Raw genomic sequence first — 51,319 nt, forward strand, 5'->3', positions numbered from 1 at the left:
CATCCCCGCCGGGCAGGAATGCCGCGACTACATCGCGCGGCGTCAACTTTCGCCGGAGATCGTCAACGCGTTCGAACTGGGCTGGAGCCTGCGCGAATGGTCGGCCCTGGCGGACGCGCTGCGCCGGGCGGGCTTTCAGCAGGCGGACGCCGCGCAGGCGGGGCTGCTTTCGCGCAACGATTCGGGCCGCATGTTCGACCGCTTTCGGGGCCGGATGATCTTTCCCATCAAGAACCTGGCCGGTCAGGTCATCGCCTTCGGCGGGCGCATCATCGCCGACGAGGACCAGGCCAAGTACATCAACAGCAGCGATTCGGCCATCTACAAGAAAGGGGAGCACCTCTACGGGCTGTTCCAGGCGCGCCGGGCCATGACCCAGCACAAGACGGCCATGCTCACCGAAGGGTACATGGACGTGCTGACCCTGCACCAGTACGGCTACAACATGGCCTGCGGCGTGCTGGGCACCGCGCTGACGCCGGAACAGGTCAAGCGCCTGGGGGGCTTCTGCTCCACGGTGGAGCTGTTGTTCGACGGCGACAACCCCGGCCGCAAGGCGGCCATGCGCGCCTGCGAAATGCTGCTGACGCGCGGCATGCGCTGCAAGGTGGTGCTGCTGCCCGACGGAGAGGACATCGACAGCCTGCTGCACGACCAGGGCAAGGACGCCTTCGAGGCGTTGCGCAAGAGCGCGCCCGACGGGCTGGATTTCTGCATCGACACCCTGCGCACGCTCTATTCGCCGGGCGACGCGCTGGAGTGGTCGCGCAGCCTGCTGCGGCAGGCCGGGGCGGGCCACGCGGACGGGCAGCTGCTGGCGTCGCGTTTTCTGTCGCGCATCGCCTCCGGCCTCGGCATCCGCGAGGAAGCCATCCGCGAAGGGCTTTCGGGCGATTTCTACAAGGGCGCGGCCACGGCGGCACCCGGCGCGAGGGATGCGCGCCAGCCCGCGCCGCAGCGCCGGGTGGACGCCGTGCCCACCAGCGGGGACGCCCCCGCCAGGCGCGACCGGGCGGTGATGTTCTTTCTGGTGCGCTACCCGCACCATTTCGTCCGCCTGCGCGAGGCAGGGGCCGAACTGGTGCTGGCCAGCCCCTGGGCGCGCGAACTGTGGGCCAAGATGGCCCGCCACGGCGCGGAGCCGGAACAGTTGCTGCCCAATCTTTCGGAACGCGAAAAGGAATTCTGGATCAGGTGCAGGACGGGCGATGTCCCGCCCCGCGACAAGGAACTCGAGGAATTGCAGGATCTGCTTTCCGGCATCGAATCGGTGACCACACGGGAACTCGGCGCATCGAGCATGATGGCCGCCCTTCGCCAGACGGCGACTTCCACCGACCCTGCCGCAGGCATCGAATTGCTCAGGGCCCTTCAGGAAACGTTGGGGAGATCGAATGGGTAACATCAAGGATATTCAGCAGATCAAGTCGCTCATCGCCAAAGGCAAGGTGAACGGCTTTCTGACCTTCGACGAGGTCAACAAGGCCCTGCCGGCAGAGGTCAACACGCCCGAGCAGATCGAGGAGATCATCGGGATTTTCGACCAGTTGGAAATCGCCATCGTCGATACCGAGAAGGACGGCAAGAAGATATCCGTGTCGCCCGGCGAGTCGGAAGAGGAACCTGCCGGCGAACCGGGGCTGGACCTGGTGGAGGACGAGGAGTCGGCGGACTATTCGTCGCGCTCCACCGATCCGGTGCGCATGTACCTGCGCGAGATGGGCGCCGTGCCGCTGCTGGACCGCGACGGCGAGGTGCAGATCGCCAAGAAGATCGAACTCGGCGAGCAGGACGTGCTGTACGCCCTGGTGGAAGTGCCGGTGGCCGTCGAGGAGTTGATCAACGTCGGCGAGGACTTGAAGCAGAACCGCATCAAGCTGAAGGACGTCGTCAAGACCATCGAGGAAGACGACCCCAGCGAAGACGAGATGAACCAGCGCTCGCGGGTCATCCTGCTGCTGGACGAGATCAAGCATACCTACAAGAAGAAGCGCAAGGTCTACTCCAAGCTGGACGACTGCTGCACCCTGGAACGCCGGGTCACCGCCATCCAGAAGGAAATCCTGGGCTTCAAGGAAGACATCGTCAACCGCCTGCGCGACATCAAGCTGGAAAAGACCCTCATCGACCGGATCATCGAGACGGTGGAGGACTACGTGCGGCAGATGCACAACTGCCAGCGCGACCTTTCCGCCTACATCCTGTCCACGGGCAAGACCCAGGTCGAGATCCAGGACATCTTCCGCATGCTGGAAGCGCGCGAGATGAACCCCGTGGCCGCGTCCGAGGCGCTGGGCATGACGGTGGAAGAACTGTTCTCGTTCAAGGAAATGATCATCGGCAAGATCGAAATCCTGAACCGGTTGCAGGACAAGTGCTGCCACAACGTCACGGACCTCGAGGAAGTGCTGTGGCGCATCAAGCGCGGCAACACCCACGCCATGCGCGCCAAGCAGGAACTGATCCGCTCCAACCTGCGCCTGGTGGTCAGCATCGCCAAGAAGTACACCAACCGCGGCTTGCAGTTCCTGGACCTGATCCAGGAAGGCAACATCGGCCTGATGAAGGCGGTGGACAAGTTCGAGTACCAGCGCGGCTACAAGTTCTCCACCTACGCCACGTGGTGGATACGCCAGGCCATCACCCGCGCCATCGCCGACCAGGCCCGCACCATCCGCATCCCGGTGCACATGATCGAAACCATCAACAAGCTCATCCGCACCTCCCGCTACCTCGTGCAGGAACTGGGGCGCGACCCCACCCCCGAGGAAATCGCCGAGCGCATGGACTACCCCATCGACAAGGTGAAGAAGGTGCTGAAGATCGCCAAGGAACCGATCTCGCTCGAAACGCCCATCGGCGACGAGGAAGATTCCAGCCTCGGCGACTTCATCGAGGACAAGAAGGCCGTGGCCCCGGCGGAAGAGGTGGTCAACACCAAGCTGTCGGAGCAGATCGCCTCGGTCCTGGCCGACCTTACCCCGCGCGAGGAACAGGTGCTGCGCAAGCGCTTCGGCATCGGCGAAAAGTCGGACCACACCCTCGAGGAAGTGGGCAAGCTGTTCAACGTCACCCGCGAACGCATCCGGCAGATCGAGGCCAAGGCGCTGCGCAAGCTGCGCCACCCGGTGCGCAGCCAGATGCTGCGTTCGTACTACGAAAGCTAGAACCCGTGCGGCCCCTTGTGGCGCCGCAACGCATTCGCGGATACAATGAGGGGCGGCCATGGGGCCGCCCCTGTCGCGTACCGGGTCCCAACGGACAGCCGTTGACCCCACGCGGCGGCGCATACGCACGGTGCCCGATGCGCATGCGGAACACGCTTCCGGTGCGGAGGACGAAACACACATGGCCGACAACACCTGCAACTGTACGCGCCAGGAATGCGCCTTCTCGGGGGAGGGGCGGCTGTGCGACATGCTGGACCGCGCGGGCGTGCCGCGCGACGGCAAGTGGCGCACGCTGATCTTCTACATGCGCGGGCTGGGCGAGTTCAGCACCCTCAGTGACGCCCAGAAGGCCCGCATCCAGCAGTTGCTGGTGGACGTGCTGAACCGGCGCGACTTCAGCGAGACAAGCTACCACGACGTGCTGCGGGCCGACCGCGACATCCGCGTGGAGCCCTACGAGTGCCGCATGCGCGAGGCCCTTCAGGAAACCGAACGCCTGGCCCGCGAATTCCGTTCCATGCTGCACCAGCGGCGCGGCGACATGGACAAGCTGGAGCAGGAAAGCGTGCGCGCCGTGGAAAGCGGGCTGGACCCGGCCGAGGTGGTGCGCCTGCTGCGGGCCACCTTCAGCGAGATGCGCGAACAGATGGACAGCGACGCCGCCCGTGTGGGCGAACTGACCGTCACCGACCCGCTTACCGGCCTTGGCAACCGGCGCGCCTTCGAGAGCGCGCTGGCGGCGGGCGAAGTGGCCTGGAAGGGCGGCATGGACTTGGCGCTGGTGCTGTTCGACGTGGACCGCTTCAAGCAGATCAATGACCATCATGGCCACCGCATCGGCGACCAGGTGCTGCGCACCGTGGCCGAAGTGCTGCGCCGCAAGGTGGACGAGTGCAACCGCAGCGTGGGCGCCGGGGCCGGGGAATGCGCCTCGGTGGTGGCGCGCTTCGGCGGCGAGGAATTCGCCCTGGTGCTCACCGGCGAGGGCGCATTGCGCGCGGGCGAGATCGCCGAGTCGGTGCGCGCCGGGCTGGAGAACGTCAGCTTCGCCATCCGCGACGGGCAGGGCCAGGTGGTGGAGCACGGCGTGCGCGTGACCCTGAGCGCGGGCGTGGCCTACGCCCGGCCGGGCCTGGCCGGAACGCTGGCGGACAGCCTGTTTGACCAGGCCGACAAGGCCCTGTACGAGGCCAAGCGGGAAGGGCGCAACCGGGTGCGGGTGGCCGTGGGCGGCGACAGGGGTGCCAGTGGGGGCAACAGGGGGAGCGACAGGGGGAGCGACGCACCGGTGGCGTGACCCCGCGCATTCGGGTGGTAATGACAATATATCCACCCCGTCCGGGAGGTGGGGGGACGGGTGCAAAAGCGCCCCGGCCTGATGGCCGGGGCGCTTTTGCGTGGGGCATGTAGTGGCGGCGCGCCGTTGCGCCGTTCGCCGCCCTGCAAGGTTGCAGCAAGCCGGGGTTGGTGTATCCTTGGTCCATCCGCCGGTTCGCGCTCCTGGTGCGCGACGCCGCAGCACGTTTGCCAGGAGGTCCGCCATGCCCCCCATGTCCGCCATATTCGGTCGGCACCGTCGTTCCCGGCGCGGCTGTGCCGGTTCCGCCCCGCGCATGCTGAACCGGCGGGATTTCCTGCGTCTGTCGGCAGGCTCGGCCCTGGGACTGTGCCTTGCCGCCTCCCTCCCGCCCTGGGCGGGCCGGAGTTGGGCGGCCCCTGCGCAACTCACGTCCGGCGGCCCGCTGCCCCTGCCCGGCCAGTCCGGCCTGTTCGGGCTGCTGGCCCCCAGGGAGCCGTTCACGCTGACCGCCGCGCCGCAGCCCGGACTGCTGCCCGCCACCGGCGGCCCCATGCTGGCCTACACGGCGGAGTACCAAGGGCGTGCATACCACAACCCCGTGCTGGTGCTGGACAAGGGGCAGGAGTTTGCCGTGCGCCTGGTGAACGGGCTCGGCCCTCTGGGACCGGCCCCCGGCGGGCATGGCGACGGGCACGGGGCAGGGGGCGCGGCGTCCAATCATGGCGGCCACAGCGGCCACGGAACCCCCGCGCCGTCCGGCCCGGAAATCATCGGCCCGGAAATCATCGGTCCGGACACCATCATCCACTGGCACGGCGTGGACTGCCCGTGGCAACAGGCCGGGCACCCCATGTACGCGGTGGGGCCGGGCGCGCACTACGACTATGCCTTTCCCGTCACCAACCGGGCGGGCACCTTCTGGTACCATCCGCATCCGCACGGGGACACGGCACGGCAGGCCTACCTGGGGCTGGCCTCGTTCTTCATCGTGCGCGACGACGAGGAACGCGCCTTCGCGCGCGAGCTGGATCTGACCCTGGGCGTCACCGACATTCCGCTGGTGTTGCAGGACAAGCGCATCGGCCCGGATGGCGGGCTGGTCTATGCCCCCACCCAGGACGACCTGTTCATGGGCTATCTGGGCGACCGGGTGCTGGTCAACGGCGCGCACCTGCCCACGCTGTCCGCGTCCACCCGCGTGTACCGGTTCCGGCTGCTCAACGGCAGCACGGCGCGCATTTTCAACCTGGCCTTCGTGCAAGGGGAGGGCGGCGGGCCGGGCAGGGCCGGAACGCGCGTCCCCATGATCCTTGTCGCCAATGACGGCGGGTTCCTGCCCGCGCCGCGCCGGGTGGACACGCTGTTCCTCGCTCCGGGCGAGCGGGCGGAAGTTCTGCTGGACCTGAGCGGCCGGGAGGCGGGCGACCATGTGTGGCTGCGCAACCAGCCCTTCGACCCCATGCACAACGAGATGGACCACCCGGCCGGAGGGGGCGGACACGGCGCGCACGCCGGGGCGGCGCAGGCAGGGGCTGGCGACATCCAGGACATGGGGCATGGAAGTTCCCAGGCCCCCCAAATCCATGGCATGCCGCACGGCATGACCCAGGCCACCATGCCCATGTCCGCCAGTTCCGGTGGTTCCGGCGGCGGGCACGGCGCGCATGGCGGGGACGGCATGGCTGACGGTGGGCTTGCCGAAGGCAGGGACTACCCGATCATGCGGGTTTCCGTGGACAGGGCCGAACGGTACGAGCGCAAGATTCCGGAGCGGTTTGCCGCAGGCGCGGCATCGGCGGAGCCGGACGGCCCCGCCGACCCGCCCGCGTTCATCCGCCCCCTGCGCCTGGAGGCGGACGGCAAGCGCTGGACCATCGCCGGTCAGACCTTCGCCATGGACCGCTTTCCCATCACCGTGCCCGACAGGCGGCGCGAGACGTGGGCCATGGAGAACGCGGCCCGCAGCATGCCCCATCCCATGCACCTGCATGGGTACTTCTTCCGGGTGCGCGAACGGCGGGGCAGCCCCGCGCAGGTGCGCGCGCTGGCCGTGGACGGCGCGGGCAGGCTGCCCACCGACCTCGGCCTCAAGGACACGGTCCTGGTGTGGCCCGGCGAAACGGTACTGGCCGACGTGGACTTCGGCGCGCCCGCCTACCCCGGCGAGCAGATATTCCTGTTCCACTGCCACAACCTGGAGCACGAGGATCAGGGGATGATGGTCAACGTGCGCGTATCCTAAGGGATGCGCGGAAGGTTTCGTGCGCGCCCGGCACGCCGTGCGCGCCGCACCGACGCAAGACGAAACAACGGCAATCGAAGAAGCCCGCCGTTCCCATGCAGGGAACGGCGGGCTTCGTGCGTGCGTATCGTGAACGCGCGGCGCGTTGCGCTACTTGTTCATCACGTTGAGGAATTCGCGGTTGCTCTTGGTGGCGCGCATCTTGTCCAGCAGGAATTCCATGCTGTCGATGGGCGACATGGGCGCCAGGATCTTGCGCAGGATCCACACCCGGTTGAGCACCTCGTCCGACAGCAGCAGGTCTTCCTTGCGGGTGCCGGTGCGGTTGATGTCGATGGCCGGGAACACGCGCTTTTCGGCAAGGTGGCGTTCCAGGTAGATTTCCATGTTGCCGGTGCCCTTGAACTCTTCGAAGATCACTTCGTCCATGCGCGAGCCGGTGTCGATGAGGGCGGTGGCGATGATGGTCAGGCTGCCGCCTTCCTCGATGTTGCGGGCCGCGCCGAAGAAGCGCTTGGGACGTTGCAGGGCGTTGGCGTCGAGACCGCCGGACAGCACGCGGCCGGACGAGGGGGTGACGGCGTTGTACGCGCGGCCCAGGCGGGTGATGGAGTCGAGCAGGATGACCACGTCGCGCTTGCGTTCCACCAGGCGCTTGGCCTTTTCCAGCACCATCTCGCAGACCTGCACGTGGCGCTGCGGCGGCTCGTCGAAGGTGGAGCTGACCACTTCGGCGTTCTTCACCGTGCGTTCCATGTCGGTGACTTCCTCGGGCCGCTCGTCGATGAGCAGCACGATGAGATAGGCATCCGGGTGGTTGGCGTTGATGGAGTTGGCGATGGTCTGGAGCAGGATGGTCTTGCCGGTGCGGGGGGGCGCCACGATCAGGCCGCGCTGGCCGCGGCCCACGGGGGCCATCATGTCGATGACGCGGCTGGAGTAGTTCTTGTCCCCGTTCTCCATGATGAACTGGCGGTCGGGGTAGATGGGCGTCAGGTTGTCGAACAGTACGAGATTCTTGGCGTTTTCCGGTGGCTCGAAGCCGATCTCGGTCACCTTCAGCAGGGCGAAGTAGCGTTCGCCTTCCTTGGGCGGGCGGATCTGGCCGGAAACGACGTCGCCCTTGCGCAGGTTGAAGCGGCGAATCTGCGAGGGCGAGACGTAGATGTCGTCGGGGCCGGGCATGTAGCTGCACAGCGGCGAACGCAGAAAGCCGAAACCGTCGGGCAGTATCTCCAGCACGCCGTCGCCGTAGATGGCGCCGTTCTGCGAAGCGCAGGCCTGGAGCAGGGCGAAGATCAGCTCCTGCTTGCGCATGCCGCTGGCGCCCTCGACGTTGTATTGCTCGGCAAGCTCCATGAGCTCGCTCATGCTCTTGATCTTGAGTTCCGAAAGATTCATGGCCGTCTCGGAACCCTGGACGTTCTTCTTTTTCCTCATAGGCGTGGTGGGGGACTGCTTTTGGAAGGGTGTGGGGGGTGTATGGAAGGATGAAACCACAGTCGTCCACACGGCAGGAAAGACCGCACAAAGGCGAGCCGTCCGCAAGTGGGAACTGTTGTCGGAGTGACGATATGAAGGAAAATCGTTGAGGTGGACGGGCGGGAACACTGTACCGGGTCCGGTGCCGGGCTTTCGTTGCCCGGAATGGAGGGAGGGGGACCCGCAAGAGAGGTGTTGCAACGTTCGGTTGCTTCCACCCGCCGTACAAGGGGCTACCTAGCCCATTCGACAGGGGATGGCAAGTGGTCTATTCGTTTTTTTCCCTGGCCTGCAAGACATCCTGGAACATCTCTTCGATTTCGCCGCGCACGTTGTCCTGGGTGCGGTCCAGCACGCAGGCCAGTTCCAGGGTGATCAGCCCCATGGCCTGTTCCAGCAGGCGGCGTTCGCCGAACGAGAGTTCCTTGTCGCGGCCGATGAGCAGGAGTTCGCGCAGCACGTAGGCCACGTCCGCCAGGTCGCCGCTCTTCAGCTTTTCCGAGTATTCACGGTAGCGCCGGTTCCAGTTCTGGCCGGTGTAGCCGGTGAAGCCGGTGCGGTCGCGCAGGGATTCGAGGATCTCGGCCCCGCGCTCCGGGGCGCACAGCGGGCGCAGCCCCACGTTGGCGGCATTGCGCACCGGCACCATGAGGGTCACGTTGTTGCCCAGGATGCGGACGATGTAGAAGTCCGTGGCAACGCCGCCAACCACTTGCGACTCGACGCGTTCGACCTTGCCGACGCCTTGAGCCGGGTAGACGACGAGTTGATCCTGGGCAAACACTCGGAACTCCATGCGGTGGAAATAAGGTTGAATTCGGCAGGAAAAAACAGTCTATCCCAATCCGCAGCAAGAGTCCATCCCGCCGGCGTTCGACAGTGCTGTCCGTGCAGGGACGCTGCGATGCGGGAAGGCATCCGGCGTGGCGCGTGGACGGGAAGCAAAGACCGGCCGGGGCAAATCCGGCGGCCACAGGGGATGCCGGGTCACGTTCCGGCGTTCCGGCGCGGAACCGGGCGCGCCGGAATGGGGCCGCACGGGGGGCGTCACAAGACCGGCGGCGTGGTGCGCGGCGTCATTCCGGCTTGCAGGCGTTGGCGAACTGGGTGGCGGCGGCCGCGCCCTGGGTGGCGAAGATGGTCATGGCCTGCACGGCGGCGGGCAGCAGCTTGTCCAGCGCGTCCTGTTCCGGGCCGGTCAGGCGGCCCAGCACCCAGTTGGTGGTTTCGCCGCCGTGGGGCGAGCGCCCGATGCCCAGGCGCAGGCGATGGAAGTCCGGCGTGCCGAGCAGTTGGGTGATGGACTTCAGCCCGTTGTGCCCGGCGTTGCCGCCCCCGGTCTTGAACTTCATGCGGCCGAGGGGGATGTCCAGTTCGTCGTGCACCACCAGGATGGCGGCAGGCTTCACCCGGTAGTACGAGGCAATGGCCAGCACCGCCTCGCCGCTCAGGTTCATGAAGGTCTGCGGCTTGGCCACCAGCCACGGGTCACCCGTGGGCGTGATGCGGCAGCGCCACAGGTCGTACTTCTTCTTGCCGCCGGAAAGCTGGTCGCACCCGCCGCCCGGTTCGCGGGCGGCCGCGTCCATCAGGGCGTCCACGGCCATGAAGCCCAGGTTGTGGCGCGTGCGTTCGTATTCCTTGCCCGGATTGCCCAGGCCGACGATGAGACCGGCGACGTTCATGCGCGATGGGGTGGGTTGCGGTTCAGCGGGTTGGTGGTCCAGCGGGCAGTAGCCGTCGCGGGATGGTGCGATGGACGACGGCGCGGCGGCCGGGCGGACCGAAGAGGCCGGAACCAGCCGGCAAGCCGGACAGGACTGGCCGGGCGGGTTCGGCCGGACGGGTCTGGTCAGACGGGTACGGCCGCTGCGGCACGGCGGTGGCGGGCCGGGTTCCGGAAACGCGGAAACCGGCCCCGCGCTGGTGCGCGGGGCCGGGGGGAAACCGCGGTCCGAACCGTGGGAAGCCGCGTGTCACGCCCGCATTGGGATGCGGCGGACTGCTGCGGTGTTCCCGGCCTCAGGCGCTATTCCTCGCCCTTGGGCGAGACGACGGCCACGATGGCGAAGTTGCGGTCGGCAACGGCGCAGACGCCTTCGCCCAGGGGCAGGTCGTTCACGCTGATGGTCTTGCCGATTTCGAGGTCGGTCAGATCGATGGTGATCTTGCTGGGCATCAGCAGGGGCTTGGCGGAAATGTCCAGCGCTTCGCGGTACACTTCCAGCTTGCCGCCCACCTTCACGCCCTTGGCGGTGCCGGTGAATTCGAGGGGCACGCGGATCTTGACGGGCTTTTCCAGGTCCACGCCGCGAAAATCGATGTGCGAGAAGCGGTTCTTCACCGGGTGGTACTGGATCTGCCAGAACAGCGCCGGGTAGGTGGACTTGGCGCCGTTGTCGTCCAGTTCGATGTTGAAGACGGTGGTGCGGCCCACGGCTTCGAACATCTTCTCGACGGGAAGCGTGTCCATCACGACCGGCACGTTCAGGCCTTCGGCGTTGTAGAACACGCCGGGAACCAGGGTTTCGGCCCGCAGCTTGCGGTTGGCGCCCTTGCCAAGGCCGTCGCGCTTGCGCACGCTCAGAGTCTTCAGTTCGGACATTGCAGTTCTCCTTGAATTCATTCCCGCGTAGGCATCCCGCCCCGCGTCGGAATGTGAATTGCTTATACGAAAAGCACGCTCACCGAGGATTCGGTGTGGATGTTGTGGATGGCCTTGGCCAGCAGCCCGGCCACGGACAGCACCTTCAGCTTGCCGCAGGCGGCCAGCTTGTCGCCCAGGGGCACCGTGTCGGTGACGATGACCTGCGAGAAGGTGGAATTGCACAGCCGCTCGATGGCCGGGCCGGACAGCACGGGGTGGGTGGCGCAGGCCATCACTTCCTTGGCGCCGTTCTTCAGCAGCACCTCGCCCGCCGCGCACATGGTGCCCGCGGTGTCGATCATGTCGTCCACCACGATGGCGATCTTGTCCCTGACGTCGCCGATGACGTGCATGGCCGAGGCCTGGTTGGGACGGTCGCGGCGCTTGTCGATGATGGCCAAGCCCGCGTTCAGCTTCTTGGCGAACGAGCGGGCGCGCTCCACGCCGCCCGCGTCGGGCGAGACGATGACGATGTCGCCCGCGTACGGACGCAGGTATTCGAGAATGACCGGCTGCGCGTACAGGTTGTCCACCGGCACGTTGAAGAAGCCCTGGATCTGCCCGGCGTGCAGGTCCACCGTGACCACGCGGTCGGTGCCCGCGGTGGTCAGGAAGTCGGCCACCAGCTTGGCGCTGATGGGCGCGCGGGGGCTGACCTTGCGGTCCTGGCGGGCGTAGCCGTAGTAGGGCACCACGGCGGTGACGCGACCGGCGCTGGCGCGCTTCAGCGCATCCAGCATCAGGCACAGCTGCATCAGATTGTAGTTGACCGGCGAGCAGGTGGCCTGGACGACGAACACGTCGTCGCCGCGCACGTTGTCGCCGATCTCGATGCGGATCTCGCCGTCGCTGAACGTCTCGCACAGGGCCGGGGTGAGCTGGCAACCCAAGTGGTCGCAGATGGCCTTGGCAAGGGCGGGGTTCGACGTGCCGGTAAGAATCTTCAGATCACCGTGCATGTTTCGACTTCCGGCTTGTGGTTGCGATGGCAAGCGTCATCGGAAAAAATGGCTGGGGCGGAAGGACTCGAACCCTCGGATGACGGGACCAAAACCCGTTGCCTTACCAGCTTGGCGACACCCCAGCATCAGGGAAATATTTTGACGCAGGGGCTGGCCTGCGTGCGCCGCCGGGCGGCGCGCATCTCACAGCGCGTGCAAAAAGGCCGCGATGTTGTCGTTGCGAAGAGCTTCGGCCACATCGCGCGCCGTGCCGTGCTTTCTGAACAGGGCGAACAGGCTGGCGCCGCTCCCGCTCATCAGTGCGGCACAGGCCCCGCGTCGAAGAAGAAATTCCTTGGTTCGGCGCAGGGTTGCATGTGCCTGAAAAACAACCGGTTCAAAGCTGTTGGTCAGCCACGGTCCGCGAGAGAGTGGATTTCTATCTTCTAGACTTTCGGATGTCAAGCAAGGGCGCAATGATTTCGCGCCTTGCCCGGCTTCCGCGCGGTTGCCGGGTACGGAAGGGTTGGCGGCGTCCCAGGCCCGGTAGGCCCAGGGCGTGGAAACGCGTATGGGCGGACAGGCCAGCACCAGGTGCATGCCCGCAAGGCCGAGGGCGGCGAGATCGCCGGGCCGAAGCGGGGTGAGCGCGTCGCCGATGCCGGTGGCCCGCGCCGGGCCGTCCATGAGAAAGAACGGCACGTCGGCCCCCACTCCTGCCGCGATGGTCCGCAGGGTTTCGGGTGCGGGGGCCTTGCCGGGGGCCTGTTCCGCGCACAGCGCGGCAAGATGGCGCAGCAGCACTGCCGCGTCCGCGCTGCCTCCGCCCAGGCCCGCCCCGTGCGGAATGCGCTTTTCCAGGTGCACCGCAAGGCCGGGGCGAAAGCCGGTGGCCGTGGCGAAGCCCTCGTACGCGGCCGTCACGGTGTTGCGGGCCGGGTCCACGTCCGGTTCGGTGCAGGAGAAGGCGATGCCCTGGCCCGCGCGGTGCGCCACGTGCAGCAGGTCGCACGGTTCCGGCAGGGGCAGGAACAGGGTGTCCAGTTCGTGGTAGCCGTCGGGCCGCACGCCGGTGATGCGCAGGTACAGGTTGACCTTGCATCCCGCGCGCAGGGTGACGGCGGCCGCAAGGTCCGCCCGCCCGCTGCCCGGTGTCGTGGGCGGGGTGTCGCCGCTGTCCGGCGAGGCCGTGCCCGGCGCGCCCATGCCCGCTGCCCGCATCACTTGCCGCCCGCGTCGCGGCGCAGCGTTTCCACGGTCAGGTGGCCGTTGGTGAACACGCACAGCTCCCCGGCCACGGCCATGGCCTCGCGGACCACGGCTTCCGCGTCCAGCGCGGTGTGCCGGGACAGGGCGCGGGCGGCGGACAGGGCGTAGGGGCCGCCGCTGCCGATGGCGGCGATGCCGTCGTCCGGCTCGATGACGTCGCCGGTGCCGGTAAGGATGAGGATGGTTTCCGCGTCGGCCACCAGCAGCATGGCTTCCAGCCTGCGCAGGTACTTGTCCTTGCGCCAGTCCTTGGCCAGTTCCACGGCGGCGCGGGTGAGGTTGCCGCCGAATTCCTCCAGCTTGGCCTCGAAGCGCTCGAACAGGGTGAAGGCGTCGGCCGTGGCCCCGGCAAAGCCCGCCAGCACCCGGTCGCGGTACAGGCGGCGCACCTTGCGGGCGGTGTGCTTCATGACCACGCTCTGGCCCATGGTCACCTGGCCGTCACCGGCCATGGCCACGCCGCCCGCGTCGCGCACGGCAAGGATGGTGGTACCCTTCAATTCCATATGTCGGTTCCTTCGGCGTGGTGATGCCGATGTGAGTATGGCCGCGTTGGAGCGAGGCCGCAGGCTGCGGAGTCCGCTACCAGAACGCCTTGCGTTCCTGGTACCTGGCGTCGAAGCGCTCCAGGTCCGCCTGGTCCTCCGGCGTGCGGATGACCGCCCGCGCCTTGTCGCGCAGTTGTTCGACCTTTTCCTTCTCGTTGGCGTACAGCGCGCTGTAGGCCAAGTGCAGGTAGCCCTTGAACACCTGCCCGTCCATGCCCAGGGCGCGGCCGTAGTAGTCGTGCACCTCGGAATCCTCGGGCAGATGGCGCAGCACTTCCCTGTAGTAGGTGTAGGCCTCGTTGCGCTGGCCCGCGTCGAACAGCAGGCGCGCGTAGAAGAACAGGGCCATGTAGTCGCGCGAGTTCATCAGCACGGCGCGTTGCAGCATCTGCGCGGCGCGGTGACGGTCGCCCTTGGTGTAGTGGAACCGCCCGGCCTCGCGCCAGACCAACTGGTCCCTGGGGTTGCAGGCCAGCGCCCGGTCGAAGGCGGCCGTGGCCTCGCCCACCCGGTTGAGGCGCGAATACAGGATGGCCCGCCCCAGTTGCGACATGCAGTCGTCGGGTTTGGCCTGCTCGAAGGTGCGCAGGGCGATGGTGGCGTCCGCGTAGCGGGCGCGCACCAGCAACTGCACCCGGCGGAAGCGCTCGTCGTCGTCCTGCCGGTTGCGCACGCCGGCGGGCTGCTGCTCCACGCGCAGGCGCACCTCGCTGATGCGGTCGGTAAGGTTGGGGTGGGTGCTGAGATAGGTGGGCACGTCGGTGCCGGTCATCCAACTCTGGCGGCGCAGCTTTTCGAAGGCCCCGGCCATGCCGTCGGGCCGGAAGCCCGCCGCCACAAGATACTGCATGCCCACCTGGTCGGCCTCGGATTCGTCGATACGGCTGTAGTTGAGCATGGCCGCCTGCCCGGCCGCCATGGACCCGGCCACGGCCGCGCCCTTGCCGCTGCCCCCGCCGCCCATGAAGGCCCCGGCCAGCGCCCCGGCCAGGCTGAGCAGGGTGACCCGCTGCGACTTCTCGATGCGGTTGGCGATGTGGCGCTGGGTGACGTGGGCCATTTCGTGGGCCAGCACGCCCGCCACCTCGCTTTCGTGCTCCATGGCCATCAGCAGGCCAGTGTGCACGAAGATGTACCCGCCGGGGCTGGCGAAGGCGTTGACCGCGTTGTGCAGCAGCACGTTGGTCTCGAAGTCGAAGGGCTGCGGCGGCACCACCGCCTTCAGCCGTTCCACGATGGACCGCACGTACTCCTTCACCTCCGGGTCTTCCACCAGCGGCAGGCGGGCCTTGATGAGCACGTTGAACTTCTTGCCCAGCTCCACCTCGTCCTTGACCGTGAAGTCGCCAAGGAAGGCCCCGGCGGACGGGGCGAAGGCGGGCAGGGCCTGGCCCAGCAGCACGAGCGCGCACAGGCACAGGGCAAGCGCGCCCCGCAGGCGGGCGCGAAGCCAGCCGGTGCGGGGCGCGGAAGAATGGCGGAAGCGGGTGGTCATGCGCGGATCATAGCACGTCCCACACCGCGCCGGAAGGCGTGTCGCGCACCTCTATGCCGAGGGCGGCGATCTCGTCGCGGATGGCGTCGGCGCGGGCGAAGTCCTTGTCGGCGCGGGCGGCGATGCGGGCCTGCAACAGTTCGTCCACCCTGGCCGGGTCGATGCCCCTGCGGGCCACGCGGCAGGCGCGCAGTTCCGCCAGGAACCCGGCGGGCTCGCGGCCGAACACGCCCAGCACGGCGGACCACACGGCGGCCTCGTCCAGCACGGCGCGGAAGAAGGCGCGCGCGCCTTCGGTCTTGCGCTGGCCCTTGTTGTCCAGGATGCGGTTGGCCAGGCGGACCATGGTGAACACGTGGCCCAGGGCGGCGGCGGTGTTCATGTCGTCTTCCATGGCGTCGGCGAAGGCCTGGCGCAGCCCTTCGAATTCCTCGGTCACGTCCCTGGGCAGGGGGCCGGGCGTCCACTTTTCGCGTTCGAGTTCCGCGTGCAGCAGGCCAAGCGCCTCGTAGATGCGCTTGAGGTTCTTTTCCGCCTCGTCCATGGACTCGAAGGTGAAGTCGATGGGGCTGCGGTAGTGCTTGGTGAGCAGGAAGTAGCGCAGGGTTTCCGGCAGGTAGTTTTCCAGGATGTCGCGGATGGTGCGGAAGTTGCCGAGCGACTTGGACATCTTTTCGGCGTTCACCTGCACGAAGCCGTTGTGCACCCAGTAGCGCACGAAGTCCTTGCCCAGGGCCGCCTCGGTCTGGGCGATCTCGTTCTCGTGGTGGGGGAAGACCAGGTCCTGCCCGCCGCCGTGGATGTCCAGGGGCAGGGGCAGGTGCTTTTCGCTCATGGCCGAGCACTCGATGTGCCAGCCGGGGCGGCCGTGGCCCCACGGGCTTTCCCAGTAGGGTTCGCCGGGCTTGGCCGCCTTCCACAGGGCGAAGTCCAGGGGGTCTTCCTTTTCCTCGCCGGGGGCCACGCGCGCGCCGGAGCGCAGGTCGTCCACGTCGCGGCCGGAGAGCTTGCCGTAGCCGGGAAAGGCGCGCACGCGGAAGTACACGTCGCCCGAGGGGGTGGCGTAGGCCTTGCCCTGCTCGATGAGCCGCACGCACAGGGCGATCATCTCTTCGATGTGGGTGGTGGCGCGGGGTTCAAGGTCCGCCCGCAGCACGTTCAGGCGGTCCATGTCCTCGTAGAAGGTGGCGATGTACTTTTCCGCAACCTCCTGGCTGGTAAGGCCTTCCTGGTTGGCGCGGGTGATGATCTTGTCGTCCACGTCGGTGAAGTTGCGCGCGAAGGTGACGTCGAGGCCGGTGTGGCGCAGGTAGCGCACCAGCACGTCGAACACCACGGCGGAGCGGGCATGGCCGATGTGGCACAGGTCGTACGCGGTGATGCCGCAGACGTACATGTTGACCTTGCCGGGCACGGCGGGCTCGAAATGTTCCTTTTTGCGGGTCAGGGTATTGTACAGTTGCATTGATGCTCCCGTGGGAATGCGGTGTGGTGCGTCAGCGGGCGGAGCGCGCCCGGCGCGGTGGGCGGGCGCATGAAGGAACGTGCCGCAGGCGTTCGGCTTGCAAGGCCGATGCTCCGTCTAGCAGCCGTCGGTGCAGGCCGGGCCGTCGAACTGGTCGATGCGGCGCTGGTGGCGGCCGCCTTCAAAGGCCGTGTCCAGGAATACGTCCACGAGGCCCATGGCCACGCCGGGGCCGGTCACCCGTTCCCCAAGGCACAGTACGTTGGCGTCGTTGTGCCGGCGGGTGGCGCGGGCGTGGAATTCGCAGGTGCACAGCGCGGCGCGGATGCCGGGAAAGCGGTTGGCGGCCATGGACATGCCGATGCCGGTGCCGCAGACCAGGATGCCGAACCCGCCGCTGGCCAGCACCCGTTCGGTCACCCTGGCGGCATAGAGCGGGTAGTCGCAGCTTTCGGCGGTCTGGGGGCCAAGGTCTTCCACCTGGCGGCCGGTGGCCTTGAGGTGGGCCACGATGACCTGCTTCAGGGCGAGCCCGGCGTGGTCGGAGCCGATGATGACGGGTGCGGACATGACAGATGCGGACATGGGATTCCCTCGCTGCATGCTGGCGGAAATGCGGGGTGTGCGCCCATGGTGGGGCGCGGTGCGTGCCGTGGAAACGGTGTGCCGTCCGTGCGTCCGGAAAAGGCGGCGCGAGGCCGGTCGGCGCAGGGACTGTGATGTTCCGGAGCCCACTTGTCAAGACGGCGGCTGCCCCGGAAGGAGACGTGGGGAGCCTGCCCGGTCAGTCCTTGCCGGCCGTGCAATTCGGGCCGCAACATCGGGCCATGCGGGCCAGGTGGCGTTCGCGGTCGGCCTCGGCCCCGGCGGCGTGGCGGGCCAGTTCGTCGCGCAGGAAGGCGGCGCGCTCGGCCAACTCGCGGACGCGAGCGTCATCGGCCAGTCCGCGTATGCGGGCGTCATCGGTCAATCCGCCGGAAGCCGGGCCGTCCGCATCCAGCAGTTCCGCCACGCGGCGGCCGAGGGCGGCGTGCTCGTCATCCATGCGGCGGCGCAACTGGCGCGCCTCCACGCAGCGCAGCACGCCCGAGGCCATGCGGCCCAGTTCGCCGCGCAGCACGCACAGCCCCACCTTGAGGTTGGACAGCACGGCGGAAAGGGAGAAGGAGGTCTGGGTATCGGGCGCGGTCATGAGCGTCTCCGTCGCGTTGTGGTGCCTGCGTGACGTGCAGTGTTGACTGGATGTTAGGGGCAGTTTCCAAATCAGGAATTTTTGTCCGTTGGCAAGGAAAACGAGCCTGCCATGAGGGAGTATACTCTTATCGTATTCGACCGATATGGCAGGTGAAGTTTGACGCAGCCAACGGGAAAAAGGACGATTTGGAAACAGCCCCTAGCGCCGCGTGCCCTCGCGTAGCGGCAACACCTCGGTGCCTTCGGGCAGTTCGAGCCCCAGTTGTTCGCCGGTGAAGGGCTGCGGCCGCTCCCGCTCCTTCACGAGCAGGATGGCGGAATACCCTTTGGCATGGGTGATGGTGATCTTGCGGGGCAGGGGGGGCACGGCCTCGTCGTAGTCGATGCGCATGTCCCACCCGGCCTGCTTCTCGCCGGGGGCCGTATCGGTCCAGCGGCGGGGCAGGCCTTCGGGAGAAAGTTCAAGCATTCCGCGAACCCTGCCGCGCGGCAGAGTGTAGGCGATTCCCCCGTCGGCCACAAGTCGTGCGTCGGCACGGTCGTCGTCGAACACCCGGTCGAACCGGCCGTTGAGCAGGTTGGCCAGGTCCGGCACGGAAAAGGGCACCGGCACGCCGAACGAGAGCAGGGCGCGCCCCCCGCGGTTCAGGTCGCCGCTGTGGTAGTAGGCGCGGTGCTCGTTGGGGGCGTAGGCGAGGAAGGTGGTGTCGTCCTCGCGGATGCGGGCCACGGTGGCCCCGATGCCGGCCATGATGTCCAGCCGCAGCGGCACCTCGCCGTTGGACCACAGCAGGGCCACCACGCGGTTGCCGTCGTTCTCGCCGGTCTTGTAGCGCAGGCTGGCGTTGAGCCGGAAGGGGCCGGCGTCGGCGTCGTTGGTCTGAGCCCAACTGCGGTAGGCGTGCCATGCGGCGTCGGCCTGGTCCGCCGGGGCGGGCACGCCGGGGGCCACGCGCGGGGCGCAGCCCTGAAGCAGTGCGGTCATGACAAGGGCGGCCAGGGCCAGCAGGGGCAGCACGCGACGGCGCACGGCATTGCCGTGCGCCCTGATTGCGTTGATCGCGTTGGATGCGGGAGAAAACCGGAAGGATGAATGCATTACAGCTTCTTGAGCTTGGCGGCGATGTCCGCCGCGTTGGCGGGCGACATTTCCAGGGCCTTGCGGTAGCCCTTGCGCGCTTCCGCCTTCTTGCCGATGGCGGCGGCGATGTCGCCGTAGTGTTCCCAGATGGTGGGGTCGCTGGCGCCCAGTTCCACGGCGCGGCCGATGGCCTGCCACGCCTCGTTCAGTTCGCCCCGGCGGTAGTGCGCCCAGGCCAGCGAATCGATGATGTAGGTACTGTCGGGCGACTCTTCAAGGGCGCGCTGGATGAGTTCCAGCGCCCGGTCCAGGTCGCGGCCCTGTTCGGCCAGGGTGTAGCCCACGTAGTTCAGGGCCTGGGCGTGGCGCGGATGCTCGGCGATGACCTGTTCCATCACCGTGAACGCCTCGTCCTTCATGCCCCGCTCGTCCAGGATGATGCCGCGCATGAAGGCGATTTCGGCGTCGTCGGGCCAGAACCTGCGCGCCTCGTCCATGACGGCCAGGGCTTCTTCCGGCTTGTCGCTGTTCAGGTACAACTGGGCTTCCATCTGCCAGAATTCCTTCTGGCCGGGGTAGATCTTCTGTCCTTCCTTCAGCGTGGCCAGCGCCCCGGTGAGGTCGCCGGTTTCGAACAGCAGCTGGCTTTTCAGGCGCAGGGACCGGTCGTGGTACTTGTTGGACGGGGTGATCTCTGAGAGCCAGCGGATGGCCCCGGCCGGATCGCGCTTGCCCTCGAAGGACAGCACGGCCAGGTAGAAGTACACTTCCTCGGGCGCGCCGGGAGTGTCCTTGACCACCGTGAGCAGGGCGTCGGCCTGTTCGTAGAACTTCTCCTCAAGGAACAGGGTGGCCGCCGTGAGCAGGAAGCCGAAGGTCTCCGGCCCCTGCCGGGCCAGTTCGTAGGCCTTGGCGGGATTGTTCAGCTTCAGGCTGATGGCGATGAGCCGCAGCCACACGTCCTGGTTGCTTTCGTCCAGGGTGATGATCTGCTCGTAGGTGCGCTCGGCCTCCACGTAGTCCTTGCGCAGTTCGTAGATGAAGGCCAGTTCCGCCCAGGCTTCCAGGAAGTCCGGCGCGGCCTTGACGGCCTTGCGCAACTGCCCCAGCGCCTCGGAATGGCGGTTCAGCCCCACCAGGGCCCGGGCGTGGTAGTAGCGCAGCACCGGGGTGCGGTTGCGCTCGGAGATGCCGGAAAGCAGCTTGTCCGCCTCGGCGAAATTGCGGGTCTTCACCAGCAGCAGGGCCAGTTCCTGGCGGGCCTGCTCGTCGTCGCCATGGGCGTTGACGAAGCTGCGCAGGGTGTACAGCGCGTCGCCGGTGCGGTTTTCCTCAAGATAGGTTTCCACCAGCAGCAGGGTGATGTCCAGGTCGTCGGGATAGCGCGTCGCCCCTTCCTGCAACACTTGCCGGGCCAGGGTGGGCTCCTTGCGCGAAAGCAGGAACGAGCCGCCGTCGGTGAACACCCTGGGCGACGGATCCAGCGCCACCAGTTGTTCGATGGCGGTCATGGCGTCGTGCAGGTTGCCGGTGCGGGCCGCCTGTTCCAGCAGCAGATAGTAGTAGGTGGTGGCCGCCTCCGGCGTCAGGCGCCATTCCACGGGGGCGGCGGGCTGTTCCGACGTGGCCTGGCGGGTGGCGCAGCCCGTGACGCCGGTGGCGAGACAGACCGCCGCCAGCAGCACGGCGGCGCGGGCAAGCGACCCGATGCGCGGCCGGCCGGATGTTGGGGCGGATGTTGGACCGGACGCGGTGCGGCGCGACACCCGGCTGGCCGCCAGCGGGGCTGCGGCGTTCCGGGCGGGGGCGATGCGAAGGATGGATGGCATGGAGGGCTCGTGCAACGGCCTGACCGGGCCGGGCGGCTACTGTGATATCCAGTCCGAGGAGAAGTCGCGGATTTCCTTGAACAGATGGTCGCGCAGCTTTTGCAGCAGGCGCGCTTCTATCTGGCGGACGCGTTCCCGGGTGATGTCGTACTTCTCGCCGATCTCGCGCAGGGTGACGGGCTGTTCCGAAAGCAGCCGGTGCTGGAGGATGTACGCCTCCTTGTCCGACAGCTTCGGCAGGATGGTCTGCACCCTGTCCTGCACCATGCGCGCGATTTCGCTGTTGGCCAGCGTTTCCTCGATGCCGGGGCCCAGCGCGGGCAAAAAGTCCATGCGGGTGGCCCCGCCGGAGTCCTCGCCCACGGTGATGTCCAGCGACATGTCCGACGAATCCAGCCGCTGCTCCATCTCGACGACCTGCTCCACGGTCACGTTGAGCTTTTCCGAAAGCGTGGCGGCGTCGGGATCGTAGCCCTGCGAGATCAGGCGCTGGCGTTCCTTGTTGAGGTTGTAGAACAGCTTGCGCTGGGCCTGGGTGGTGCCGATCTTGACCATCCTCCAGTTGTCCATGATGAACTTGAGGATGTAGGCCTTGATCCAGAACGCGGCGTAGTACGAGAACTTGATGCCCTTTTCCGGGTCGAACTTGTTCACCGCGCGCATCAGGCCCACGTTGCCTTCCTGGATCAGATCCAGAACATTCTGCATCCAGCGGCGCTGGAAGTCCATGGCGATCTTGACCACCAGGCGCAGGTGCGAGGTGACCAGGCGGAAGGCGGCGTCGCTGTCGCCCTGTTCCTGCACGCGGCGGGCGAGGTCGAATTCCTCGTCGGGCTTCAGCAGGGGAAAGCGGCTGATCTCGCGCAGGTACAGGTGCAGGGAATCGCGCGTGGAGGCACCGGGCATGGCCGGGCGCAGCACGGGCAGGGAGCGGCGGCGGCCTTCGCCCTCGTCGTGGGTCTCGCCGTGGGCGTCGTCATGGGCATCGTCATGGGCGCCCGGGGCGTGGCGGCGGTCGCGGGAGGGCTCGTCGTCGCCGTGCAGCAGGTCCACGTCGATGGCGTCGTCGCTGGCGCCGTCGAAGTCGATGTCCAGTTCGTCGTCGGAGCTTTCGTCGGCGTCGTCCGGCTCGTTGGGGTCGTCGGGGGCTTCGCCGGTCACGACTACGGAATCCGGGGAATCCGGGGAAGCCGGAGAAACCGTGGAATCCGGGGCATCGTCGCCGTCGGCGGCGACGGCGCGGCGGGTACGCCCCGCCTTGCCGGTGGCGGACTTGCGCGGCGCGGGCTTTCCGGGGGCGGCCTTGGCGCGGGCCGTGCCGGTACTTTCCGGCTGCGGGTCGAGCACCACCTCGGCGTCAAGCACCTCGGGCACCCTGGGCACCTCGGGCACTTCGGGCGTTGCGCCGGGCGTCTCTGCGAGCCCGGAGGCTTTGGCGCCGCGCGTGCGCGGGGCGCGGCGCGGCGTTTTCGGGGTATCGGTCATGGTATCCGGTCAAGGCGCGGCACGGGCCGCGCCGGTTCGTGCGTCGTGTAGCGGGGTCCCAAAGTGCTTGACGGGGGCCGTACGGGCATGGATGGTATGATTTTTGTTTGTCCTTTACAAGGCTTTCCGGTACACAGGGCTTCCCGCGCGGCGCCGCGCGCCGGTGCGGGCACGTTTTCGGAACACTCGCGGTCCGCCGGGCATTCACGGTCCACCGGACATTCACGGCCCGGGGTCACCTGGTCGCCGACGAGCCAAGTTTCAGGAGTACAGGCTGTGCCAGATTTTCGTCAAGCGCTTCGCTCCGGCCGTCGCCTGGTCTTCGATGGCGGCATGGGCACCATGTTGCAGTCGCGCGGTCTGCCGCCCGGCGTGAGCCCCGAACTTTTCTGCCTGGCCCGGCCCGACGTGCTGGTGGGCATCCATGCCGACTACCTGCGCGCCGGGGCCGACGTGCTGACCACCAACACCTTCGGGGGCTGCGTCTACAAGCTGGGCGCCGGCCCCGGCGCGCCCGACGTGGTGGAGTTCAACCGCGCCATGGCCCGCGCCGCCCGCGAGGCGGTGGCCGCCAGCGGCCGCGAGGCTTTCGTGGCGGGCAGCGTGGGGCCGTCCGGCCACTTCATGCGTCCCCTGGGCGACCTGGACCCCGCCGAACTGGTGGCCGCCTTCCGCGCCCAGATCCGGGGGCTGGTGCAGGGCGGGGTGGACCTGATCCTGGCCGAGACCCAGTTCGACCTGGCCGAGGCACGGGCCATCGTGCTGGCCGTGCGCGCCGAATGCTGCCTGCCCGTGGGCGTCTCCATGACCTTCGAGAACGGGGTGAGCCTTACCGGTTCGCGGCCCGAGGTGTTCGTGCACTCCATGCTGAACATGGGCGTGGACCTCATTGCCACCAATTGCAGCGCCGGGCCGGAGCAAATGGTCGAGGTGGTGGACGAACTGCTGGCCCTTTCGGACGTGCCGGTGCTGGTGGAGCCCAACGCGGGCCTGCCGGAACTGGTGGACGGCCGCACCGTGTTCCGCCTGGGGCCGGACGACTTCGCCCGGCACACCGCGCGCTTCGCCGCCGCGGGCGCGCGCCTGCTGGGCGGCTGCTGCGGCACCACGCCCGACCACATCGCCGCCCTGCGCGGCGCGCTGGATGGCCTGTCCGGCGGGCTCGTCCCCGACCCGGCCCGGCGCGACGGCATCGTGCTGACCACCCGCGCCCAGGCCGTGCACATCGGGGCGGGCAGCCCCATCCGCATCATCGGCGAGCGCATCAACCCCACCGGCAAGAAACTGCTGACGGCGGAACTGCAGGCGGGCGAATTCGCCCAAGCCCTGCGCTTCGCCGACGAGCAGGTGGAGGCGGGAGCGCCGCTGCTGGACGTCAACGTGGGCGCGCCCATGGTGGACGAGGCGGTGCTGCTGCCCGCGCTGGTGGAACGCCTGGTGGCCCGCCATTCGCTGCCGCTGTCGCTGGATTCGTCCAACGCCGACGCCATCGCGGCGGCCCTGCCGTTCCATCCCGGCTCGCCGCTGGTCAACTCCATCAGCGGCGAACCCGGCCGCATGGAACACCTGGGGCCGCTGTGCCGCGACCACGGCGCGCCGTTCATCCTGCTGCCGCTCAAGGGGCGCAAGCTGCCGGTGACGGCGGCCGAGCGCATCGCCATCATCGAGGAATTGCTGGCCCAGGCCGACGGCCTGCGCATCCCGCGCCGCCTGGTCATGGTGGACGTGCTGGCCCTGGCCGTGTCGTCCAAGGCAGAGGCCGCGCGCCACTGCCTGGACACCATCCGCTGGTGCGCGGCGCAGGGGCTGCCTACCACCATCGGGCTGTCCAACATCTCGTTCGGCCTGCCCGCGCGCGAACTGCTGAATTCCACCTTCCTGGCCATGGCGGCGGGCGCGGGGCTGTCCTCGTGCATCGCCCACCCCGGCAACGCGCGCATCCGCGAGGCGGTGGCCGCCTCCAGCGTGCTGCTGGGGCTGGACGCCAACGCCGAGGCGTTCATCGGGGGCTATTCCGGCTGGATGCCGGGGGGTGACGCCACCGGTACCGTTCCCGGCGTGGCAGGCGGTACCGGCGGGGGGGGCAGCGGCGTGAAGGCCAAGGCCGCCACGCTGGAAGAGGCCGTCATCCGGGGCGACCGCGAAGGAGCGCTGGCCCTGGTGGAGCGCGCCCTGACCGAGGGGGCCGACCCGTTCTCGCTGGTGCAGGACAGGCTGATTCCCGGCATCACCGAGGTGGGCCGCCGCTACGAGCGGCGCGAATACTTCCTGCCGCAGCTCATCCGCTCGGCCGAGACCATGCAGCACGCCTTCCGCAAACTTCAACCGTTGCTTGAAGCCCAGCGGGGCCAGGACACCCGCCCGGTGATCATCATGGCCACGGTGGAAGGCGACATCCACGACATCGGCAAGAACATCGTCACCCTGATGCTGGGCAACCACGGCTTCGACGTGGTGGACCTGGGCAAGGACGTGAAGGCCGCCGACATCGTGGAGGCCGCCGAGCGCCACGGGGCGCGGGTGATCGGGCTTTCGGCCCTGATGACCACCACCATGGTGCGCATGGAGGACACCGTGCGCCTGGTGCGCGAACGCGGCCTGCCCGTCAAGGTCATGGTGGGCGGCGCGGTGGTCACCCCCGCCTATGCCGAGGCCATCGGCGCGGACGGCTATTCCGCCGACGCCGTGGAGGCCGTGCGCGTGGCCAAGGAACTGCTCACGGTGCAGTAGGGCGTTCCTCTCTGTCCTGCGCGGTCCTGCGTTCTGTCCCTTTTCACCGGCATGCCCGGCGGTTTCGCCGTTCCGGCATTCGTTCCCTTTCCTTTGCGCGCGACCTTATCCACGCGACCGGACGACCGCGCGACCGTCCCGGCCGCGCCGGTTGCCCCGGCGCGCGTTCGGCGGTAAGAATGCGCTCCGCCCCCGTGGCGGACGCCGGAACTGCCGTGGGCCGCTGCCCATGGCGCTCCGGGCGTAGTGGTTCCATCCCATCGGAGGCTTTTTGATGAAACGCCTGAAATCGCTCGTCCTCCTGCCGCTGGTGCTCATCGCCCTGTGCGGCGCGGCCGTTGCCGCCCCCCCCGCCACGACGGTGGAAGAGATGGGCTCCGGCGAATTGCTGCGCCGCGTCACCGCCGCCAAGGGCAAGGTGGTCATCGTCAACTTCTTTGCCTCGTGGTGCCCGCCCTGCCTGGAGGAAATCCCCGGCCTGATCAGCGTGCGCGCCCGCTACCCCGAGGACAAGGTGGCCCTGTACGGCGTCTCGCTGGACGACAACCCCCGGCAACTGGCGGACTTCATGTCCCGCACGCCGTTCAACTACCCGGTGTGGAAGGGCAAGGAGGAGTTGCAGCGGTTCTTCAACGTGTCCTCCATCCCGCAACTGCTGGTCTACGACCGCCAGGGCAAGCTGGTGGCCAACCACGTGGGCCTCGTCGAAGCCGACGAACTGGGCAAGTTCGTGGACACCCTGCTGGGGGGCAAGTAGATGGGCCAGCCTTACATCCGCAAGGCCCGCGTGCAGGACGTCAAGGCCATCCACGGCCTGCTCATGCACACCTCCGGCCAGGGGCTGCTGCTGCCGCGTTCGCTGAACCAGCTGTACAGCCACCTGCGCGACTTCCTGGTCATCGACCCCGACGACGGCGGCCCGCCGGTGGGCTGCTGCGCCCTGTCCATCGCCTGGGACGACATCGCCGAGGTGCGTTCTCTGGTGGTGGCCGACGACCTGCGCGGCAAGGGCTGGGGGCGCAAGCTGGTGGACGCCTGCCTGAGCGACGCCGTGACCCTGGGCATCTTCCGGGTGTTCGCCCTGACCTATCAGGTGGATTTCTTCCTGCGGCTTGGGTTCCGGGTGGTGGAAAAGGACGTGCTGCCCCAGAAGATCTGGGCGGACTGCATCCACTGTCCCAAGTTTCCGGATTGCGACGAGACGGCGGTGCTGCTGGAGATGTAACGGGCAAGGCGCGCCACGGGCCGTCCCCCGGCGTTCGTCGCCGGTTGCGGACAGTCGCCGCCAGTCGCCGCCATCCGCCACATGACCTGACGACCCCACGGGCCGGGCGCGCCGCGCATTCCGCGACGAGCCCGGCATCATCACGATACACTGGCCCGGAGGCCGGACGACAATGAAGATCAAGGAACTGAAGGTGGTGTACGACGCGCAGGCCATTGCCGCGCGCGTGGCCGAGATGGGCCGGGAGATCAACCGCCTGTACGCGGGCGAGGAACTGGTGGTGGTCTGCGTGCTGAAGGGGGCGTTCATGTTCTTCGCCGACCTGGTGCGGCACCTGGACATGCGGCCGGAACTCGACTTCGTGCGCGTGGCCAGCTACGGCTCGGCCACCGCCACCTGCGGCACCGTCAGCTTCACCAAGGACGTGGAGGTGCCCCTGCAGGGCAAGCACGTGCTGCTGGTGGAAGACATCGTGGACACCGGCCATACCGTGGACTTCCTGTTCCGCCAGCTTGCGGCGCGCGGGGCCAAGAGCCTGCGCCTGGCCGCCCTGGTGGACAAGCAGGAGCGCCGCGCCGTGCCCGTGCGCGTGGACTTCGCGGGGTTTGCGTTGCCCGGTGGCTTCATTGTAGGGTATGGCCTCGACTATGCCGAACGCTACCGCGAACTTCCCGGCATTTACGAAGCCGCCATCGAACCCGGGGACGCGTAGGGTGGGCAACGCCGCCAGCCCGACGTCGCGCCCCGGTCATTTGCCGAGACCCCACGTCCGAGGTGCCCGATGATCGTCATCTGCCCCAGTTGCTCGACCAAGTACAACCTTCCCGACGATCGCGCCCGCCCCGGTGCGAAGCTGAAGTGCACCCTGTGCAAGTCCGTCTTTCCCATCGAGTCGGCCACGCCGCCTTCCGACGGCGCGCCCGATTTCGACGCGGTGATGGGGAACGCCGGGCTGGGCGGCCTGGGTGACGCCCCGGCGTCGCCGCCCGTCGACATGCCCGGCGCCACGACCGGCAACACGTCGGGCAACACGTCTGGCAACGGCGCGGAACTGGACCACGGTCCCTTCGACGTCGCCGCCAATCCGGACGCCGATCTCGCCGCGCGCAAGCGCGGGCGCGCGGACGACGACGGCCCCGACGTCAGCGACATCATCGGCTCCATGAAGGGCTACAACCTGGACGACGCCCCGCCCGCCGTGCCGCCCAAGAAGTACGGCTGGCCGGTCATCGCCGGGTTCGTGGCCGTGCTGCTGGCCGTGGGGGTGGCCGTCACCCTGCGCCTTACCGGCATCTGGCCCGGCGAGAAGCCCGTGGAAACGCCCCCGCCGGTGGTCAACGGCACCGAGCAGATCAAGAACATCGCCCTGCGCAACTACCGCCAGTATTACGTGAACAACGAGAAGGTGGGCCAGGTGGCGGTGATCGAGGGCAAGGTGGTGAACAACTTCGCCTCGCCGCGTGAACTGATCAAGATCGAGGCTTCGCTGTACGACGCCGCGGGCGCCGCCGTGGTCGCCAAGCAGCAGTTGTGCGGGGTCACCGTGTCGCTGTTCCAGTTGCAGGTGCTGGGCGAGCAGGAACTGGAAACGGCCCTGAACAACAAGATCGAAATCCTCACCAACAACACCAACGTGCCGCCCGGCGGCGAAGTGCCGTTCATGGTGGTGTTCTACAATCCGCCCGCCTCCGTGGCCGAATTCGGCGTCAAGGTGGTGGAGGCGCGCACCCCGCCCGAAAGCAAGTAGCGTGAGCCCGTGAAGCTGCGCGAAACCTACGTCTGCACCGCCTGCGGGGCGCGCGCGCCGCAATGGCGCGGCCAGTGCCCCGCCTGCAAGGAATGGAACACCCTTGAACTGACCGTGGCCCCGCGCGAGGGCAAGGCCGGGGCGCGCCCCGGCGCGTCCGCCGCCGGACCGAGGGGCAGGGCGCAATCGCTCAAGGACGTGGCCGACCACGGCGCGGAACCCTTCGGCAGCGGCCTGGATGCCCTGGACCGCGTGTTGGGCCAAGGGCTGGTGCCGGGGGCGGCCATCCTGGTGGGGGGCGAGCCGGGCATCGGCAAGTCCACGCTGCTGTTGCAGGTGGCCGGAGCCGTGGCCGCCGCCGGGCGCGGGGTGCTGTACCTTTCCGGCGAGGAATCGCTGCCCCAGTTGAAGTCCCGCGCCGCCCGACTGGACGTGCTGCACGACGACCTGATGGCCGTGGCCACCACCCGGCTGGACGACGTGCTGCCTCATCTCGAAGGCCCCACGGCCCCGGCCCTGCTCATCGTCGATTCCGTGCAGACCGTCAGTTCCGACCGGGCCGAGGGCCTGCCCGGCAACGTCAGCCAGGTGCGCGCCGTGGCCACGGAGATCGTGGAGGCCTGCAAGCGCAGCGGCACCACCGTGCTGCTGGTGGGCCACGTGACCAAGGACGGGGCGCTGGCGGGCCCGCGCCTGCTGGAACACCTGGTGGACACGGTCATCTCCATCGAGGGCGACCGGCGGCAGATGTTCCGCCTGCTGCGGGTGCTCAAGAACCGCTTCGGCCCCAACCAGGAACTGCTGGTCTTCCGCATGGCGGAGCAGGGCATGGAAGTGGTGGAGGACCCTTCCACCTTCTTTCTGGGCGCGCGCGACCCGGCCCTGTCGGGCACCGCGCTGGTCATGGCCGTGGACGGGCAGCGCCCGCTGGCGGTGGAAGTGCAGGCCCTGGTCACCCGCAGCTACCTGGCCATTCCGCGCCGCACCGGCCTCGGCTTCGACGTCAACCGGCTGCACCTGCTGCTGGCGGTGCTGGAAAAGCGGCTGCGCCTCAACTTCGGGCAGGTGGACATCTACGCCAAGATCGGCGGCGGCATGAAGTTGCAGGACCCCGGCATGGACCTGGGGCTGGTGGCCGCCGTGCTGTCGTCGTTCTACGACCTGCCGCTGCCCGAGCGGGCGGTGTTCTGGGGCGAGGTCGATCTCAATGGTCAGGTCCGTCCCGTGGCCGCCCATTCCATCCGCCGCGACCAGGCCCGCAGGTTGGGCTACACCCCCCTTCTCCATCCCGCCGACGATGCCGCGCGCGGCGTGCCCACCGTGGCCGCCCTGCAGGACGCGCTGTTCCGGCGCGCCCGGCGTCCCGCGTACGCCAACCCGGCCCCGCCGTCCGCGTCATCCCCGCCGTCCGAGCGATCCGAGCGATCCGGGCAGCCCGGCGACAGTGCGCCCGGCAATGGGGATGCCGAGGCCGGGGACCGGGACGTCTAGGGGCCTCCGGCATGCATGGCGCGCGCATTCACCGGCCAAGGGCCTGCCATGGCGTTTTTTTTCCCCTGCAAACAGACCAGTTGCACTGCTACGGCGCGGATGGAGCCCGGATGCCATGCGCCGGAAGCGGGCAGGACGCTTCCCGCGGCAAGCTGGCTGCTCGCGGGGAACGTTTTCAGGTTCGCGGAGAAACCGTCCTCGATACCCTGTCCGGCGCTCTCTGGACCCTGGACGCCAACCCGGCGGGGTTCCCGCTCACGTGGAAGGAAGCCGGGGAACATGTCCTCGCCATGGCGTCGCGCGCCGAACACGGCCACCGCAACTGGCGACTGCCGCCGCGACGCCTGCTGTTCTCCCTGCTGAGCCACCAGACCGTACATCCCGCCCTGCCGCAGGGGCACCCCTTTCGGAATGTCTTCTCCGGCTACTACTGGACGGCCGACGCCTGCCACCGCATTCCGGACCAGGTCTGGCATGTCCACCTTGGCGGGGCACGGGTGGCGCGCGCCAACCGGCAGGATGCGGCCCTTGTCTGGCCGGTCTGCCTGCCGGATTGTCCGCCGGGCGGTCCGCCGGACGGGGCCGCGTCGCCGGAAACCGGCGGCGAGAGATTCGTTGCCCGGGAGGGTTGGGCGCTGGATACGCTCACCGGCCTTGGCTGGGCGCTGGACGCGGCTCCGGCGGGGCATGCGCTTGCCTGGCAGGAAGCCCTTGATTTCGTGAACGGGTGGAACCGCCGGGGGGAATGGGGCGCGTCCGATTGGCGCGTGCCCAACATCCGGGAACTGGAAAGCCTGATCGACCTGGCGGAGGATTCCCCGGCCCTGCCCGACGGGCACCCTTTCAGGCAGGTGCGGGACGTGTACTGGTCGTCCACGACCAGCGTCTATGAAACCCGCTACGCATGGGCGCTGTACATGCAGGACGGCATGGTCGGGGTAGGCTTCAAGCCGGACGCCGGGTTTCATGTCTGGCCCGTCCGCGACGCGCGCTGACCACTGCCTCCCAACTATCTGTCCCGCGAGGCTGCTCCCCGTTTCGCCCGGAACCCGGAACCGTCCGGGCACGGGACGCCGGAAGCCGGAACGGGGCGTTTCCTCGCGGGAACGTCCCCCATTTTATACTTTAAACCCGATGGGGGCTGCGGTATCGTGGTTTACCTGCCGCCCTTGCCGGCGCGCAGGGGTAATGCAACGGCCCGTCCGGCCGAAAGAACGTCGAGGTCACGGCAAGGGGAGGCCGGGCCGCGCCCCGGCAACGGGAGACGCCGGGTGAAGCCGGGGGACGGCCACGGGTGCGGAACACGACGGACGCCGCCGCGTCCGGGCATCGGCCGCGCGAGAGGCGGCAACCACTGGAGACGGGACGCAGATGCAGGAATACACGGCGCTGGCACGGGAAGTGCGCGAGCGGCTTGGGCGCGTGGGCAGCGGGCTTGCCCGGCTGGTGCAGCAGCGCGAGGACGATTTTCTCGCCCTCGGCGCGGAATTGCAGGACGTGGCCCGGCGGGTGCAGGACATCGCCGCCGACAGCCAGAGGCTGAACCACATCGCCTCGGGCGACACCGTGCGCCACATCCTGGAAGAACTGGTGGCGGAACTGGACGCCATGCAGACCCTCTGCCACGTGGACGAGGACGCCGTGGACCTCGCCATGCTGACCCGCGCCCGCGAACTGGTGCAGCAACTTTCCAGGTCCATCCGCGACTACGCCCGCGTGGTGCGCACCCTGCAAATGCTGGGCATTTCCACGCGCATCGAAAGCGCGCGCCTGGGGTCCGACGGGCGCGGCTTCAGCACCCTTGCCGACGACGTGGAAAAGCTGGGCTACAAGATCGTCGAATATTCCGACCGCATCATGCAGCAGGCGAAAACGCTGGACGCGCTGGCCGAAAAGGCCGAGGCCAGCACCCGCGAGATGCACGAGATGCAGCGGGAATGCGCCTATTCGGTGTTCGGCTCCATCCGCGACAACATGGACACCCTGCACGAGGTGGCCGAAGGCAGCCGCAAGGCCTCGGAGGACGTGCGCGGCCACACGGCCGACATCGCCGCCTCCATGGGGCGGATCATCGGTTCCTTGCAGTTTCACGACATCGTGCGCCAGCAGGTGGAACACGTGGAGGAAGCCCTGGCCGACGCCCGCGCGGGCCTGGACGGGGCTCCGGACGGTATGGTGGACGATATGGCGGACGGCGCGGCGGCCGGTGTGGAGGACGACGGGGCGCTGGCCGTGGAACTGGCCGTGGCCGCGGACATCTGCGCCCTGCAACAGGCCCAGCTGGGCAACGCCCGGACCAGCTTTTCCGATGCCGTATCCACGCTGCGGCGCGAACTTGCGGCCATCGCCGCCAGCGTGCGCGGGGTGGGGCAGCGCACCGGCGGCTTTTCCGACGAATCGTGCCTGGGCGAGGACTGCGGCGGCACCGCCGTGCTCGACCACATGGAGCGCAGCGTGGCGGAAATAGCCGCGCGCATGCTGTCCCTGGCCGAACAGGGCGAGCGCATGGGCCACGTCATGGGCGAGGTGGCCGAAATGGTTGCGCAGATGAGCGTTTTCCTTGAAGATATCGAAGACGTCGGCGACGAGATAGAGCTCATCGCGCTCAACGCCAGCATCCGCGCCGCGCACACCGGCGAAAAGGGCAAGGCCCTGGGGGTGCTGGCCTCGTCCATCCAGCGGCTGTCCCAGGACGCGGGCGAAAGCACCACGGCCCTGGCCACGCTGCTGCGCGAGGTGGACGGCGTGGCCGGGCAACTCAAGACCTATGCCACCGCCTACCTCGATTCCTCGCGGGTTTCCGAGATTTCCGGTGAACTGGAAGGGCTTACCCACGGCCTGCGCGAGGTGAACGGCGAGGCCGCGCGCCTGTTCGCCGGGGTGGGCCAGGCCTGCGCCGAACTGGCCAGCCGCGTGGACCACGCCGTGGAGGATTTGGGCTTCGACGCGCAGGTGGCGGCCGGGCTTTCCGACGCCGCCGATGACGTGGGCGAGATGGCCGACATGCTGCGGGAACGGCTGCCCGCATCGGCGCGGGCAGCCGCGGCGCGCCGCCTGGCCGCCATGCGCGACCGCTATACCATGGAGCAGGAGCGGGTGCTGCACGGCCGCGTGCTGGGCGGCGGCCATGCCGAAGCCCCGGCGGGCGGGGGCGAGGACGGCTACGGCGACAACGTGGAACTTTTCTGACGGCGCGAAACCACCAACTCCGAACATTCGAGCGCGAGGGATTCCATGAGCAAGCTCATCATGACGGTGGACGATTCGGCGAGCATCCGGCAGATGGTCGGCTTCACCCTGCGCAACGCCGGGTACGAGGTCATCGAGGCCAAGGACGGCAAGGATGCGGTGAGCAAGCTCTCCGGCCCCATCAAGATGGTGATCACCGACCTGAACATGCCCAACATGGACGGCATCGAACTGATCAGGCAGATCCGCGCCAACCCCGCGTACAAGTTCATCCCGGTCATCATGCTGACCACCGAGTCGCAGGCCACCCGCAAGCAGGAAGGCAAGGCCGCCGGGGCCACGGGGTGGATCGTCAAGCCGTTCCAGCCGGAGCAGTTGCTGGCCGTGGTCAAGAAGGTGCTCGGCTAGGCCGGGAACAGCGGTCCGGCACGGGGCCGGGCGTGCAAGGCCCGAGTCCCGGCTCCGCCGGGCCACCGTACACGCCGGGCTGATGGCCGATCCGGCCGCAATCCCCGGACCGTCCCCGCCAATCCGGCCGGACAAGGAAGTGCCGCATGCAATCGCAGGAAGACGCAAACAGGGCAGCCTTCATCGAAGAGGCGCAGGACCTGCTGGCGGAGCTGGAAACGGCCCTGCTGGAACTGGAGGCGCAGCCCGATGACCGCGACCTGGTGGCGCGCGTGTTCCGGGCCATGCACACCATCAAGGGGTCCGGAGCCATGTTCGGCTTCGACGACATCGCCCACTTCACCCACGACGTGGAGACGGTGTTCGACCGGGTGCGCAACGGCGAGGTGCCCGTCACCCGCCAGTTGCTGGACCTGACCCTGGCCTCGCGCGACCACATCGCCCGGCTGCTGCACTGCGCTGTCAGCGGCGAGGCCCCCGACCTGTCGCACGCCGCCGCCATCACCGCCTCGCTGCGGGCGCTGGTGCCCGTGGCCCCGCCCGCCGGTCAAGGCCCGGCGCAGGACGCGGACGGTGCGGAATGCCCGGCGGAACCGGAAGAGCCGTGCCCCCCCTGCACCCGCACCTGGCGGGTGCGCTTTCGTCCCGCGCCGTCCATCCTGTTCAGCGGGGCCAATCCGCTGGCCCTGCTGGACGAGTTGCGCGACCTTGGCGGCGCGCAGGTATTCCCGCATTTCAGCGAGGTGCCCGCCCTCGACGAGTTGCAGCCCGAACTGTGCCACGTGTGGTGGGACGTGCTGCTTTCCACCGAAGCGGACGAGGCCGCCATCCGCGACGTGTTCCTGTTCGTGGAGGACGACGCGGACATCGACATCCGCCTGGTGGACGACGCGCGCATCGTGGACGACGCCGCCTACAAGCGGCTGGGCGAAATCCTGATCGAGCGCGGCGATGTCAGCGCCGACGACCTGCACCGCGTGCTGGACGAGCAGCGTCCCCTTGGTCGGCTGCTGACCGACGCGGGCGTGGTGCCCCCCGAACGGGTGGACGCCGCGCTGGTCGAGCAGCAGGCCGTGCGGACCATCCGCCAGACGCGCGACAAGGAATCCGCGGCCCGTGACGAATCCGGGGCCAGCATCCGGGTGGCCGCCTCCAAACTGGACTTCCTGGTGGACCTGGTGGGCGAGCTGGTCATCGTGCAGGCCCAGCTTTCGCAGGCCGCGCACCTGCGCAGCGATCCGGGCCTGCTGGGCCTGGTGGAGGAGTTGGAACGGCTCAGCGACGAACTGCGCGACACCACCCTGGGCATCCGCATGCTGCCCATCGGCACCACCTTCAGCAAGTTCCGCCGCCTGGTGCGCGACCTTTCGGCGGAACTGGGCAAGGACGTGGAACTGGTGACCCTGGGCGGCGAGACGGAACTGGACAAGACCGTCATCGAACGCCTGGGCGACCCCCTGGTGCACTGCCTGCGCAACAGCCTGGACCACGGGGTGGAGCCGCCCGACGCGCGCGCCGCCGCGGGCAAGCCGCGCACCGGCACGGTAACCCTTTCGGCGGCCCATGCCGGGGGCGAGGTGTTGATCACCATCGCCGACGACGGCGCGGGCATCGACCCGGTCCGGGTGCTGGAAACGGCCCGCAGGCGCGGCGTCATCGCGCCGGACGTGGAACTGCCCCCGCGCGAGGCCGTGGAACTCATCTTCGCGGCGGGGTTCTCCACGGCGGAAAAGGTCACCAACGTGTCCGGGCGCGGCGTGGGCATGGACGTGGTGAAGCGCTCCATCGAGGCGTTGCGCGGGCGCATAGAGATCGACAGCGCGGTGGGGAAGGGCACCACCCTGACCATCCGCCTGCCGCTGACCCTGGCCATCATCGACGGCCTGCAGGTGCTGGTGGGCGGCGAATCGTACGTCATCCCGCTGAACCACGTGGAGGAATGCGCGGAACACGCCACCCCCGGTTCCGGCGAGGGGCGGCAGCGCATCATCAACCTGCGCGGCGAGATCGTGCCCTACATCCGCCTGCGCGAACTGTTCGCCTCTCCCGGCCCCGCGCCCGCCATCGAGCAGGTGGTGGTGGTCGATGCCCAGGGCAGCCGCTTCGGCCTGGTGGTGGACTGCGTGGTGGGCGAACACCAGACGGTCATCAAGAGCCTGGGCCGCATCTACAAGGACGTGCCGGGCATTTCCGGGGCCACCATCAAGGGTGATGGCAGCATGGCCCTGATCCTGGACGTGCCGGGCCTGGTGCAGCTTGCGGCCGACCAGCCCATGCGCGCGCAACGCGCGCCGGTGGCCGCGCACGGGGGCGGCGCATGAGCCCAGGCCCCAGTGACGGCCCGGCCCTTCCGGCGGGATGCGCCCGTCCCGGCCCCATGTCGCAGAAGCTGTTCGACCGCATGAGCCGCTTCGTCTACGAGCAGGTGGGCATCAAGCTGCCCGGCTCCAAGCGGGTGATGCTGGAGGCGCGGCTGCAAAAACGGCTGCGCGCGCTGGGCATGGCCAGCTACGACCAGTACGTGGACTACCTGTTCACCGAAAAGGGCTTCGACGAGGAGTTGCGCAACTTCATCGACGTGGTGACCACCAACACCACGGAATTCTTCCGCGAGCCGCGCCATTTCGACTACCTGACCTCCACGGTGCTGCCCGGCTGGACGTCCGAGGCCGCCCGCCTGCGCGCCCAGCGCACCCTGCGGGTGTGGAGCGCGGGCTGTTCCATCGGCATGGAGCCCTACACCCTGGCCATGGTGCTGCGCGACTACGCGGAACGCACCCCCGGCTTCGCCTTTTCCATCCTGGCCACGGACATCTCGTCGCGGGCGCTGCAACAGGCGGTGCGCGCCGTGTACGAAGAGGAACGGGTGCACAGCGTGCCCGAACCCTTCCGCAAGCGCTATCTGCTGCGCAGCCGCGACCGTACGCGCCGCCTGGTGCGCATGGGGCCGGAACTGCGCTCGGCCGTGCGCTTCGAACGTCTGAACTTCATGGACCCCTTCGGGTTTTCGGAGCCCATGGACATCATTTTCTGCCGCAACGTGATCATCTATTTCGACAAGCCCACGCAGGAAGGGCTGTTCAGCCGGTTCTGCCAGTGCCTGCGCCCCGGCGGGCACCTGTTCATCGGCCACTCCGAAAGCCTTACCGGCATGGCGCTGCCCCTGGAGCAGGTGGCGCCCACCGTCTACCGGAGGATACGATGACCGCGCGCCGCATCAAGGTACTGGTGGTGGACGATTCGGCCCTGGTCCGCCAGACGCTGGGCGACATCGTTTCCGGCGACGACGAACTGGAACTCATCGGCACCGCCTCGGACCCGTTCGTGGCGGCCAAGCGCATGGAGACCGTGGCCCCGGACGTGATCCTGCTGGACGTGGAGATGCCCCGCATGGACGGCATCACCTTCCTGCGCAAGATCATGACCCAGCACCCCATTCCGGTGGTGATCTGCTCGTCGGTGACGGAGCAGGGGGCCGAGGCCACCTTCAAGGCCATGGAATACGGCGCGGTGGAGGTCATCCAGAAGCCGCGCATGGGCACCAAGCGGTTCCTGGAGGAATCCAGCATCCGCATCTGCGACGCGCTGAAGGCCGCCGCCCGCTCCAAGCTGCGCAAGCTCAGCCCCCTGGCCGCCGGGGTGCCGCCCAAGCTCTCGGCCGACGCGGTGCTGCCCGCCGCCACCCCGCTGACCACCACGGTGCAGCAGACCGAGAAGATGGTGGTCATCGGCGCGTCCACGGGCGGCACGGAAGCCCTGCGCGTGGTGCTGGAGGCCCTGCCCGCCGACTGCCCGCCCATCGCCATCGTGCAGCACATGCCGGAACACTTCACCGCCGCCTTCGCCAACCGGCTCAACGCCATCTGCCGGGTGACGGTGAAGGAGGCGCAGGACAACGACGTCATGCGGCGCGGCCAGGCGCTCATCGCGCCGGGCAACCTGCACATGCTGCTCAAGCGCAACGGCTCGCGCTACTACGTGGAGGTGCGCGAAGGCCCGCTGGTGCGCAGGCACCGGCCGTCGGTGGACGTGCTGTTCCGTTCCGCCGCGCGCTACGCCGGGCGCAACGCCGTGGCCGTGATCATGACCGGCATGGGCGACGACGGCGCGGCGGGCATGAAGGAACTGTTCGACGTGGGCGCGCACACCATCGCCCAGGACGAGGCCAGCTGCGTGGTCTTCGGCATGCCGCAGGAGGCCATCAAGCTGGGCGGCGTGCGCAAGGTGGTTTCACTGGAAGAGATCGCCCCTGCCGTCATACGGGCCTGCGGGGCGTAGGACGAAACCTCAACGACAACGACACGGACCAAGGAGCACAGGACATGACCGACACCGGCACGCCGGAACCGAGAGGCGCCATCCTCCAGCGCGACAAGCAGACCTACGCCATCGTGCCCCGCACCCCCTGCGGCATGCTGTCGCCCGACATCCTGGACGCCATTTCCCGCGCGGCGCGCAAGTATTCCATCCCCATCATCAAGATCACCTCCGGCCAGCGGCTTGCCCTGGTGGGCATGACGGCGGAGCAGGTGGAGCCCATCTGGGAAGACCTGAGCATGGACGTGGGGCGCGCCGTGGAACTGTGCGTGCACTATGTGCAGGCTTGCCCCGGTACGGCGGTCTGTAGGCTGGGGCTTCAGGATTCGCTGGGGCTCGGCATCGAGATAGAGCAGAAACTGGCCGAGCAGCCCTTTCCGGCCAAGGTCAAGTTCGGCGTGTCCGGCTGCCCCATGTGCTGCGGCGAAAGCTACCTGCGCGACGTGGGCCTGGTGGGCACCAAGCGCGGCTGGACCGTGATCGTGGGCGGCAACTCGGGCGGGCACCCGCGCATCGGCGACGTGCTGGCCGAAGACCTGACCCGCGAGGCGGCGCTGGACCTGGTGCAGCGCTTCATGGAACTGTACCGGGAAAATTCCGGCAAACGGCTGCGCGTGTCCAGGTACGTGGACAAGACCGGCATCGAGGCCATCCGCGCCGCGCTGCTGCCCGCCGGCGGGTAGGCGCGGGGCGCGAGCAGGGACTTTGCGCGATCATCCGGCCGGGCGGGGGATTTCCTCCGCCCGGCTTGCGTTGGCGACGGTTGGTGGGCCAGCCGCAAGGGAGACAGCGATGCTGATACGCGACGCGGAGGCAGGCGACATCGAGGGAATCGTTGCAATCTACAACGACGCGGTGCGCACCACCACGGCCATCTGGAACGAATCCGTCACGGACGCGGCGGGCCGCGCCGCGTGGCTGGCGGACAGAAGGGCGGCGGGGTATCCCGTGCTTGTGGCCGTGGAGGAAGGCGCCGACGGCGGCCCCACGGTGCTCGGGTACGCCACGTTCGGCGACTGGCGGGCCTGGGACGGGTATCGCCACACCGTCGAACATTCGGTGTACGTGCACAGGGACAGCCGGGGGCGCGGCGTGGGCGGGGCCTTGCTGCACGTCCTGATCGGACGCGCGCGGGACATGGGAAAGCACGTGATGGTCGCGGGCGTGGAGGCGGGCAACACGGCGTCCATCGCATTGCACGAGAAATTCGGCTTCACCGAAGTGGGGGTGCTGCGCGAGGTGGGCTGCAAGTTCGGCCGCTGGCTCGACCTCGCCTTCCTGCAACTGGCGCTGGACGCGCGCGAAACACCGCCGGAGCGCATCGCGTAGGACGGCGGACCGGACTCGGGAGGCCCCGCCGTTGCGCGGCGCGCAGGGAAGGGGAGGCGCGAAAGGGCTAGATGCCCTGCCTGCCGCTTCCGTGCGGTGCGGGCTCCCTGGGCGTGTCCTTGGGCGTGTCCTTGCCGGGGCCGTGGCGGTACAGCAGCACGCGCACCGGGTCCACGGTCACCAGCCCTTCGGCCAGCAACGCCTCGACGCGGGGCAGGAATGCCTCTATCTTGGCCGCGTCGTCGATGATCTCGACCACGACGGGCAGGTCTTCGGACAGGCGCAGCACCCGCGCGGTGTGCACCACGCTGTTGGCGCCGAAGCCGGCCAGGCCCCGGAACACCGTGCCGCCCGCCAGCCCTTCGCGCCGGGCCGATTCCAGGATGACCTCGTGCAGGGAGCGGCCCTTGTGGGTGTCGCGCTCGCCGGTGTAGATGCGCAGACGCAGGGCGTCGCCAGAGATGATGCGCATGGCGTGCTCCTTCCGGTTGCGGATGCGATGCCGGGTGTCCGGCGCGTTGCGCGGCGGGCCTACACCAGCCGCCCGGCGCCCATGCCCAGCCACAGCAATGCGAGGCCCAGCAGCAACTGGCCGCCCGCGTACAGGGCAAAGGCCATCCACTGCCCGGTCTCCATGAGCCCCAGGCTTTCGAAGGTGAAGGTGGAAAAGGTGGTGAACGCGCCCATGAAGCCGGTCAGCAGCACCACGCGCACGTCCGGGTGCAGGGAGATGCGGTTTTCGCAGAACCCCCAGATGAAGCCGAAGGCCAGACAGCCCAGCACGTTGACGATGAACGTGCCGAGCGGAAACGAACCGGGCGTGGCGCGCTGCACCAACCCGGCAAGGCCGTAGCGGGCCAGGCTGCCCAGGGCGCCCGCAAGGCCCAGCAAGACGATCTTCTGCACGAAAAGACCCTCTCTCGCGCCGCGTGATGCGGCGTCCGGCCGTGCCTCGTCTCCTCGTCCGCCTGGCGGCCCGTCCGGATGCCGGACGCGCAGGGGCGCGGAAATGGCGGGGACGCGGTCCATGGAGTTCACATGGCGCTGGAAATCGAAATCAAGTTCCCCGAGGCGGACCTTGCCGCGCTTCGCCGCGCATTGCAAGCGCTGGGCGCCGCCGGTGGCGGCCCGTACCTTGAATGCAACCGGGTGTACGATACCCCCGGCCGTGGACTGCGCGCCGCTGATACCCTGTTGCGGCTGCGCACCAAGGCCGGACCGGGCCTGCGCGCCGCCGTGCTGACCATGAAGCGGCCGCCCGATGCCGGGGCCGCCCCCCTTCCCGCCGACGTGAAGGTGTGGGACGAGGTGCAGACCGGGGTGGACGACGCCGACGCCGTGCATCGCATGCTGACCGGCCTGGGCTACGGCGTGGCCTTCGGCTACGACAAGGTGCGCGAGGTGTGGCATCTGGACGGGGTGCACGTGTGCCTCGACACCATGCCCTTCGGCCCGGTGGCGGAACTGGAGGGCGACCGCGAGGCCATCATGGCCGTGGCGGACCGGCTCGGCCTTGACAGGGCGCGCGCATCCACCGCAACCTATCACGACCTGAACCGCCAGTGGCGCGCCGCGCGCGGGCTGCCCCCGTCGGAGGACTTCACCTTCGACGCGTCCGGGCTGGCCGCCGCCCGCCGGATGGTCTTCGGGAACGGGGGGAGCGGGGGAAGCGGGGGGAGCGGGGGAAGCGGGGGGCGCGGGAACGGCCCCACCGGCACGGAATGATCCGGCAGCGTCCCCCTGCGGTCCCAATGTCCGGTCCTGATCCGGTCACGATTTTTTTTGCGGACTTCGCCCTGGCCGTCACCCCTGCGCGCCCCTCGACAGCGGGCGGCGCGATGTTAGTATATGGGCGTGCCCGCGCCCGGCCCGCGTCACCCCGTCCGCATTGCCCGCATTTCGAAGGGGCATGACGGGGCGCGGCCGCCGCAGGCCACCCGGAAACAGCGAAACGAGCACCCATGAACACCCATTTCGACGAGTATCGTTTCCCGTCCGTTCCGGCCCGCATGGCCGGTCCGTCAGATCCGTCAGGTCCATCTGGTCCGGCAGGCCCGCCGGACATGCCGGATGGCGGCCGGGACACGGAGCTCCTCATCGAGGACGAGGTGCGCGAGCCCCGGATGTTCCGGGTGCTCCTGCACAACGACGACTACACGACCATGGAGTTCGTGGTGTCGATTCTGGTCGAGGTGTTCCGCAGAACGCCCGACGAGGCGACGCGCATCATGCTGGCCGTCCACGAGAAGGGCGTCGGCGAATGCGGGGTGTACACGGCGGAGGTGGCCGAGACCAAGGTCGCCCTCGTGCATGCCCGCGCCCGGCGCGAAGGCTATCCACTGCGCTGCACCCTCGAAGAGGTATGACATGATCGGAAGACGCCTTGAAGCAGCGCTTACCGCCGCCGTCAACGACGTGCGGACGCGCAACCACGAGTTCCTGACGCTGGAGCATCTGCTCTACGCCATCTCCGGCGAGGACGCGGGCAAGTCCATCCTCGAATCCGTCGGGGTGGACGTGAAGGCCCTGCGCCTGCGCCTGGAAACCTTTTTCGCCACCCACCTGGAACCGCTGCCCGCCGACACCCCCACCGAAGTGGTGCAGACCCTGGGCGTGCAGCGCGTGTTGCAGCGGGCCATCCGCCACATGCAGTCGGCGGGCAAGGCCGCCGTGGAGATCGGCGACGTGCTGGCAGCCATCTTCGAGGAAGACGACGCCTACGCCACCTATTTCCTGAAATCGCAGGGGGTGACCCGGCTGGACGTGTTGCAGCACATCTCGCACGGCATGCCCGAGGGCGGGGAGGGGGACGGCTCCGGCGACGCCGACGGCGAGGAGGGTGCGCCCGATTCGCCGCGCATCGACGCGCTGGAAAAGTTCACCGTGGACCTTACCGCCCGCGCCCGCGACGGCCGCATCGACCCGCTCATCGGGCGGGCCGGGGAACTGGAACGGACCATCCAGGTGCTGGCCCGGCGGCGCAAGAACAACCCGCTGTACGTGGGCGACCCCGGCGTGGGCAAGACCGCCATCGCCGAAGGGCTGGCCCTGCGCGTGGCGCGCGGCGACGTGCCCGAGGAATTCCGCGACGTGCGCATCTTCGCCCTGGACATGGGCGCGCTGCTGGCGGGCACCAAGTACCGGGGCGACTTCGAGCAGCGGCTGAAGGGCGTCATCACCGACCTCGGCAAGGTGCCGGGGGCCATCCTGTTCATCGACGAAATCCACACCATCGTGGGCGCGGGCTCCACCAGCGGCGGCTCCATGGATGCCTCCAACATCCTCAAGCCCGTGCTGGCCGACGGCAGCATCCGCTGCATCGGGTCCACCACCTACGAGGAGTACCGCAACCACTTCGAGAAGGACCGCGCCCTGTCGCGCCGGTTCCAGAAGATCGACGTGCAGGAACCCTCGCAGGACGAATGCGTGGACATCCTCAAGGGCCTGCGCCCCTACTACGAGGACCACCACAAGGTGCGCTACACGCTGCCCGCCCTGCGCGCGGCCGTGGAGCTTTCCGCCCGGTACATCACCGAACGGCTGCTGCCGGACAAGGCCATCGACGTGCTGGACGAGGCGGGCGCGGCGGCCCGGCTGCGGCGGGGGGGGCGTGCGGCTTCGGCCTCGGACGCCGCCATCGGCGTGAAGGACGTGGAAAAGGTGGTGGCGCGCATGGCCCAGATACCGTCGCGCACGGTGTCGTCCAGCGACCGCGACCGCCTGCGTACCCTGGACGAGGATTTGCGGCGCGTGGTCTTCGGGCAGGACGCGGCCGTGGGCATCCTGTCGCGGGCCATCCTGCGCGCGCGGGCGGGCCTGGGCCGCGAAGACCGGCCCACCGGGTGCTTCCTGTTCTACGGCCCCACGGGGGTCGGCAAGACCGAACTGGCCCGCCGCCTGGCCGAGGTCATGGGCATCGGCTTCGTGCGCTACGACATGAGCGAGTACATGGAAAAGCATTCCGTGTCCCGGCTCATCGGCGCGCCCCCCGGCTACGTGGGGTTCGACCAGGGCGGCCTGCTGACCGAGGCCATCCGCAAGCAGCCGTACACCGTGCTGCTGCTGGACGAAATCGAAAAGGCCCACCCGGACATCTTCAACATCCTGTTGCAGGTCATGGACTACGCCACGCTCACCGACAACACCGGGCGCAAGGCGGACTTCCGCAACGTGGTGCTGATCATGACCTCCAACGCGGGCGTGCGCGAGATGAGCGCGCCGTCCATCGGCTTCGGCGCAACGGCGCTGGAAGACGTGGCGGGCAAGGGCCGCAAGGCCGTGGAGAACATGTTCAGCCCGGAATTCCGCAACCGCCTCGATGCCATGGTGCCCTTCGCCGGGCTGACCACCCCGGTCATGGAACGCATCGTGGACAAGTTCGTGCTGGAACTGGAGGCCGGGCTCAAGGACCGCCGCGTGCGCCTGGAACTGACCCCGGCGGCCCGCGCGCGCCTGGCCGAGAAGGGCTTCGAGCCCGCCTTCGGGGCGCGCCCGCTGCGCCGGGTGATCCGCACTGCGCTGGAAGACGAACTGGCCCGCGAAGTGTTGTTCGGCAAACTGCGCAAGGGCGGCACGGCCATCGTGGACGTGGCCGCGCCGGAGGCGGCAGCCGCGCCCGTCAAGCCCGCCCGCAAGGGGAAGGGCAAGGGCGCGGCGAAGGATGCCGCCCCGGTAACCGCCGCCAAGGGGGCGCTGCCCGACGGCCAGCAGGGCCTTGCCGGGCTGGGGCTGGTGTTCCGTTACGAGCCGCTTGGCGGCGACACCGTCGCCACCGAAAAATGAACGTGCGCGTGCTGGGCCGGATGACCGGGGACGGTTCCGACTTCCCCGATCCGGCCGCCGCGCCGCCCGAAGGATTGCTGGCCGTGGGGGGCGATCTTTCGCCCGCCCGGTTGGCGGCCGCCTACATGCGCGGCATCTTTCCGTGGTACGACAGGGGCACGCCCATCCTGTGGTGGTCGCCCGACCCGCGCTGCGCGCTGCTGCCGGATGAACTGCACGTGCCGCGCAGCCTGGCGCGGCGCATCCGGGCGGATTCCTTCGAGGTCACCTTCGACAAGGCGTTCGCGCTGGTCATCCGGCGCTGCGCGGCCACCCCCCGGCAGGGGCAGCGCGACACCTGGCTGGTGCCCGCCATGATCAACGCCTACGAGGCGTTGCACCGCCTGGGCATGGCCCATTCGGCGGAGGCGTGGCAGGGCGGCAGGCTGGTGGGCGGGCTGTACGGCGTGGCCCTGGGCGGGGTGTTCTACGGTGAATCCATGTTCCACCTCGCGCCCGACGCCTCCAAGGTGGCCTTCACCTGGCTGGCCGCGTGGCTGCGCCATGCGGGCTGCACCCTCATCGACTGCCAGCAGACCACCCCGCACATGGTGCGCTTTGGCGCGCGGGAACTGCCCCGCCCCGAATTCCTGGCCCGGCTGGCGGAAGGGCTGCGCGGCGCGTTGCGCCTGGCCGACGGCAGCGAGGCGCGCTGTCCGGACGTTTCCGGATTGCCCGCGCGCCCGCTGATGCCGGGACCGCAGGCCCCGTGGATACTTCCGCCGGATGCGAAACCGGCCGGGTACTGGCGCGTCCCGGCCGGTTTCCGGCCCTTGTAGCGGGGGAAAGACGGCCCGTGGAGCGCAGCCCCGTGGCGTGTTGCGGCGGGGCGGGTTATTCCTGCTCGTGCACCAGCGGTTCGTGCTGGGCCAGGTCGTAGAAGCCGCGAATGGCGAAGGGCAGCGGGTAGCGGGGCACCTCGTCGAAGCGGATGACCCCCATGGTCTTGCCTTCCGGCAGGGCGGAGAAGGGCACCACCCCGCGCGGCACGGGCAGTTGCAGCGGACAGGCGATGACGCAGGTCAGCCGGTCGGCGTAGCGTTGCGAAAGGTAGTCCACCACCGCGTCGCGCTCCGCCTCGGTGAAGGCTTCCAGCACCGTGCGCAGGGCGTCGGTCTCCGCCTCGGGGCCGGTCAGGTCGTCGGCCCCCGGCGCGTTGGGTTCCAGGGCCGCGCCCACCAGGCCGGGCACGGCCCGCAGGGCGGCCAGGCCCTCGGCCGTCTCGGCCTCTCCGGACAGCCGGAAAAGGTGGGCCTGCACGTTGCGCCGCCCCTTGAAGGTGCGGATGGTGACGGATATGACGTGGATGCGCGCCACCGGGGGCGTGCCTTCCACGGGAATGACGTTCAGTTCCATGCGGGCTCCATGCGTGGTTCCGGGCGGGCCGCCCGTGCGGGACACCCCCGCGCCGGGCAACGGGCCGTGCCGCTTCCGGATTTTCTAGACCATCTTTCCGGCGGATGGAAGGGGGCGGTTGCCGCCGGAACGGCCCCGCTTCGCCGACGGCGGCGGGCATGGCCCGCGCACCCGTGAACGCAGCAAGGAAAGCACACCGGCCCGCCAGCGGGCCACGGATATCCACATGACCCAATCCCCGTTCATCCTGCGCACCGAGTACGAACCGCGCGGCGACCAGCCCGAAGCCATCGACCAGATCGTCTCCAGCATCGAGGCGGGCGTGACGGACCAGGTGCTGCTGGGCGTCACCGGCTCGGGCAAGACCTTCACCATGGCCCAGGTCATCGCCCGCTGCGGCAGGCCCGCCCTGGTGCTGGCCCCCAACAAGACCCTGGCCGCCCAGTTGTACAACGAGTTCCGCCAGCTGTTCCCGGAGAACGCGGTGGAATACTTCGTCAGCTATTACGACTACTACCAGCCGGAAGCCTACGTGCCCGCGTCGGACACGTACATCGAGAAGGATTCGTCCATCAACGACAACATCGACAAGCTGCGTCACGCGGCCACCCACGCGCTGCTCACCCGGCGCGACGTGGTCATCGTGGCCTCGGTGTCGTGCATCTACGGCCTGGGCTCGCCGGAATACTACGCCAAGCTGGTCATCCCCGTGGAAACCGGGCAGCGGCTGTCCATGGACGCGCTGATCACCCGGCTGGTGGAGGTGCAGTACGAGCGCAACGACTACGACTTCCATCGCGGCACCTTCCGGGTGCGCGGCGACGTGCTGGAAATCATTCCCGCCTACCACCACGAGCGGGCGCTGCGCATCGAATTCTTCGGCGACGACATCGACGCCATCAGCGAGATCGACCCGCTCACCGGCGAGGCGCTGGCCTCCGTGGGCAAGACGGTCATCTACCCCGCCAGCCACTACGTGTCCGACCGCGACAACCTTGTCCGCGCCATCTCCGACATCCGCGACGAACTGGGCGAACGCCTGCGCGAACTGAAGGGCGGCAACCGCCTGGTGGAGGCGCAGCGGCTGGAACAGCGCACCATGCTCGACCTCGAGATGATGGAGGAAATGGGCTACTGCAACGGCGTGGAGAACTATTCGCGCCATCTGGACGGCCGCAAGGCCGGGGACCCGCCCTCGTGCTTGCTGGACTACTTTCCGGACGACTTCCTGCTGTTCGTGGACGAATCGCACATCACGGTCTCGCAGGTGGGGGCCATGTACAAGGGCGACCGTTCGCGCAAGTCCACCCTGGTGGACTACGGGTTCCGCCTGCCTTCGGCGCTGGACAACCGGCCGCTGGAATTCCACGAATTCCTGGCCCGGCTGAACCAGACCGTGTACGTCTCGGCCACGCCGGGCAAGTGGGAACTGGACCGCTCGCAGGGCATCGTGGCCGAGCAGATCATCCGGCCCACCGGCTTGGTGGACCCCATCGTGGAGGTGCGGCCCACGAAGGGACAAGTCGATGACCTTTTGGGCGAATGCCGCCTGCGCGCCGCCCGCGACGAGCGGGTGCTGGTGACCACGCTCACCAAGCGCATGGCCGAAGACCTTACCGAGTACCTCAACGAGATGGGCGTGGCCGCGCGCTACCTGCATTCCGACATCGACACCATGGAACGCATGGCCATCATCCAGGCGTTGCGCCGCAAGGAATTCGACGTGCTGGTGGGCATCAACCTGCTGCGTGAAGGTCTTGATATCCCGGAAGTTTCTCTGGTATCCATACTCGATGCGGACAAGGAGGGCTTCCTGCGCTCCACGGGTTCGCTCATCCAGACCTTCGGCCGCGCGGCGCGCAACGTGGAAGGCCGGGTGCTCATGTACGCGGACGTGGTGACCCGCTCCATGCAGGCCGCCATGGACGAGACGGCCCGGCGGCGCGAACGGCAGACCGGCTACAACGAGGCGCACCACATCGTGCCCGCCACCATCCGCAAGGCGGTGGAAACCCCGTTCGACGCCATCTACGCCGAAGCGGCCGAGGCCAAGGGCCGCAAGGGCAAGGGGCGCAAGGGCGCGGCGCAGGCGGCGGAAACCCTGGCCCCGTGGAGCGCGGACCCGCACGAACTGGCAAAACAGATCCAGCAGTTGGAACGCGACATGCGCGAGGCCGCCAAGGAACTGGAATTCGAGCGCGCGGCGGAACTGCGCGACCGCATCCGGCTGCTGCGGCAGCATCTGCTGGGGGCGCCGGTGGCCGACGCGGCAGCGGGGTAGGGGCGGCAGGAGACACCGTGACGAATACCAATGGCCCTGCACCGCCGGACGCACCGGATACGCCGGACGCGCCGGTCCTGCCCCCCGTCATCGCCACGGTCATCCTGCACTACGGCGATCCGGCCCTGGCCGCCAATCTGGCCGCTGCCCTGCGCCGGGCCGACCCGGACCACGCGCAACGGGTGCTGGTGCTGGACAACGCGGCCCCGCGCCCGGCCATCGGCGCGTGGCGCAGGCTGCCGGACAACCTGTTCTGGGGCGGCGCGCTGGCCTGGTGCCTGGACGCGGCGCGGGACATGGGCTGCACGCACCTGTGGTTCCTGAACAACGACATTTCCTTCGAGACGCGCCCGCCGCTGGTGGCGCGGGCGGCCCTGCGCATGGCCCGCATCGGCGCGGCGCTGGCCGCGCGCGGGCCGGGCGGGACTTCAGGCAAGGGCGGCAGGGTGGGGGTGTACGCCCCGGCGGTGGACCGCAACCCCTACCATCCGCAGATGGTGCGCGATGCCCGCATCCAGTACCGGCGGGTGGCGCTGGTGGACGGCATCGCCCCGCTCATCGACCTGGAATGCGCCCGCGAGGTGGGCGGTGCGGACTGCGCCGACAACCCGCGCGGCTACGGGGTGGACGTCTGGCTTTCGCTACGGGCGCACCGGGCGGGCTGGCCGGTGGTGGTGGACCATCAACTGGTGGTCCGGCACCGCTACCACACCACGGCACGGTCCGTGGACGGCTTCATGGATGCTGCCGCCCGCGCCGAACACGAGTACATGACCCGCCGCCTCGGCCCCGCATGGCGCGACGAGGTGGCCCGCCTGCAACACCAATGGATCGACGAGACCACGCTGTGAGCAGTACCGACGATATCTCCCCGGCGTCCGCCGCATCCGCTGCCGGACAGGACGCCGCGCCCGAATCCGCCCCCGCCCACGTGGCCGCCCGCGCCGAATCCCTGCGCGAACTGCTGAACTACCACAGTCACCGCTACTACGTGCTGGACGACGCGGAAATCTCCGACGCCGAGTACGACGCCCTGTTCCGCGAATTGCAGGACATCGAGGCGGAATGGCCCACGTTGCGCACGCCCGATTCGCCCACCCACCGGGTGGGCGACGCCGTGGTGGCCGCGCTGGAAACGCAGCCCCACACCCTGCGCATGTACAGCCTGGACAACGCCTTTTCGGCGGAAGAGTGGGATGTCTTCATCCAGCGGATGCTGCGGGCGGAGCCGGACGCTCCCACGGCCTTCTGGTGCGACCCTAAGATGGACGGCCTGGCGCTGGAAGTGATCTACGAGAATGGGGTGTTCACCACCGCCCTCACGCGCGGCGACGGCGAGAAGGGCGAAATCGTCACCACGGCCATGCGCACCGTGCGCAACCTGCCGCTGCGCCTGCACGGAGAGGGGCCGCATCCGGTTCGCCTGGAAGTGCGCGGCGAGGTGGTCATCACCCGCGCGGAATTCGAGGCCCTCAACACCGCCCGGCGCGGCGCGGGCGAAAAGCTGTTCGCCAATCCGCGCAACGCGGCTGCCGGGTCGGTGCGCCAACTGGATGCCTCGATCACGGCCGGGCGCCCGTTGCGCTTTCTGGCCTACGGGGTGGGGCAGGTGATCTGGCCCGCAGGGACACCCGGTATAGAGTCCGGCGCGCAAGGCCCCGAAGCCCGCTGGGCCACCCACGGACAGGTCATGGCCGCGCTGGCGGACTACGGCTTCGGCACCCCGCCCGACGCGCGCCGCTGCCAGACCCCGGCAGAGGTCATGGCCTATTACGAAGACCTGAGCCGCCGCCGCTCCGAATTGCCTTTCGACATCGACGGCGTGGTGGCCAAGCTGGACGACCTGGCCGCGCAGGCCGCGCTGGGCTACACCGCCCGCGCCCCGCGCTGGGCCATCGCCCTGAAGTTTCCGGCGCACCAGGCCACAACCCGGCTGGAACACATCGCCATCCAGGTGGGCCGCACGGGGGTGCTCACCCCGGTAGCGGAACTTGCCCCCGTGGCCGTGGGCGGGGTTACCGTGTCGCGCGCCACCCTGCACAACGAGGATGAAATCCGTGCCAAGGACCTGCGCGTGGGCGACATGGTGGTGGTGCAGCGCGCGGGCGACGTGATCCCCGAGGTGGTGCGCCCCCTGCCCGAGCACCGTCCTGTTGACGGCCTGCCGGAATTCGAATTTCCCCAGGAATGCCCGGTCTGCCACACTCCGGTGCGCCGCGAACCGGGCGAGGCCGCCTGGCGCTGCGTCAACGTGGGCTGTCCCGCCGTGGTGCGCCAGTCCATCATCCACTTCGTGTCCAAGGCCGGACTGGACATCCAGGGCGTGGGCCGCAGGTGGGTGGAACTGCTGGTGGACCGGGGCAAGGTGGCCAGCCCGGCGGACCTGTTCGGACTGGACAAGCAGACCCTGCTGGCCTTCGAGCGCATGGGTCCCAAGCTGGCGGAAAACTTCATCGCCGCGTTCGAGGCGGCGCGCACCGGGGCCTCGCTGGCCCGGCTCATCTGTGCGCTGGGCATTCGCCACGTGGGCGAGCAGACCGCGCGCACCCTGGCCATCCACTTCGTCGACCTCGACGCGCTGGGTGCGGCCGAGGCTGAAACGCTGCAACAACTGCCGGACATCGGGCCGGAGGTGGCCGCATCCATCCGCGCCTTCTTCGCCAACGAAGGCAACCGCGCCCTGCTGGAACGGCTGCGGGCCGTGGGCCTGTGGCCTGTCGGTCAGGAAGCGGAGTCCGGAGCCGCGCCGGGCGGAGTCAGCGGCCCTCTGGCCGGGCTCGGGGTGCTGTTCACCGGCTCGCTGGCCACGCTCACCCGCTCCGAGGCGGAGCGGCGCGCCGTGGCCGCCGGGGCGCACATCCTCGGCGGGGTGAGCAAGAAACTGGATCTGCTGGTGGTGGGCGACAAGCCCGGCTCAAAGCTCGACAAGGCCACGAAACTCGGCATACGGGTACTGCGGGAACAGGAATTCCTGGACCTGCTGGAAGGCAGGGGCGGGAATGCGCCCGCAACCACGCCTGCCGATGCGTCTTCAGGCGCGTCTTCCGGCGTGCCCGGCGGGGCAGATTCAGCGGCTTCACCGTCCGTGTCCCGTAACAAAGACCAGCATTCCCTGATCTAGACCGGATTTTCCCGACCAGACGCCGCGCACGCCGGGCCGCGTTCCGGGTTTCTGCGGCGCGCGCAAACGCATAAGGAGCGAGCATGAGCACTTCGATCATCGTCACGGGCGCCGGTGGCCGCATGGGGTCCACCATCTGCCGCCTGGCGCAGGAAGACCCGGCCCTGCAACTGGCCGCCGTCGTCGAACGTCCCGAACGCCTGGCCTCGCTCGACGTGTGGAAATGTCCCGCCGGCAGCGACCCCGAGGCCATCTTCGCCCAGGTGCCCGGCGGCGTGGTGGTGGACTTCACCTCGCCAGAGGCCAGCCTGGCCAACGCCCGCGCCGCCGCCAAGGCGGGCGTGTCGCACGTCATCGGCACCACGGGCCTCAGCGCCGAACAGAAGGCGGAACTGGCCGACCTCGCCGCCACCGCGCGCATCTTCTGGGCGCCCAACATGAGCATCGGCGTCAACGTGCTGCTCAAGATACTGCCCCTGCTGGTGCAGCAACTGGGCGACCAGTACGACCTGGAAATGGTGGAACTGCACCACAACCGCAAGAAGGATTCGCCCAGCGGCACCGCCCTGCGCCTTGCCGAATGCCTGGCCGAGGCGCGCGGCTGGGATCTGCCCGCCGTCGCCAACTACCACCGCGAAGGCATCATCGGCGAACGGCCCACAAAGGAAATCGGCATCCAGACCATTCGCGGCGGCGACGTGGTGGGCGTGCACACCGTCTACGCCATGGGACCCGGCGAACGCATCGAAATCACCCACCAGGCCCACTCGCGCGAAAACTTCGCCCAGGGCGCCCTGCGCGCCGCCAAGTGGCTGCCCCAACAGCAGCCCGGCACGCTCTATTCCATGCTGGACATGCTGTAGGCGTATTTGGGGAGCGTAATCGGGGGAAGGGACCCTTTGCGCTCTGCGGTCCTCATCCGTAAGGCTCGCAAGCTCGCCTAACGGCTGAGGCAAAGGGTCTCCTTCCCCCGTACCCCCATCCCCCCAAACTTTTTGATTGGGTTGGGGTATGGTGGTTTTGAAAACCTTTTTCAGATACTGCACCATGACATCACTGGGGTGCGCCCCAATGAAAACGTTTTGAAAGAGAGGGGAGGGGCTCGGGGAGGGGGGCGAAAAAGTTTGGGAAAGTTTTTTCCCCCCTCCCCCATACT

43 protein-coding genes and 1 tRNA gene (1 of these 44 running past the window's edge) are annotated in these 51,319 nt (G+C 68.6%); 26 read left to right on the forward strand and 18 right to left on the reverse strand.

All coding sequences use genetic code 11. The features are described 5' to 3' along the window. The 4 genes from dnaG to V6B97_RS06550 form a co-directional block, all read left to right on the forward strand. Positions 1-1,402 carry the 3' portion of a DNA primase gene (gene dnaG, locus V6B97_RS06535; protein WP_333505689.1) on the forward strand. 398 nt of this gene lie to the left of the window's left edge, so 1,402 of the gene's 1,800 nt are visible here — the last part of the coding sequence; its start codon lies off the left edge, out of view; the stop codon is at positions 1,400-1,402. Continuing rightward, on the forward strand, positions 1,395-3,167 hold the full coding sequence (gene rpoD / locus V6B97_RS06540; protein ID WP_333505690.1) for an RNA polymerase sigma factor RpoD: 1,773 nt from the start codon (positions 1,395-1,397) through the stop codon (positions 3,165-3,167). The genes dnaG and rpoD overlap by 8 nt, the downstream gene beginning before the upstream one ends. 181 nt (positions 3,168-3,348) lie before the next feature. Then, entirely contained in the window at positions 3,349-4,467 is a 1,119-nt protein-coding gene (locus tag V6B97_RS06545; RefSeq protein WP_333505691.1) for a GGDEF domain-containing protein, read from the forward strand. A 244-nt stretch (positions 4,468-4,711) separates the two neighbouring features. Further along, entirely contained in the window at positions 4,712-6,712 is a 2,001-nt protein-coding gene (locus tag V6B97_RS06550; protein ID WP_333505692.1) for a multicopper oxidase family protein, read from the forward strand. Positions 6,713-6,862: 150 nt separating this feature from the next. Here the strand turns inward: V6B97_RS06550 and rho are convergent, their stop codons facing one another. From rho to V6B97_RS06625, 15 genes are all read right to left on the reverse strand, one after another. Further along, positions 6,863-8,113, reverse strand: a complete 1,251-nt coding sequence (gene rho / locus V6B97_RS06555; RefSeq protein ID WP_012611640.1) for a transcription termination factor Rho — start codon at positions 8,111-8,113, stop codon at positions 6,863-6,865. Between the two features lie 349 nt (positions 8,114-8,462). After that, positions 8,463-8,978: a CarD family transcriptional regulator gene (locus V6B97_RS06560; protein WP_333505693.1), complete on the reverse strand. Its 516-nt coding sequence runs from the start codon at positions 8,976-8,978 to the stop codon at positions 8,463-8,465. Between the two features lie 292 nt (positions 8,979-9,270). Further along, positions 9,271-9,879: an aminoacyl-tRNA hydrolase gene (pth, locus tag V6B97_RS06565; protein ID WP_333505695.1), complete on the reverse strand. Its 609-nt coding sequence runs from the start codon at positions 9,877-9,879 to the stop codon at positions 9,271-9,273. A 344-nt stretch (positions 9,880-10,223) separates the two neighbouring features. Further along, entirely contained in the window at positions 10,224-10,799 is a 576-nt protein-coding gene (locus tag V6B97_RS06570) for a 50S ribosomal protein L25/general stress protein Ctc (protein WP_333505696.1), read from the reverse strand. Positions 10,800-10,861: 62 nt separating this feature from the next. Continuing rightward, the gene (locus V6B97_RS06575) at positions 10,862-11,800 is read right to left on the reverse strand and encodes a ribose-phosphate diphosphokinase (RefSeq protein ID WP_333505697.1); all 939 of its coding nucleotides are present in this window, start codon (positions 11,798-11,800) and stop codon (positions 10,862-10,864) included. Positions 11,801-11,849: 49 nt separating this feature from the next. Continuing rightward, a tRNA-Gln gene (locus V6B97_RS06580) sits at positions 11,850-11,925 on the reverse strand. A gap of 61 nt (positions 11,926-11,986) precedes the next feature. Beyond that, positions 11,987-12,988 (reverse strand): 4-(cytidine 5'-diphospho)-2-C-methyl-D-erythritol kinase, encoded by a 1,002-nt coding sequence (ispE, locus tag V6B97_RS06585; protein ID WP_333505698.1) that lies wholly within the window; start codon positions 12,986-12,988, stop codon positions 11,987-11,989. A gap of 14 nt (positions 12,989-13,002) precedes the next feature. Next, positions 13,003-13,557, reverse strand: a complete 555-nt coding sequence (hslV, locus tag V6B97_RS06590) for an ATP-dependent protease subunit HslV (protein WP_333505699.1) — start codon at positions 13,555-13,557, stop codon at positions 13,003-13,005. 76 nt (positions 13,558-13,633) lie between these two features. Then, positions 13,634-15,094 carry a M48 family metalloprotease gene (locus V6B97_RS06595; protein ID WP_333505700.1) on the reverse strand — a complete coding sequence of 487 codons (1,461 nt, stop codon included), beginning with the start codon at positions 15,092-15,094 and terminating at the stop codon, positions 13,634-13,636. 7 nt (positions 15,095-15,101) lie between these two features. Further along, a complete protein-coding gene (gene cysS / locus V6B97_RS06600; protein ID WP_333505701.1) occupies positions 15,102-16,559 on the reverse strand; it encodes a cysteine--tRNA ligase in 1,458 nt (485 codons plus the stop codon). A gap of 117 nt (positions 16,560-16,676) precedes the next feature. Further along, entirely contained in the window at positions 16,677-17,129 is a 453-nt protein-coding gene (gene rpiB, locus V6B97_RS06605; protein WP_333505732.1) for a ribose 5-phosphate isomerase B, read from the reverse strand. Positions 17,130-17,343: 214 nt separating this feature from the next. After that, entirely contained in the window at positions 17,344-17,751 is a 408-nt protein-coding gene (locus tag V6B97_RS06610; RefSeq protein ID WP_333505702.1) for a hypothetical protein, read from the reverse strand. Positions 17,752-17,952: 201 nt separating this feature from the next. Then, a complete protein-coding gene (locus tag V6B97_RS06615) occupies positions 17,953-18,852 on the reverse strand; it encodes a hypothetical protein (RefSeq protein WP_333505703.1) in 900 nt (299 codons plus the stop codon). Continuing rightward, complete coding sequence (locus V6B97_RS06620; RefSeq protein ID WP_333505704.1) at positions 18,852-20,663, reverse strand: tetratricopeptide repeat protein; 1,812 nt, start codon at positions 20,661-20,663, stop codon at positions 18,852-18,854. The genes V6B97_RS06615 and V6B97_RS06620 overlap by 1 nt, the downstream gene beginning before the upstream one ends. Positions 20,664-20,699: 36 nt before the next feature. Further along, the gene (locus tag V6B97_RS06625; protein ID WP_333505705.1) at positions 20,700-22,148 is read right to left on the reverse strand and encodes a sigma-70 family RNA polymerase sigma factor; all 1,449 of its coding nucleotides are present in this window, start codon (positions 22,146-22,148) and stop codon (positions 20,700-20,702) included. A 276-nt stretch (positions 22,149-22,424) separates the two neighbouring features. Here V6B97_RS06625 and V6B97_RS06630 point away from each other — a divergent pair, with 276 nt between their 5' ends. The 14 genes from V6B97_RS06630 (at position 22,425) to V6B97_RS06695 (ending at position 38,584) form a co-directional block, all read left to right on the forward strand. Continuing rightward, on the forward strand, positions 22,425-24,878 hold the full coding sequence (locus V6B97_RS06630; RefSeq protein WP_333505706.1) for a homocysteine S-methyltransferase family protein: 2,454 nt from the start codon (positions 22,425-22,427) through the stop codon (positions 24,876-24,878). 274 nt (positions 24,879-25,152) lie between these two features. Next, complete coding sequence (locus V6B97_RS06635; protein ID WP_333505707.1) at positions 25,153-25,635, forward strand: TlpA family protein disulfide reductase; 483 nt, start codon at positions 25,153-25,155, stop codon at positions 25,633-25,635. Continuing rightward, the gene (locus V6B97_RS06640; RefSeq protein ID WP_333505708.1) at positions 25,636-26,103 is read left to right on the forward strand and encodes an N-acetyltransferase; all 468 of its coding nucleotides are present in this window, start codon (positions 25,636-25,638) and stop codon (positions 26,101-26,103) included. It abuts the gene before it with no gap. A gap of 172 nt (positions 26,104-26,275) precedes the next feature. Continuing rightward, positions 26,276-26,815: a hypoxanthine phosphoribosyltransferase gene (gene hpt / locus V6B97_RS06645; RefSeq protein ID WP_333505709.1), complete on the forward strand. Its 540-nt coding sequence runs from the start codon at positions 26,276-26,278 to the stop codon at positions 26,813-26,815. A gap of 69 nt (positions 26,816-26,884) precedes the next feature. Beyond that, positions 26,885-27,850 (forward strand): DUF3426 domain-containing protein, encoded by a 966-nt coding sequence (locus V6B97_RS06650; RefSeq protein ID WP_333505710.1) that lies wholly within the window; start codon positions 26,885-26,887, stop codon positions 27,848-27,850. Positions 27,851-27,859: 9 nt separating this feature from the next. Continuing rightward, the gene (radA, locus tag V6B97_RS06655; RefSeq protein ID WP_333505711.1) at positions 27,860-29,341 is read left to right on the forward strand and encodes a DNA repair protein RadA; all 1,482 of its coding nucleotides are present in this window, start codon (positions 27,860-27,862) and stop codon (positions 29,339-29,341) included. A gap of 110 nt (positions 29,342-29,451) precedes the next feature. After that, positions 29,452-30,336 (forward strand): Lcl C-terminal domain-containing protein, encoded by an 885-nt coding sequence (locus tag V6B97_RS06660; protein WP_333505712.1) that lies wholly within the window; start codon positions 29,452-29,454, stop codon positions 30,334-30,336. A gap of 376 nt (positions 30,337-30,712) precedes the next feature. After that, positions 30,713-32,530, forward strand: a complete 1,818-nt coding sequence (locus V6B97_RS06665; protein WP_333505713.1) for a methyl-accepting chemotaxis protein — start codon at positions 30,713-30,715, stop codon at positions 32,528-32,530. A gap of 45 nt (positions 32,531-32,575) precedes the next feature. Continuing rightward, positions 32,576-32,938: a response regulator gene (locus V6B97_RS06670; RefSeq protein ID WP_333505714.1), complete on the forward strand. Its 363-nt coding sequence runs from the start codon at positions 32,576-32,578 to the stop codon at positions 32,936-32,938. Between the two features lie 146 nt (positions 32,939-33,084). Next, the gene (locus tag V6B97_RS06675) at positions 33,085-35,259 is read left to right on the forward strand and encodes a chemotaxis protein CheA (protein ID WP_333505715.1); all 2,175 of its coding nucleotides are present in this window, start codon (positions 33,085-33,087) and stop codon (positions 35,257-35,259) included. Beyond that, positions 35,256-36,143 carry a CheR family methyltransferase gene (locus V6B97_RS06680; protein ID WP_333505716.1) on the forward strand — a complete coding sequence of 296 codons (888 nt, stop codon included), beginning with the start codon at positions 35,256-35,258 and terminating at the stop codon, positions 36,141-36,143. The genes V6B97_RS06675 and V6B97_RS06680 overlap by 4 nt, the downstream gene beginning before the upstream one ends. Beyond that, positions 36,140-37,216, forward strand: coding sequence for a protein-glutamate methylesterase/protein-glutamine glutaminase (locus tag V6B97_RS06685; RefSeq protein ID WP_333505717.1), 1,077 nt, complete (start codon positions 36,140-36,142; stop codon positions 37,214-37,216). The genes V6B97_RS06680 and V6B97_RS06685 overlap by 4 nt, the downstream gene beginning before the upstream one ends. A gap of 44 nt (positions 37,217-37,260) precedes the next feature. Then, complete coding sequence (locus tag V6B97_RS06690; RefSeq protein ID WP_333505718.1) at positions 37,261-37,938, forward strand: NAD(P)/FAD-dependent oxidoreductase; 678 nt, start codon at positions 37,261-37,263, stop codon at positions 37,936-37,938. 109 nt (positions 37,939-38,047) lie between these two features. After that, positions 38,048-38,584, forward strand: a complete 537-nt coding sequence (locus V6B97_RS06695; RefSeq protein WP_333505719.1) for a GNAT family N-acetyltransferase — start codon at positions 38,048-38,050, stop codon at positions 38,582-38,584. A gap of 67 nt (positions 38,585-38,651) precedes the next feature. Here V6B97_RS06695 and V6B97_RS06700 read toward each other — a convergent pair whose 3' ends face one another. Further along, the gene (locus V6B97_RS06700) at positions 38,652-39,056 is read right to left on the reverse strand and encodes a DUF190 domain-containing protein (RefSeq protein ID WP_333505720.1); all 405 of its coding nucleotides are present in this window, start codon (positions 39,054-39,056) and stop codon (positions 38,652-38,654) included. A gap of 59 nt (positions 39,057-39,115) precedes the next feature. Then, positions 39,116-39,490, reverse strand: coding sequence for a fluoride efflux transporter CrcB (gene crcB / locus V6B97_RS06705; protein WP_333505721.1), 375 nt, complete (start codon positions 39,488-39,490; stop codon positions 39,116-39,118). 132 nt (positions 39,491-39,622) lie between these two features. Between crcB and V6B97_RS06710 the strand changes: the two genes are divergently transcribed. The 4 genes from V6B97_RS06710 to aat all read left to right on the forward strand — a co-directional run bounded on the left by V6B97_RS06710 (position 39,623) and on the right by aat (position 44,184). Next, positions 39,623-40,309 carry a class IV adenylate cyclase gene (locus V6B97_RS06710; RefSeq protein ID WP_333505722.1) on the forward strand — a complete coding sequence of 229 codons (687 nt, stop codon included), beginning with the start codon at positions 39,623-39,625 and terminating at the stop codon, positions 40,307-40,309. A gap of 338 nt (positions 40,310-40,647) precedes the next feature. Continuing rightward, the gene (locus tag V6B97_RS06715) at positions 40,648-40,950 is read left to right on the forward strand and encodes an ATP-dependent Clp protease adaptor ClpS (RefSeq protein WP_007521932.1); all 303 of its coding nucleotides are present in this window, start codon (positions 40,648-40,650) and stop codon (positions 40,948-40,950) included. Between the two features lies 1 nt (position 40,951). Continuing rightward, on the forward strand, positions 40,952-43,366 hold the full coding sequence (gene clpA / locus V6B97_RS06720; RefSeq protein ID WP_333505723.1) for an ATP-dependent Clp protease ATP-binding subunit ClpA: 2,415 nt from the start codon (positions 40,952-40,954) through the stop codon (positions 43,364-43,366). Continuing rightward, positions 43,363-44,184 (forward strand): leucyl/phenylalanyl-tRNA--protein transferase, encoded by an 822-nt coding sequence (gene aat / locus V6B97_RS06725; RefSeq protein ID WP_333505724.1) that lies wholly within the window; start codon positions 43,363-43,365, stop codon positions 44,182-44,184. The genes clpA and aat overlap by 4 nt, the downstream gene beginning before the upstream one ends. 55 nt (positions 44,185-44,239) lie before the next feature. On the opposite strand, the gene V6B97_RS06730 is transcribed toward aat, so the two are convergent. Continuing rightward, positions 44,240-44,761: a hypothetical protein gene (locus V6B97_RS06730; RefSeq protein ID WP_333505725.1), complete on the reverse strand. Its 522-nt coding sequence runs from the start codon at positions 44,759-44,761 to the stop codon at positions 44,240-44,242. Positions 44,762-44,987: 226 nt separating this feature from the next. On the opposite strand from V6B97_RS06730, the gene uvrB reads away from it, so the two are divergent. The 4 genes from uvrB to dapB all read left to right on the forward strand — a co-directional run bounded on the left by uvrB (position 44,988) and on the right by dapB (position 51,026). Next, complete coding sequence (gene uvrB / locus V6B97_RS06735; protein ID WP_333505726.1) at positions 44,988-47,042, forward strand: excinuclease ABC subunit UvrB; 2,055 nt, start codon at positions 44,988-44,990, stop codon at positions 47,040-47,042. Positions 47,043-47,059: 17 nt separating this feature from the next. Then, positions 47,060-47,893, forward strand: coding sequence for a hypothetical protein (locus tag V6B97_RS06740; RefSeq protein ID WP_333505727.1), 834 nt, complete (start codon positions 47,060-47,062; stop codon positions 47,891-47,893). Further along, positions 47,890-50,163 (forward strand): NAD-dependent DNA ligase LigA, encoded by a 2,274-nt coding sequence (gene ligA, locus V6B97_RS06745; RefSeq protein ID WP_333505728.1) that lies wholly within the window; start codon positions 47,890-47,892, stop codon positions 50,161-50,163. The genes V6B97_RS06740 and ligA overlap by 4 nt, the downstream gene beginning before the upstream one ends. An 83-nt stretch (positions 50,164-50,246) precedes the next feature. After that, complete coding sequence (gene dapB, locus V6B97_RS06750; RefSeq protein ID WP_333505729.1) at positions 50,247-51,026, forward strand: 4-hydroxy-tetrahydrodipicolinate reductase; 780 nt, start codon at positions 50,247-50,249, stop codon at positions 51,024-51,026. The last annotated feature ends 293 nt before the right edge of the window (positions 51,027-51,319 follow it).

The sequence above is a fragment of the Nitratidesulfovibrio sp. 1201_IL3209 genome, assembly GCF_036763125.1.
Classification (GTDB): domain Bacteria; phylum Desulfobacterota; class Desulfovibrionia; order Desulfovibrionales; family Desulfovibrionaceae; genus Cupidesulfovibrio.

What these genes read in the sequence shown, in the direction of transcription:
- rpoD (WP_333505690.1), top strand. Translation starts at nt 1,395, where the DNA reads ATGGGTAACATCAAGGATATTCAGCAGATCAAGTCGCTCATCGCCAAA.
- V6B97_RS06545 (WP_333505691.1), top strand. Translation starts at nt 3,349, where the DNA reads ATGGCCGACAACACCTGCAACTGTACGCGCCAGGAATGCGCCTTCTCG.
- V6B97_RS06550 (WP_333505692.1), top strand. Translation starts at nt 4,712, where the DNA reads ATGCCCCCCATGTCCGCCATATTCGGTCGGCACCGTCGTTCCCGGCGC.
- rho (WP_012611640.1), bottom strand. Translation starts at nt 8,113, where the DNA reads ATGAATCTTTCGGAACTCAAGATCAAGAGCATGAGCGAGCTCATGGAG.
- pth (WP_333505695.1), bottom strand. Translation starts at nt 9,879, where the DNA reads ATGAACGTCGCCGGTCTCATCGTCGGCCTGGGCAATCCGGGCAAGGAA.
- V6B97_RS06570 (WP_333505696.1), bottom strand. Translation starts at nt 10,799, where the DNA reads ATGTCCGAACTGAAGACTCTGAGCGTGCGCAAGCGCGACGGCCTTGGC.
- V6B97_RS06575 (WP_333505697.1), bottom strand. Translation starts at nt 11,800, where the DNA reads ATGCACGGTGATCTGAAGATTCTTACCGGCACGTCGAACCCCGCCCTT.
- ispE (WP_333505698.1), bottom strand. Translation starts at nt 12,988, where the DNA reads ATGGGCGCGCCGGGCACGGCCTCGCCGGACAGCGGCGACACCCCGCCC.
- hslV (WP_333505699.1), bottom strand. Translation starts at nt 13,557, where the DNA reads ATGGAATTGAAGGGTACCACCATCCTTGCCGTGCGCGACGCGGGCGGC.
- V6B97_RS06595 (WP_333505700.1), bottom strand. Translation starts at nt 15,094, where the DNA reads ATGACCACCCGCTTCCGCCATTCTTCCGCGCCCCGCACCGGCTGGCTT.
- cysS (WP_333505701.1), bottom strand. Translation starts at nt 16,559, where the DNA reads ATGCAACTGTACAATACCCTGACCCGCAAAAAGGAACATTTCGAGCCC.
- rpiB (WP_333505732.1), bottom strand. Translation starts at nt 17,129, where the DNA reads ATGTCCGCACCCGTCATCATCGGCTCCGACCACGCCGGGCTCGCCCTG.
- V6B97_RS06610 (WP_333505702.1), bottom strand. Translation starts at nt 17,751, where the DNA reads ATGACCGCGCCCGATACCCAGACCTCCTTCTCCCTTTCCGCCGTGCTG.
- V6B97_RS06615 (WP_333505703.1), bottom strand. Translation starts at nt 18,852, where the DNA reads ATGCATTCATCCTTCCGGTTTTCTCCCGCATCCAACGCGATCAACGCA.
- V6B97_RS06620 (WP_333505704.1), bottom strand. Translation starts at nt 20,663, where the DNA reads ATGCCATCCATCCTTCGCATCGCCCCCGCCCGGAACGCCGCAGCCCCG.
- V6B97_RS06625 (WP_333505705.1), bottom strand. Translation starts at nt 22,148, where the DNA reads ATGACCGATACCCCGAAAACGCCGCGCCGCGCCCCGCGCACGCGCGGC.
- V6B97_RS06635 (WP_333505707.1), top strand. Translation starts at nt 25,153, where the DNA reads ATGAAACGCCTGAAATCGCTCGTCCTCCTGCCGCTGGTGCTCATCGCC.
- V6B97_RS06640 (WP_333505708.1), top strand. Translation starts at nt 25,636, where the DNA reads ATGGGCCAGCCTTACATCCGCAAGGCCCGCGTGCAGGACGTCAAGGCC.
- hpt (WP_333505709.1), top strand. Translation starts at nt 26,276, where the DNA reads ATGAAGATCAAGGAACTGAAGGTGGTGTACGACGCGCAGGCCATTGCC.
- V6B97_RS06650 (WP_333505710.1), top strand. Translation starts at nt 26,885, where the DNA reads ATGATCGTCATCTGCCCCAGTTGCTCGACCAAGTACAACCTTCCCGAC.
- V6B97_RS06660 (WP_333505712.1), top strand. Translation starts at nt 29,452, where the DNA reads ATGCCATGCGCCGGAAGCGGGCAGGACGCTTCCCGCGGCAAGCTGGCT.
- V6B97_RS06665 (WP_333505713.1), top strand. Translation starts at nt 30,713, where the DNA reads ATGCAGGAATACACGGCGCTGGCACGGGAAGTGCGCGAGCGGCTTGGG.
- V6B97_RS06670 (WP_333505714.1), top strand. Translation starts at nt 32,576, where the DNA reads ATGAGCAAGCTCATCATGACGGTGGACGATTCGGCGAGCATCCGGCAG.
- V6B97_RS06675 (WP_333505715.1), top strand. Translation starts at nt 33,085, where the DNA reads ATGCAATCGCAGGAAGACGCAAACAGGGCAGCCTTCATCGAAGAGGCG.
- V6B97_RS06680 (WP_333505716.1), top strand. Translation starts at nt 35,256, where the DNA reads ATGAGCCCAGGCCCCAGTGACGGCCCGGCCCTTCCGGCGGGATGCGCC.
- V6B97_RS06685 (WP_333505717.1), top strand. Translation starts at nt 36,140, where the DNA reads ATGACCGCGCGCCGCATCAAGGTACTGGTGGTGGACGATTCGGCCCTG.
- V6B97_RS06690 (WP_333505718.1), top strand. Translation starts at nt 37,261, where the DNA reads ATGACCGACACCGGCACGCCGGAACCGAGAGGCGCCATCCTCCAGCGC.
- V6B97_RS06695 (WP_333505719.1), top strand. Translation starts at nt 38,048, where the DNA reads ATGCTGATACGCGACGCGGAGGCAGGCGACATCGAGGGAATCGTTGCA.
- V6B97_RS06700 (WP_333505720.1), bottom strand. Translation starts at nt 39,056, where the DNA reads ATGCGCATCATCTCTGGCGACGCCCTGCGTCTGCGCATCTACACCGGC.
- V6B97_RS06710 (WP_333505722.1), top strand. Translation starts at nt 39,623, where the DNA reads ATGGCGCTGGAAATCGAAATCAAGTTCCCCGAGGCGGACCTTGCCGCG.
- V6B97_RS06715 (WP_007521932.1), top strand. Translation starts at nt 40,648, where the DNA reads ATGCCGGATGGCGGCCGGGACACGGAGCTCCTCATCGAGGACGAGGTG.
- clpA (WP_333505723.1), top strand. Translation starts at nt 40,952, where the DNA reads ATGATCGGAAGACGCCTTGAAGCAGCGCTTACCGCCGCCGTCAACGAC.
- aat (WP_333505724.1), top strand. Translation starts at nt 43,363, where the DNA reads ATGAACGTGCGCGTGCTGGGCCGGATGACCGGGGACGGTTCCGACTTC.
- V6B97_RS06730 (WP_333505725.1), bottom strand. Translation starts at nt 44,761, where the DNA reads ATGGAACTGAACGTCATTCCCGTGGAAGGCACGCCCCCGGTGGCGCGC.
- uvrB (WP_333505726.1), top strand. Translation starts at nt 44,988, where the DNA reads ATGACCCAATCCCCGTTCATCCTGCGCACCGAGTACGAACCGCGCGGC.
- dapB (WP_333505729.1), top strand. Translation starts at nt 50,247, where the DNA reads ATGAGCACTTCGATCATCGTCACGGGCGCCGGTGGCCGCATGGGGTCC.